The organism is Ruegeria sp. BH8, assembly GCF_056538065.1.
In genome coordinates this window covers 1-52,709 of record NZ_JBQFSP010000011.1, presented here as the reverse complement: position 1 = coordinate 52,709, position 52,709 = coordinate 1, and the positions used below count along the sequence as shown (strand labels likewise).

The following is a 52,709-nucleotide window of genomic DNA, read 5'->3' as shown; positions in this document are numbered from 1 at the left end:
CCCAGCTCGGCCCGCTCGGGCGGCTCGATCCTGGGCGACAAGACCCGGATGGAACGCCTGAGCCGCGAGCAGAACGCCTTCATCCGGCCCTCTCCCAGCCAAAGCCACCTTGGCGGCGTCGCCCGCCGCACCCGCGAGGCTATCGCCCTGTGCGAGGCCGCAGGCTATGACGTAGTGCTGATCGAAACCGTGGGCGTGGGACAGTCGGAAACGGTGGTGTCCGAACTGTCTGACCTGTTTCTGCTGCTGCTGGCCCCGGCGGGCGGGGACGAGTTGCAGGGTGTCAAACGCGGCATCATGGAAATGGCCGACATCATTTTGGTCAACAAGGCCGATGGCGACCTGAAAGCGACCGCCACCCGCACCTGCGCGGATTATGCCGGTGCCCTGCGGCTGTTGCGCAAACGCCCACAGGACCCCGAAGGCTTCCCCAAGGCGATGACCGTATCCGCCGTCGAAGAACACGGGCTGGAACAGGCATGGGACGAAATGCAAACCCTGACCCAATGGCGCCGCGACACCGGTATCTGGGAGGCAAACCGCGCTGCCCAGGCCCGCTACTGGTTCGATCAGGAGGTCCGCCACGCCCTTCTCGCCCGCCTCGACACACCGCAGGCCCGCGCCGAGATGGAGCGCCTGAACGACGAAGTCTCGCAAGGGCGACTCAGCCCGGCGGTCGCTGCCGGTCAGCTTCTGGACACGCTCGGCTAAAGGGCCGTCATAGACGTTTCACCTTTTGCCAAATACTCTTGCCAACGGCATGGCCCGTCCGGGCCATTCCTGCATGGCAGGCAAAATGAAAGATTTCGCGTAGCCCGTCTTGACCCCCCGCGCGATTCCCACTACACGCATCCAACCAGTTTTCGGGCGCGACTTCGGGTTGCGCCCCTTGTGATTTGGCCGCGGGTATCCAGCCCGGCCTCCAGAAACAAAGGAAGAAACCATGTCGCGCCGTTGCGAACTGACCGGAAAAGGCCCGATGACTGGCAACAATGTCAGCCACGCCAAAAACAGAACTCGTCGTCGTTTTCTGCCGAACCTGAATGACGTTACCCTGCAGTCCGAAACTCTGGGCCGTGGCGTCAAGCTGCGCATCTCGGCGGCTGCGCTGCGTTCGGTTGACCACCGCGGTGGTCTGGACGCGTTCCTGGCCAAAGCCAAGGATGATGAGCTGTCGGCAAACGCTCTGAAAGTGAAGAAAGAAATCGCCAAGGCGCAAGCTTCGGCCTAAGGTCTTTCAACCAACAGAATTTCAGGCCCTGCACCCTCTCGGTGCGGGGCCTTTTCTGTTGGGCCAGCCCCTTTCGGCCCCCATTGTTCTCAATCTGGAACTAATTTTTCGCCATTGGTGAACTTCTTCACATACAGGTTTCCGAATCTGACCTAACGTCACTGTCATTCATCAGGCGGGGGCCACATTATGACGTTAAAAAGTTTTTATCTTTTCCTGTTTCTGGCCGCGGTATTCCGCAAGGCGATTGCAACCTGCACGCGGATGCAGCGCTGGGTGAACCGGTCCCATACCAGCTTCACCGCAGACACGGTAAAAAGACCCGGACTGGATTACTGAAAAACAGCTTCAAGCGCGACCCTTTGGCGCTTGAAGCTTTTCCCGCTGCTGACCTATAGCTGGGTCAGAATGAGACCTGCTGTTACCAGATTTCTGCCTTATGCGCTGTCCCTGCTGCTGGTTCTGACCGGGCAGGGGCTGGCCATGTCGCGCGGCATGGACAAGGCCGTGGGCCAGATGGTGCTGTGTACGGGCACCGGCCCGGTCGTCGTCTATATGGACGAAAACGGGCAACCCACTGCACCGCCGCATTTTTGCCCGGACTATGCAATATCCCTGCTGGGGGCCGTGGCTGTCGCGCAACCAGCACTGCCAGCCGCGCCGGAACGGGCGCAGCCAGCTCCGCTGCGGCATCTGGGCAACCAGATCGCCCTGCCGGTTCCCGCAGCCCCGGCCCGCGCGCCTCCTGTCAGCGTTTGAAACCCACCCTTTTCAAACCTTTATACAGGAGAGGCACGATGTCCCTCAAAACCACTCTGCTTGCAACTCTGGCCGCCGTGTCGCTGGCCATCCCCGCCTTTGCCGAAGGCCCCATCAAGGTTGACGACGCCTATGCCCGGTCCTCGGGCAAGACCGCCATCGCCGGTGCCGCGTTCATGATGATCCACAATCAGGGCAACGCCGATGACCGGCTGATCGGTGCAACCTCGGACGCGGCAGCGCGTTTGGAATTGCACACCCACAAGGTCGATGAAAACGGCGTGGCCAAGATGGTGCATGTCGAAGAAGGCTTTGCAATTCCGGCCGGTGAAACCCACATGCTGAAACGCGGCGGCGACCATGTGATGTTCATGGGTCTGACGGCCCCGTTCGAACAGGACGCCATGGTGTCGGTCACGCTGATCTTTGAAAAGGCAGGCGAGGTCGAGATCGAGATCCCCGTCGATCTGGAACGTCAGGACAAAGGCGGCCACGGATCACATTCGAACTAGGGCAACGCCTGTCTTCGGGCCGCGCTGCGGCCCTCATCCATGCGTCAGGTCGGGCTTTGCCCGGCCTGTTTTCCACGCGGCTGCGGATAGTGCTATTTGTTGATGGTCTTCATACCGACGCGGTCGCCCGCCTGCCGGAACCGCGAGGCCAGCCAGAACATCACAGCGGCCATGGCCAGCGCCGAGAAAGCGATACCCCATCCCAGCGCAACCAGCGCCACCGCCGGCCAGATCATCAGGACAAGCCCGACGACAAGCGCGACAAATCCCGAGACGCGCATGGAACCGCGTTGCGGGTCACTTGGATGCATCTGCCCGGCCGCCGCCAGGGATCCGATCCCGATGATCAGCGCCCATGCGCCCAACAGGAAAAACGCCAGTTTCACCGTGCCTTCCGGCCAGATCAGCAAGATAAGCCCGATCAGAAGCGCGCCGATCGCGGCACCACCCAGCACCCCGCGACGGCCAACACCCAAAAGCGTCAGCCCACCGTCGAGGATCAGCAAAACACCGACCAGCCGCAGCAGCAGCGCGATGCTGCCCGATGGCCAGAACAGCGCCGCGATGCCCACAAGCCCGGCCAGCACCCCGCGCAGCAGAAAAGTCCACCACAGGCTGGAAAGCTGTTCCCCCAGCATGTCGCGCCCGGCCATGCTGCCGTCATCCAGGATTTCACCGGTGCGGGGGTCTTGATCAGTCATGGCGCATCCTCCAGTCGCTATCGCAGATAGTGTACACAAATTAAGCCAGCGTTGTCTGTAGCTTAAGAATTTTCCGCAAGAAGCTGACCGACCCATCGCGGAACCGTTTCGGATGCCCTGCCGACAATGCGCTCATCAAAGCCCGAGGGCCCGGTCGTCGGTTCCAGATTGATCTCGACCGTCCGCGCACCCGCCGCCTGCGCCTCGTGGACAAAGGCCGCCGCCGGATAGACCTGACCCGAGGTGCCGATGGCGGCAAAGATCGATGCGCTGGCAAGGTGGTCGTAGATGTCGTCCATGTAATAAGGCATCTCACCGAACCAGACCACATCGGGCCGGGCGGTGGGCTGGCCGCAGGCGGGGCAGGGCTCGGCAACGGCCATCTCGGGCGGTGCCGGCCAGCGATGATCACACCCGGAACACAAGGCACCCGCCAATGTGCCATGCATGTGGATGACACCCGTCGCACCGCCCGCTTCATGCAGGCTGTCGACGTTCTGGGTCACGATCACGACCTCTGCGGGCCAGCCCTGCTGCAATCGGGCCAGCGCCATGTGGGCCGCGTTGGGCTGCACAGCGGCGGCCTGAACGCGGCGCGCATTGTAAAACCCCTGCACCAAGGCGGGATCGCGGGCAAAGCCCTCGGGCGTGGCCACATCCTCGATCCGGTGCTGCGCCCACAGCCCGCCTTCGTCGCGGAAGGTGCTCAGCCCGCTTTCAGCCGAAATCCCGGCCCCGGTCAGAATGACGATCTTTCCCATATCCCCTCCGCGCGTTACACCTTGGCCATGACACACCGTATCCTCTTTGTCTGCCTGGGCAATATCTGCCGCTCTCCCGCGGCCGAAGGCGTCTTTCGCGCCCGCGCGCCGCATCATGCAACCGACAGTGCCGGAACCATGGGCTGGCACGCGGGCAATCCGCCCTATGGCCCGATGCAGAAGGCCGCAAACCGCAGAGGCATCGACCTCGGCGACCTGCGCGCGCGCCAGTTCACCGTCGCGGATTTCGACCGGTTCGACCTGATCATCGGCATGGATGACCAAAACATCGCCGATATCGAAGACCTGCGCCCACCGGGCAACGGCACACCGGTTCGCCTGCTAACGGATTTCGCCCCTCAGACCGGTGCCGATCACGTACCCGATCCGTATTACACGCGGGATTTCGACGGTGCTCTGGACCTGATCGAAGCAGCGGTTGACGGGCTTGCCGCCCATCTGGACACCTAGCCGCCGGTCACCCGCAACTGGCCACTCAGCCAGGGCAGCTTGGCAACCGCCGGGTCCACGATCTGGTTCTGCATCAGACGCCGGGTCATGCCCGCAACCTCCTGCGGGACCTGATCGGACCACTCGGTGCGCGCCAGCAGCGATATGTTGCGCGAGAACTCCCCGAACGGGGCAGGGTGCGCTTCCAGCCCCTCATGGAACCGTGCCGCGCGCATGAAGCCCAGCGGCGTGGTGATCGCCCAGCCCAGACCCCGCGCAACCATGGCCATCAGCGCCATGTGCGAGCCGATCTCGAACCGTTCCTCGAACACCTGCGACCGGCGCGCCAGATGCGCCTCGATCTGGCGGCTGATCAGCTGCTCGCGGGCATAGCGCAGAAACGGCAGCCGCTCCTGCACGGCCTCGACCCCGCCCGATCCCTGCGGCGCCACCAGAATGAACGGATCATGGACCAGCGGGTATTCGACCACCCCCTCCAGCACTTCGCCGCTATGGGCGGTGACCGCCATGTGCAGGCGCTGCTCGGCCAGCGCCTCGAACAGATCAAGGCTCGACAGGGTGATCAGCTTGAATTTCGACCGGGTCAGGCTGTCGGCCAGCAGGGTGGCCAGCCGGGGCGTCAGATCATTGTCGAAATCGTCGATCAGCCCGATCGACAGCGTGGTCAGATGCCCCAGATCCATGACCGACAGCTCGCTCTGGGCCATGTGCAGCTCGGCCAGAACCGCCTCGGCCCGCGCAAGGAAACTGCGCCCCGCCTGCGTCAGCCGCATCGGCCGCCGCCCGTGATCGACCAATTCGGTCCCCAGCGCGTTTTCCAGATTGCGCAATTGCTGCGAAACGGATGGCTGGCTGAGCCCCGTGATCTCGGCAGCCTGCGCCACCGATCCCGTCCGCGCCAATGCCTCGAACACTTCAAGGCCCCGCAGGGTCAGCCCTTTCATTACCATGCAATACACCTTTCGCTGCGCCTTTCTGGGGCGCAGCGTGGATCAGGTCAAGCATTCTGAACGGGTTAGCTGCAGATCGCCTGCGCCATCTGGCCAAAGTTCTGGTACCGATCCCACAGCGCATCATCGCGCGCGGTTTTCGACATCTTCAGCACCTGCGCCTGATGGGGGTCCTTGAACCATTTCGCCACGGTTTTCTGATCACTGCGCGTCAACGCCTGATCCGCCACGCGCTGAATGCAGCTGCACCGGTCCCGCGTCGCGGCCGAGCGGTCCGACGCCATGCACGCCTGCCTGATCTGCGCCGCATCCGCGACCTGAGCCACCGCCGTCAGCGATGCCGCACAAAATGCGATAATGAGGAACTGTTTCATACTCGAGCCTCGTTTTTGCCTGCCCGGACGGGTCTTGCGCCCCTCTCGGTCTGCGGCGGAGTATGAATCAAACGGGCGCGCGGATCAATTCACAAAAAAGAACCAGTTCGTTTCCGGTTAGATAACTCCGAGGAGTTGTAGACCGAGCCGGACGAGGCGATATAGTATGTCGCCTAAATTCAAGCCTGCCAGTCCTACGCGAATTGTCTTCCCTTCTGGACTGTCATGTACTTCCTTTCCACTCTTAACGATCTTGTCCCTAAGTAACGCAATTCTTGACGTTCGACTAAATATGCGCGTGGCAGCGTCCGCTCCGGGTAGTGACGGCGCTCCATTGGGGATCGGCGACAAACTATCGTTGATCAATGATGGAATGTCTTCCGCAAAATCCACGGCCAAGTTACCTTCGCTGATGTCGACTAGAATTGGCTGAGCTTCTTCCAAAATTCTCCTGTCTTCATCCTTCAATTCCTTGAAAGCCTGTCGTGCCAATTGTTCGCGATTAGCTGCAACTTCCGGGTGGCTAGCCCTTATTCCTCTGACACATTCTTCGACTGCTTCAAGTAGTGCTAAATTGTCTTCACTGTCGGGTAAGTCTTTGGTTTCAAATATTTGTCTACGAATTCCATTGGCGACGGTTGTCAAAGTCAACTCGGCTTGTTGCGGGTCGCTACTATAACGGTCGACGGTGCGTGCAATCTTGCGAAATTCGCTGGACCTTTTCGTTAGGCCGTTTGACCCTTGCACCGCGTCTTCCAGGCAATCTTCGACGTTGGTCAATACTGCTGCTAACAGGCGCGGATTGTTGACGCTTACAGGATTTGTAAAGAACTTTCCTGTCTCGGGGTTAATTTGAAGCGATTCAGCCTGCGGCAATCTAACAGAAAGCACTTCAGCTTGGATGCGCGAGATTTCTTCAGCAACTGCTTCCGGGCCTGTGTTCCAAATACTATTGCCAATCAAAGCAACCCGCCGTTGCAACTCCCAGTCCAACGGTTGACCCTTCAGCATTCCCTCGTACCATTTGGCCCAAAACTCCCATGGTGTCCCCGGAGCGCTTTCAATGAACGCCTGCGTCAACGCAGCGTAAGGCTCTGGCACCGGACCATGCCAAAGTTCGGTGGCGAAAAGTTGTGCGGTACTCTCGGGTGCGATGGTGAGTGCTTCAGCATCAACGGTGAGAGCGCGGGCTCTGTCTGTGCCGTAGGTGGGCACGTCAGCCATAAGATCATGGATGATTTGGGCATCGTCTGCGCGGGTAGAATAGAAGGTTGCTGCAACAGCAGTGATAGTGTCGTTGGGGTCGACGAGGGTGGATAGGGCGTCTGTGTTGTTGGCAGTGTTGAGTGTTTCTAGGGCGTCAACGGGAAGAGAACTTGCTTCTTCGCTCAGCCCAACGCCAACAAGGCCGGAAACAACATTGCCCCTGAAGCATGCCAGCAGTAGTTGCCGTTGGTTAAAACTACTATTGGCGCTATCTGATAGACCAAGCGCATAAGGCAGAACCTGCAAAGCCGCACGTGTAGCAAATGCCCTTAAAGCAGTGGTCGGTAGCGATCGCAGCCACTCTTCAAACTCTTCTTGACGGGTTAGATCGATCATACGCACCTCAACCAAACGATCCTTCCACTCTGCCCGCCCGAGGTTTAACGCACAAGGTACCGAAACTCTGTCGCGTTTCTATTGACCAACCCACGATTCCTCTACATATCCCCAACCCATGACAGACCTCGCTCATATCCGCAATTTCTCCATCGTCGCGCATATCGACCATGGCAAATCCACCCTTGCTGACCGGCTCATCCAGGAGACCGGGACAGTGCAGGATCGTGACATGAAGGAACAGCTGCTCGACAGCATGGATATCGAGCGCGAGCGTGGCATTACCATCAAGGCCAACACCGTTCGCATCGACTATACCGCCGAGAATGGCGAGACATATGTGCTGAACCTGATCGACACCCCCGGCCACGTGGATTTCGCCTATGAGGTCAGCCGGTCGATGCGCGCGGTCGAAGGCTCGCTGCTGGTTGTGGACTCGACCCAAGGGGTCGAGGCGCAGACGCTGGCCAACGTCTATCAGGCCATCGACGCCGATCATGAGATCGTGCCGGTCCTGAACAAGATCGACCTGCCCGCGTCCGATTGTGACCGCGTGGCCGAACAGATCGAAGACGTGATCGGCATCGACGCAAGCGACGCCATCCGGGTCAGTGCCAAGACCGGACAGGGCATCCACGAGACGCTGGAAGCGATCGTGCACAAATTGCCCGCGCCGCAGGGCACTCTGGACGCGCCGCTCAAGGCGATGCTGGTGGATTCGTGGTACGACGCCTATCTGGGCGTCATCGTTCTGGTCCGCATCATGGACGGCACGCTGAAAAAGGGGATGCGGGTCAAGTTCATGTCGAACGGCACCCTGCACCATGTCGACCGCGTCGGCGTCTTCCGCCCGCAAATGCAGATGATCGACAGCCTCGGCCCGGGTGAGATCGGGTTTCTCACCGCCTCGATCAAGCAGGTCCGCGACACCCGCGTCGGCGACACCATCACCAATGACCGCAACGGCACCGAAGTCGCACTGCCGGGCTTCAAACCCGCGCAGCCGGTGGTGTTCTGTGGCCTCTTCCCGGTGGATTCCGCCGAATTCGAAGACCTGCGCGACGCGATCGAAAAGCTGGCGCTGAACGACGCCTCATTCTCGTATGAAATGGAAACCTCGGCCGCGCTTGGCTTTGGCTTCCGCTGCGGCTTCCTTGGCCTGCTGCACCTCGAGGTCATCCGCGACCGGATCGAGCGTGAATACGATATCGACCTCATCACCACCGCGCCCAGCGTGATCTATCACGTCTACATGAAAGACGGCGCGATGATCGAGCTGCACAACCCCGCCGACATGCCCGACCTGTCCAAGGTCGACCATCTTGAGGAACCGCGCATCAAGGCGACCATTCTGGTGCCCGACGAATATCTCGGCGACGTGCTGAAACTCTGCCAGGACCGCCGCGGCATCCAGATGGACCTGACCTATGCGGGCCAGCGCGCCATGGTCGTGTATGACCTGCCCCTGAACGAGGTTGTCTTTGACTTCTACGACCGCCTGAAATCGGTGACCAAGGGCTATGCCAGCTTCGACTACCAGATGACCGGCTACCGTCAGGACGCGCTGGTCAAGATGTCGATCCTTGTGAATGACGAACCGGTCGATGCGCTGTCGACCATGGTTCACCGCGACCGGGCCGAGATGCGGGGCCGCGCGATGTGCGAAAAGCTCAAGGACCTGATCCCGCGCCACATGTTCAAAATCCCGATCCAGGCCGCCATCGGAGGCAAGGTCATCGCCCGCGAGACCCTGTCCGCCCTGCGCAAGGACGTGACCGCCAAATGCTACGGCGGCGACGCCACCCGGAAACGCAAACTGCTGGACAAGCAGAAGGCGGGGAAAAAGAAGATGCGCCAGTTCGGGAAAGTCGATATCCCGCAGGAGGCGTTTATTTCAGCACTAAAAATGGACAGCTAAGGCTGTCCATTTTTAGTGACGGTGGGCGAAAGCGGTTGGCGCAGCCAACCGGCGTGCCCACACGGTGGGTTCGGAGAGCGACCGCGTTTCCTAAGTAGGGTGCTCTACTATCGGCACGATCGCTCGATGTACTCTAATTGGCAAATCTTCTTGGATACGGCCAATCATCCCAAGAACGATGAGGTAGATTCGATTTGCGTCTGCTAGTACTTCGTCAATACTATCTTTTGTCACGGCACTTGTTGAACGTTTGAAGATAGGGTCCCTTCTCGAGCCCGTGTTCGTCACATAGTCAACACGAAGGAAACCGTTCAACGATCCGAAAAAAGCGCCATGTGCGGCCATATGTCGGTTACCAACAAACCTTGCTATCCAATCTGATAACGCTGACAAGTCTTCATCGAATCCGAAATTTTTGGCGAGTTCGCTAGACTTTTTCAATTCTCTGATGAGTTCTTTTGTAGGGAGCTTTCGAACTTGGCAGTACCGATCAAACCAGTCTTTGTTTTCTGGCTTCAATCCTTCAAGGCAAACAATCAGCGCACTTACCCAAAGTTCAATGTGAGCGCAGGTTTGTAGATAGAGCCCTAGGCAATAAGCGAACTCTTTTGGAAGCAATCCCTCCATAGCCGTGCCTTTGTCAGGAAATTGTTCACTCATGTATTTGCTCGAACAGGTTCTGTCTCAATCAGCTGATTGAGCGCGAAAAAAATAGCTGCAGCAAGAGCTTATTTCTATTTTTTGCTTTGTGCGGCACCCAATCAACCAACCCGCCCGGCGGCACCGCCGGGCCGCGCCGACCCGCCCCCGTCAAACCAAAGGTTTGCCTCCGGCAAAACGGGCGGCGCGTTGCGCCACCCCTCGGGTCGGTCGCGTCCCTCCGTTCTGCTGATCAACCGTCTGGTCAACACTGTGTTGCCGAGTTAGGTTCTCAAGATGAATTTTTCTTATCGAAATGTGCTGGAACGCAGACCCATCGTAACCATAGCACTGACATTTCTTTCGTTCTTCGTTGTTGGAAGTTTTTTGAACTCATTCCATGTCGCGCGGTCTGATTGGGGTTTTAACCCCGTATGGTTGGCTGAGGCAGGTTTGGGTGTATGGATGATTTACACTGTCTTTCAGATGGGTGCCTATTTGGTCAGGACGTTTCGATAGGGTCGTAGGGCGGGCTTCAGCCCGCCAATCCTCCACTCCCCCATTTCCCCGACCCCATACCAATGCGCATGGATTGGCTGCATCCGGTGGCGGGCTGAAGCCCGCCCTACGGGGTCGGGTTGGTTTGGCGGTTAAATCTGTGCTTGCGCCATTGGGGTTCCGGCCGTTCGCTGCCCTCCGTTCGCTGATCAACCGTCTGACCCACACCTCACCCGCGCGGCACCAAATGCAACCATTGCATCGGAAAACCGCGCCCCTCGGACAGGATCGGCCATTTGAAATCATCCCCCAACCGGATAATCTCATCCATCTCGGTCGTGTCGCGCACGCTTCCGTCCACATAGGCGACATCAAAATACCCGGCGCAGAACGCTTCGATCGCTTTCAGTTTCGCATCGCCATCCTCGACCATCTGGGGGTGCAGTTCGATCAGAAACTCCGATCTGCGGTAATGCGTCAGAAAATCTTCGGTCAACAGACTGAATTCAACGCCCTCGATATCGATCAGAAAGAAGATGTCCGCCGGGTCGGGGGCCACGCTTGCGATGTTTTCAACCGTGTCCGTCAGCGCATCCCCAAACACCGTCACACGGTCGCCCACGCCGTTATGTTCCGCCGTTTCCCGGATGACATCCCGGCCTTTTGCCGAAACCTCAAAGCACACGCTTTTTTCAAACTGCCCGGCGGCCACCAGCCCGACGCCCCAAAAGCCGTCCGCCGCGCCGATATCCACCAGCACCGGCTTGTCCGAGTTGCTCAGCACCTTCAGGTTCTGCTGCTCATACAGGCCAAAGATTTTCGTGGCCGTATCCGAGTGCCCACCCCAGAAAGCGTTTTCGACAAAGCGAAACCCCTTCATCGGCCCGCACAGCACCTGTCCGCGGCTTTGTTCCAGCACGAACAGCGAAAACTCGTTGCGGAACCTGCGCACAATGCTCTTGAACTCTCGATGTTGTCGTTTTGGAAATCGCATGTTCTGTCTGGGGCTTTTCATGTTGGGTAGGACGCCCCCGGATGAGGGCAGTTGCCTGAAATCCCTGTTTAAGTTGAGGCGCGCGGTGTTGGAAGGAAAAACACAGTGCGCAATACCGGGCAGGGTGGGGTTTTCTTCTTGTCCACCTTTCCCGCGCATGAACCCTTGATGAAGTTTCCTTCAGACAGGTTGCAACCGCCGCGCACGTATCCAATCTCAGTCACAGGCCAGCACGGCCCGCATCCCAAAGGAGGGTGCCGATCATCAGATCAGAGATTTCCGTAGCCTGCGCACCGGGACTGTTTTCGACCCCGTTCCGGCCCGTCAGGTGAACCGAAGCGTTTCCGGCCCGGTCGGGTTGTTAAGGGGTATGAGCCGCCATTGCTCACGGATTGCGGCGGAGGGGGTGTTGGTAACACCGCCGGGCCGGAACGCTTCTCAGAAACGGAACCAGCGTCTCCATCGTGCGGAGGCAGGCCGGGCGGCCAGTTCACCGCCTGCGACAGGATCCAGACCGCCCCGCGCCAGAATGCGGCGTTCCTCGGCGCGGGTCATCTGGATCTCGCGGACCTTCAGCGCGGCCTCGCGCGCGGTGACATAGCGGCCGTCCGGTCCCGGTTCCATGCCGGGGATGTTGCGCCCCTTCGACCACATCCCGCGCAGCCCCGACAGCGGGTGCTTCCATCCGATCTCGTCGTCATCCTGCAACTGCCAGATCCGGTTGGCCTCGGTCATCGAGACCAGCGCGGCCAGCGGCTTGCCGTGCCGGGTCAGGATGATCACCTCACGCGGGTCCTGGGCGCGGGTGATCAGCGGCCCCAGATGGGCGCGGGCATAGGAAATGGTGCAGCGCATCGGCGAATCTCCGTCTGTACGATTCGTAAGATTGGGGGTCCGAGCGTTGTACAAATCGCACAATTTTGGCCTAACGGGCCGCGCGGAGCGTTTTGCACCCGCAGCATCGCCCGGATATCGGGGGTCAGGTTTATGTCCGGATTTTTCCGCCCTCAACCCTTCGAGGGATGGGCATTTCTCAGGTTATCCACAAAATTCTCCAGCCGGATATCAACATCTTATCCCCGTCTAATTTTCATGCTGCAGTGCTATTTTCTTGTCGGATGCAGGGCGTGGTGCAACAGTCATCTCACCGCACAGGGTCTTCGGAACCGGGGCGGGACGCAAAGGCCAAGGGGGTCTGGGCAGAGGAAGGTGGATCTTAGGATTTGCGTTTAACTGCAAAGGCTTACCGGTGGGTGATCAGCCAGATATGGGTCTCAGACCCAGGTCGGGTGGCCATCTTCTCAGACGGCCAATGCATGTCGCGATGAACCTTAGGGGACAAAGCGGCGGCTGCAGTCTCTCAGGGGGCTGGGGCGACTGGATCGGAGTGCTCCTCGGGGTACGTCGACCCGGTAAGGCGTCAGGGCGTATCCGTAAGGGTACATGCAAAGACCGCGTCTGCGCACCTGACGCCTTTTCTTATGCCGAAATTCGGTTTCATACAGGCTACCACTCACCCCTGCCGAACGGGAACGGGGCTCTTCTGCGTGCGCGAAAGAGCCCCGATTTAGTGTCAGATATGCAATGCCGCGTCTATGCACCTGTAGGGCTAGACTACTGCGTGTGGGCGCAATCTTCAACCATATATTGCGTTAATGTCTGGCTCGCCCGCAAGATAAGCGCGCTTACAGGCTTTCCTGCACGTCCGAAGCTGCGTTCTGGATTGCATCCCCGGCCTTTTCGATATCTTTGCCCGCGCCTTTGGCGGTTTCGCAGGCGGTCAGTGCAAACAGGCTCAGGCCAATCAGAATTACGCGGATCATGTGTGTCTCCTCAGTGCTCGATACGGATTCGGTAGCACCTTTCTCGACACCAAGCCAGAGCTAGCCTTTGTCCTCACCGCAGAACAGCTCGTACACCACTTCAAGCATCCGGCGCGGGCGGTCATCGGCCAACCGGTAGAAGATGGTTTTGCCCTCTCTGCGCGGTATCACAAGCCCCTCCAGACGCAGGCGGGAAAGCTGTTGCGAAACAGCGGCTTGTCTGGCGGACAACAGCTCTTCCAACTCGGTAACAGATTTCTCACCGGACACCAGGTGACACAGGATCATCAGCCGGCCTTCGTGACTGATTGCCTTGAGGAAGTTGGACGCGCGTGTCGCATTATCGACCATACGATCCAGGTCGTGTTGCGACATGTCCTGAGACAGCTGTGGAAGTGCCATCGAATGTGTTCCTTGTGAACCCGTTGACCGGGCGTAGTTTCCGTAACGTAAAGCTCGTCGCCTGCGAGCCACTTCAGTACATGTTTCGATCAATTATTGCTATATGTATGAATCAAAAAACCGTGATGAAAAAAGGGGAACCCGCAGCCGTTTTCCCCGCAGCCCCTTTAGCGGGGCGCAATCATGGATAGGGTGCTGCTGCGGGACAGCGGCAGGTGTGACAATCTTATTGACGGCGATCCACATTCATTCCGCGTTCTCACCGACACCCCCTTGCAGCCCCCCGGAGCCAACACTAAGACTCAGGTAACACTTGTTGGGATAATGTCCCGATCCACAGCAAAACAGGCAGGTTACGAATGTTCGATCCCGTAGATACCTACATGAATACGCTTGTTCCCATGGTCGTTGAACAGACCAGCCGGGGCGAGCGCGCGTATGATATTTTCTCCCGCCTGCTGAAAGAGCGGATCATCTTCATCAACGGCCCGATTCACGATGGCATGAGCCATCTGATTGTGGCGCAGCTGCTGCACCTTGAGGCGGAAAACCCCAACAAGGAAATCTCGATCTACATCAACTCGCCCGGTGGCGTGGTGACCAGCGGTTTGTCGATTTACGATACAATGCAGTATATCAAGCCGAAATGTTCCACGTTGGTGATCGGTCAGGCGGCCTCGATGGGATCGGTTCTGCTGGCCGGCGGCGAGAAAGGGATGCGCTTTTCGCTGCCCAACAGCCGGATCATGGTGCACCAGCCCAGCGGCGGATATCAGGGTCAGGCCAGCGATATCATGATCCACGCAGCCGAGACGCAAAAGCTCAAGGATCGCCTTTATGATATCTATGTGCGTCATACCGGGCAGACAAAAAAGGCGGTTGAAAAAGCGCTGGACCGTGACAATTTCATGAGCCCGGAAGAGGCCAAGGAATGGGGTCACATCGACGAGATCGTGGAAAACCGCGCAAAAATGGACGCGGATGAGGTCTGAGTTTCGGAGCCTGCACCACCAGTGCAGGAACCATTTTGAGATTGTAGCGGCCAAAGCGCTGGCCTAAGCTGCACGAACAGGCGAAAACGCATTCCCGCCGGGGGTGCTGGGATGAGGCCCGAAAGGTAGATCATGGCGACGAATTCAGGCGGTGACGGGAAAAACACGCTCTACTGCAGCTTCTGCGGCAAAAGCCAGCATGAGGTGCGCAAGCTGATCGCAGGCCCGACCGTTTTCATCTGTGATGAATGTGTCGAACTTTGCATGGACATCATCCGCGAAGAGACAAAGGCCAGCGGGCTGAAATCTTCGGACGGCGTTCCGACGCCCAAGGATATCTGTGAGGTGCTGGACGATTATGTGATCGGTCAAGCCACCGCAAAACGCGTCCTGTCGGTCGCGGTCCACAACCACTACAAACGTCTGAACCACGCCCAGAAAGCGGGCAATGATATAGAACTGGCGAAGTCCAATATCCTGCTGATCGGCCCCACCGGCTGTGGCAAGACGCTGCTTGCGCAGACGCTGGCCCGGATACTGGATGTTCCCTTTACCATGGCCGATGCCACCACGCTGACCGAAGCCGGTTACGTGGGCGAGGATGTGGAAAACATCATTCTCAAGCTGTTGCAGGCCAGCGAATACAATGTCGAACGCGCGCAGCGCGGCATCGTCTATATCGACGAGGTCGACAAGATCACCCGCAAATCCGAGAACCCGTCGATCACGCGCGACGTGTCCGGTGAAGGCGTACAGCAGGCGCTGCTGAAACTGATGGAAGGCACCGTGGCCAGCGTTCCGCCGCAGGGCGGCCGCAAACACCCGCAGCAGGAATTCCTGCAGGTGGACACCACGAACATCCTGTTCATCTGTGGCGGCGCTTTTGCGGGTCTGGACAGGATCATTGCACAACGCGGCAAGGGCTCGGCCATGGGTTTTGGCGCCGATGTGCGTGACAATGACGAGCGCGGCGTGGGCGAGATCTTCAAGGATCTGGAACCTGAAGATCTGCTGAAATTTGGCCTGATCCCCGAATTCGTCGGTCGTCTGCCGGTTCTGGCAACGCTGGAGGATTTGGACGAGGAAGCACTGGTCACCATCCTGACCAAGCCGAAGAACGCCCTGGTCAAGCAATACCAGCGCCTGTTCGAGCTGGAAGATGTTGAGTTGGGCTTTACCGATGACGCGCTGAAGGCGATTGCCAAGAAAGCCATCGAGCGCAAAACCGGTGCGCGCGGCCTGCGGTCAATTCTCGAGGATATCCTGCTGGACACCATGTTCGAACTGCCGGGCATGAAAAATGTCAGCGAAGTTGTGGTGAACGAAGAGGCGGTGATGTCCGACGCGCAGCCGCTGTTCATCTATGCCGATGCGGCCAAGGAATCGGCCTCGGCGGGTTGAGGCCGGTCATTTCGCGGCGGCGGGACTTCAGTTGAACAGGTTCAGGGGGCTCTGCCCCCGCTGCCCTTCGGGCATCTCCCCCGGGATATTTATAGCCAGATGAAGCTGGGGATCCGTCGCTCGTACGCGAAGGCATGCGCAATCAGGCAGCGGGAGCTTAAGCAAGCTTTCGAACAACAAAGGTGACGGGTTATGACAGTGAAGCGCATTTCTTCGGGCGGTGAGTTTGAGGCGAAAGTCGGCTATTGCCGTGCGGTGGTTGCGGGCGGCTGGGTTCATGTCGCCGGGACCGTCGGGCAGGGCGACGACGTGGTGGCGCAATGCCGGTCAGCGCTGGACATCATCGGCAAGGCACTGGCTGAGGCGGGCGCGGGTTTTGAAGATGTGGTTCGGGTCACCTACATGTTGCCGGACCGCAATGAGTTCGCGCAGTGCTGGCCGGTTCTGGCCGAGACGTTTGGCGCCAATCCACCGGCTGCGACGATGATCGAATGCGGTTTGATTGATCCGAAGTACCGGATCGAGATCGAAGTGACCGCCATCCTGCGGCAGTAACACTGGAAGCCCAAGGGGCACTGGACCTTGGCGAGCCTTTGGTCCATACCTTCTCTCGACCGAAATGCCGGAGGCAGCCGATGGGAATCCTGAACAGTCTTTTACGAGCCGTGACCTGGTGGAACGGGTCAACACTGAACACGCAGCTTTATACGGCGCGCAAGGGTGTGAAAGTGGGCGAAGACAATGAAGGCAATGTGTTTTATCGCACCGCCGACGACAGCAGGCGCTGGGTGATTTTCAATGGCGAGGCCGAAGCCAGCCGGGTTGACCCCGAATGGCACGGCTGGTTGCACCGCACCTGGGACGAACCCCCGACCGACAAACCACTGCCGCACAAAGCCTGGGAAAAACCGCATCAGGAGAACCTGACAGGTACGGCGCTGGCCTATGCGCCTGCCGGGTCGCTGCGGCGGGCCAAGCCGGTTGAGCGCAGGGATTACGAGGCCTGGAGCCCGGAATAAACGAGGCGAAGATGTCGACCCATAACTGGACCGAAGTTCTTGTCGGAGGCGTCGTTTTGGCCGGTGCCATTGCGTTTGGCGTCTATGCCAGCCAATCAACCGGCCTGTCGCAAGGTGCTGCGGGCTATGAGTTGGGCGCCTCGTTCCGGTCGCTGGAAGGGGTTGGCGTCGGCACGGATGTCCGTCTTGCCGGTGTGAAAATCGGCACCGTTACCGGGGTCAAGCTGAACCCGGACACCTATCGTGCCGACACGACATTCTCTGTTGCCGAAGGCGTTCTTGTACCCGATGACAGCGCCATCGTGATCTCGTCCGAAGGGCTGTTGGGTGGAAACTTTGTCGAAGTCATGCCTGGCGGTTCGCCCTTCTTTTTTGAACCCGGAGACGAGATTCAGGATACCCAGGGTGCGGTCAGCCTAATCTCGCTGCTGGTCAAGTTCGTAGCCGGAGATGGCGGCGAATGATGCGCGCCGCCCTGATTGCCCTGTTGCTGGCTGGAACCGGCGCCGCCGCGCAGCAGAAAGTCAACTCTGGCCCCGGCGCCATGCTGCGCGGGCTCGACAAAGTCAGTGGCCAGACGGTTGATATCGAATTGCAGACAGGTCAGACCGAAGCTGTTTTCGGGCTGGATGTGGCGCTGGGGGATTGCCGGTATCCGGTGGATAACCCGACAGGCGATGCCTTCGCCTATCTGACCATTTGGGAAACGGGCAAAGCGGATCAGCTGTTTGACGGCTGGATGATTGCGACCTCTCCGGCGCTGAATGCGCTGGATCACGCGCGGTATGACGTTTGGGTCATCCGTTGTATCACGCCTTCTGCGGACTGAGTGATCGGCGCGGCAAAGTCAGCGCTCTGGTTCAGGGCTTCTTCCAGTTCTTGCTTGTAGGCACCACGCGGGATTTCGATCGCCCCAAGGGACGCCAGATGCGCGGTCAGGAACTGCGTGTCAAACAGGTGAAAGCAGGTTTGCCGCAAACGGTCCACAAGATAGGCGAGCGCGATTTTCGAGGCATCCGTGCGGCGCGAAAACATGCTTTCGCCAAAGAACGCGGCCCCCAGCGTCACACCATATACGCCGCCCACCAGCGCCGCTCCGTCCCAGACTTCCAGTGAATGCGCATGACCGGATTGGTGCAACTGGCGATAAAGGGCGTGCAGTTCCGCGTTGATCCAGGTGTCGGACCGGTCAGCGCACCCATCAACAACGCCGGAGAAATCCCGATTGATTGAAATCTCGAACCCGCAGTTCCGGATGCGGCGCGCAAGGCTGCGCGAGATGTGGAACCCGTCCAGCGGAAATATCCCGCGAAACTTGGGATCAACCCAGAACAGTTCAGGATCGTCGCGGTGTTCGGCCATCGGGAAAATACCGATGGAATACCCGTGCAGCAGCAGTTCGGGGGTCAGGCTCATGCCGGTGATAGGGCGACCAGAGGGCGCGGGCCCTCTGGCACTTGGCCCTTATTTTTCCATGTTCTCCGCAAGCCAGCGCTCCAGCCAGTGGATGTTGTACTCGCCGCTGTGCAGATCGGGCTCCTGCAACAGGGCGTGGAACAGGGGCACGGTGGTGTCGATACCGTCGACGATCAACTCTCCCAGCGCGCGTTGCAGACGCGCCAGCGCCTCGGCCCGGTCGCGGCCCTGCACGATCAGCTTGCCAATCAGCGAGTCGTAATAGGGCGGGATCGAATAGCCGTCATAAAGTGCCGAGTCCATCCGCACGCCCAAACCGCCCGGCGCGTGATAGGCCGTGATCTTGCCGGGGCAGGGCGAAAAGTTCGGCAGCTTTTCTGCGTTGATCCGAACCTCGATGGCGTGGCCGTTGATCTTCAGATCGTCCTGACCGAATGACATCGGTTCACCCGCTGCGACAAGGATTTGCTCGCGCACCAGATCGACGCCGAAAATTCCTTCGGTGACAGGGTGTTCCACCTGCAGGCGGGTGTTCATTTCGATGAAATAGAACTCGCCCTTTTCATACAGGAACTCGATGGTGCCAGCGCCGATATAGTTGATCTTGGCCACCGCGTCGGCGCAGATCTTGCCGATCCGGGCGCGCTCTTCGGCGGTAATGCAGGGGCCGGGGGCCTCTTCAAAGACCTTCTGGTGACGGCGCTGCAACGAACAATCGCGCTCGCCCAGATGCACCGCATTGCCCTTGCCGTCGCCAAAGACCTGAATCTCGATATGGCGCGGCGTGGTCAGATATTTCTCGATATAGACCTCGTCATTGCCAAAGGCGGCCTTGCCTTCGGCGCGTGCGGTCATGAAGGCGCTTTCCATCTCGTTCGCGTTCATCGCGACTTTCATGCCGCGCCCACCGCCGCCAGCCGTGGCCTTGATGATGACGGGATAGCCGAATTCCTCACCGATGCGCTTGGCGTCGGCCAGCGTGGGAACGCCACCGTCCGAACCGGGAACGCAAGGCACACCCAGCGCCTTCATCGTGTCCTTGGCGGTGATCTTGTCGCCCATGACGCGGATATGTTCCGCGGTGGGGCCGATGAACGTGATGCCATGATCTTCGACGATCTGCACGAACTCGGCGTTTTCGGACAAAAAGCCATAGCCGGGATGGATCGCCTGCGCGCCGGTGATCTCACAGGCCGAAATGATCGCGGGCACCGACAGATAGCTTTGCGGGCTGGGCGGGGGGCCGATGCAGACCGATTCGTCCGCCATGCGCACATGCATCGCGTCGCTGTCGGCGGTGGAATGGACGGCAACCGTTTTTATCCCCATCTCGCGCGCGGCGCGGATGACGCGCAGGGCGATCTCGCCTCGGTTGGCAATCAGGATCTTGTCGAACATGGGCCCGCCTTACTCGATGATGACCAGAGGGGTGCCGAACTCAACAGCGTCGCCATCGCCCACCAGCACGCGCTTGACGGTGCCCGATTTGGGGGCGTGGATGTGGTTCATGGTCTTCATCGCTTCGACGATCAGCAGCGTGTCGCCTTCAGACACTGTCGCGCCGACGGAAATGAACGCGGGCGCGCCGGGTTCCGGCTGCATATAGACCGTGCCCACCATGGGCGAGGTGACAGCGCCCGGATGGCTGGCCGGATCTTCGGCGGCAGCAGGGGCCGCCGCGGGGGCCGCAGCCGGTGCCGCAGCAGGGGCGGGCGCTGCCGCAGGAACAGCCATCTGAACCGGAGCGGCCACGGTCTGTGTCATACGGCTGACGCGCACGTTCAGGCTGTCTTCTTCGCCATATTCGCGTTTGACCTGCAACTCGGTCAGATCGTTTTCGCGCAGCAACTCGGCCAGAGCCTTGATGAATGCCACATCCGCTTCGTGTTTGGTGTCTGTCATGAGTATCCTCGACGGTTCCCCTTTGGCCCGTCTGTTTCTTGCGGGCTCTGATCAAATTACGCAGGGTTATAGGCTAAGCGGCGGTGCATGAAAAGCGCCGACTCGCACCATCTGGCATGCGTTTCACGCGTAATTTAAAGGGTCGGACGGGTCACAGGGGCATCCCCGATAATTTGGCGACCAGTTCAGACAGCTTTCGTGCGCCGAATTTTTCAAGCAAACGGGCGCGGTAAGCCTCGATTGTGCGGTAACTCAGGCCCAGCTCTGCTCCGATTTCCTTGGCCGACAGGCCGCGGCAGGACAGGATGGCCACTTCGCGTTCACGGATGGTCAGCTCAACCAGCGGTCGTTCCTCGGATATGTCGGAAAAGCTCCAGATACCGTGGCGGAACGGGTCGTCGGGCGTCAGCGACCGGCCCCGGGCGCGGCACCAGAACAGGTCGCCGCTGCGGCGGCGCATGACGCGTTCATCCGTGTAATATCCGGTGCCGCGCATCACCTGCAGGCTGCGTTCGCCAATCCTCTCCCAATCCGCGACCGAAGGGTAAAGGTGCAACAGCGGCATGTTGCGATAGTCGTTCTCTTCTCCGCCAAAGGTGCGGGCAAATTGCAGGTTGCAGCGCCGGATGATCCGGTTTTCCAGCTCAACAAGCCCGATCGGCGCATATTCAAAGGCGGGGTCGCTCATGCGTGTATGGTGCCGGGAAAGCGCGCGAAAATGAAGGGGGGATGCGATGTCTTGCGCCAGATTGAAGCCCGAAACCGATGCTGTGGTCAGCGCCAAGTTGTTAAAGTTGTAAATGTCATCTGAAAAGAAATGATTAACCTGCGGAAACAGATGCTATAATCTGAAAACGAGCGTGAAATTCGACGGGTCTGAATTCAGGGAAAGTAAGCATGCGCGACACGTTGACAGGCAGTCGCATTCGCGAAAGACGGCAGATTGCCGGGCTGCGGCAGGCGGAACTGGCGCGGCAGGCCGGAGTATCGGCGTCTTATCTGAACCTGATCGAACACAATCGCCGCAGGATCGGGGGCAAGTTGCTGGTCGATATCGCGGCGGCGCTGGGCATTGAACCTTCGGTCCTGACACAGGGGATCGAGGCAACTCTGGTTTCCGCCCTGCGCGAGGCGGCCGAGGATGCGGTCGGGCAGAAGGCCGAGATTGACGGGCTCGAGGAGTTCGCCGGGCGCTTTCCCGGCTGGGCCGGTGTTCTGGCGCAAATGCATCGCCGTGTCGTGTCTTTGGAGCGGAACGTCGAAACCCTGTCCGACCGCCTTACGCACGACCCGCAATTGGCCGCGTCGATGCACGAGGTTCTGTCAACCGCCGCCGCCATACGCTCGACCGCCGCGATCCTAGCGGATACCCAAGATATCGAGGCCGAATGGCGCGAGCGTTTCCACAAGAACCTGCATCAGGATGCCGAACGGCTGGCAGGCAGTTCCAAGGCGCTGGTGACCTTCCTCGACGAAAGCGACTCGGCGGTTGATCCGCGTGCCGTTCCCCTGGAAGAGGTCGAAGCCTTCTTTGAAGCCCGCGCCTACACGATTTCCGAACTGGAAGACGGGGGTGATGTGGACGCGGTTGACCTGAGCGGGCTCAATACCTCGGCGGCGCGCACCGTCGCGCGCGAAGTTCTCAGGATCTATCGCGCAGACGCGCAGGCGCTGCCGCTGGAGGCCGTCAAAGCGGTTGTTCAGCAGGGTGATCCGAACCCCATCGAACTGGCGCAGCGGTTCTCGGTTGATTTTGCCACCGTCCTCAGGCGCCTGGCCTTTCTGCCAGATGGCATCCTGTCACAACCGGTCGGCATGGTACTGTGCGACGCGTCCGGAAGTATCCTGTTTCTCAAGCCGATTCAGGGGTTTACCTTGCCCCGACACGGCGATGTCTGCCCGCTCTGGCCGCTGTTCACGGCCCTCAGCCGTCCGCTGGTGCCGGTGCGCAAGCAGGTCGTCCTGACCGGAAGGTCCTCGGCCGTGTTCGACTGCGTCGCTTATGCCTGGCCGCATGCGGTGTCGGGATACGATCAGGACCCGGCTTATCGCTCGGTCATGGTGGTGCGCCCGGTCAGGGACCCGTCAGACGGGGTGCCGGTCACTCAGGTCGGGCCAAATTGCCGTGTCTGCCCAAACCGCGATTGCAAAGCCCGGCGCGAGCCGTCGATTTTGAGCGAAGGTTTTTGACACGTTCATGACAGACCGCTTAATCTGGCGGGAACCGGTCTCGGGATGGAAGACCGGTTATGGGAGGAACTGAACATATGAGCCGAAAGGTTCTGCTGATTGAGGACGAACCGAACATCGCCGAGGCTATCCGGTTCCTGCTGTCGCGCGAGGGATGGCAGGTCGAAACGCATGGCGACGGAACGGATGCGGTTCAGGTGATCCAGGGGGCGCAGCCCGATCTGGTCATTCTGGATGTCATGCTGCCGGGCAAGAACGGCATGGATATCCTGCGGGAACTCAGAAAAATGGAGGAACTGGCAGGCTTGCCGGTTCTGATGCTGACCGCACGGGGTCAGTCGCGCGACCGGGAAATGGCCGAAAACGCAGGCGTCAGCCGCTTCATGACCAAACCGTTTTCCAATGCCGAAGTTCTGACAGCGGTGCGTGATCTTCACGCGCAGGCGACGCGCTTATGATGTCCGGCGAGGGCAACAAGACCAAACCACCGGGCACACGCCCCTCGCTTTTTCTGGAACGACAAAGCTATCGTCGTCACAGGTTGACGGATGCCGCCCGGATTTTGCCCTTTCTGGGTGCGGCGCTGCTGGCGCTTCCGTTGCTGTGGCCGGACCCGTCCGGCGGGGATGCGGCTGTGCCCTTGTCTTCGGCGATGTATTACATATTCCTCTGCTGGGGCGCGCTGATCCTGGCCGGGTTTGTCTTTGGGCTGGCCGCCCGCCGCATGGCCGCGCGCGAAGGATCGGACACGGGCGCTGAGTGATGGCCACCATAAATATTCTGATTCTGGTTTGCCTTGGCTATGTCGTGTTCCTGTTCGCGGTGGCCTTCGCCGCGGATCGCATGGCTGCGGCCGGGCGTGGCAAATGGTTGCGTTCGCCCGTGATCTACACTTTGTCCCTGTCGATCTATTGCACCGCCTGGACATTTTATGGCGCGGTGGGCAACGCAGCGCGGTCGGGGCTGGAATTTGTCACCATCTACCTCGGTCCGACGCTGGTGATGGTCGGCTGGTGGTGGGGGCTGCGCAAGCTGGTGCGCGTCGGGCGCAGCCAGCGGGTCACCTCGATCGCCGACCTGCTGTCGTCCCGGTATGGCAAGTCGAACACGCTGGCGGTCTGCGTGACCATTCTGGCGGTGCTCGGCGGCACGCCCTATATCGCGCTGCAACTGCAGTCGATTACCCTGTCCTTCTCGATCTTTGCCGAGGCTGACCCATCAGGCCTCTACCGCGAAGGGTCCAGCGTGTTTTGGGTCGCGGCTGGTCTGGCCGTGTTTGCCATCCTGTTCGGCACCCGCAATCTGGACGTGAACGAACGTCATCATGGCGTGGTCACGGCCATCGCGGTCGAGGCCGTTGTCAAACTGTTTGCGCTGATCGCCGTGGGCGTTTTCGTGGTGTGGGGGATCGCGGGCGGCATTGGCCCGATGATGGACCGGATCGACGCCTCGGAAATCGGCCAGTGGAATGTCGATGCCGGGCGTTGGACGACGTTCATCTTTCTGTCCGCCGCCGCCTTTATCTGCCTGCCCCGGATGTTTCAGGTGATGGTGGTGGAAAACGATGACGAAGGCCATCTCAGAACCGCTGCCTGGGCTTTCCCGCTCTACCTGCTGTTCATGAGCCTGTTTGTCGTGCCCATCGCCGTAGTCGGTCTCGACCTGCTGCCCCAGGGCGCCAACCCCGACCTGTTCGTGCTGACCGTGCCGCTGTCCCAAGGCAATGACTGGCTGGCAATGCTGTCCTTCATCGGCGGGTTTTCCTCGGCAACCTCGATGGTCATCGTCAGTGCGATGGCCCTGTCGACAATGGTGTCGAACCATGTGGTCATGCCCATCTGGCTGAACACGCAGGAAGGCACCGGCTCGGTATCGGGCGATGTGCGCAACATTGTTCTTATGGCACGCCGAGTTTCCATTGCCGCCATCATTGCGCTGGGCTTTTTCTACTACCGGCTGTCCGGTGGCGGTGCGGCGCTGGCCTCGATCGGGTTGATCGCCTTTGCCGGTATCTCGCAGATTCTGCCAGCGTTGGTCGGGGGGCTGTTCTGGCGCAGGGCGACCCGGACCGGGGCGCTGATCGGGCTGACCGTCGGCTTTGTGCTGTGGATTTACACCCTGCTGCTGCCGGGAATGGGCGGGGCGTGGATGCCCGAAACCGTGCTGCAAAACGGCTTGTTCGGTCTCGGCTGGCTGCGCCCTCATGCCCTGTTCGGGATCGAGGGGATCGATCCGATGGTGCATACGGTGATGTGGTCCTTGTCCCTGAACACGCTTGCCTTCTGCGTCGCGTCCCTGCTCAGCTTTCCCAGCCCATTGGAACGGTTGCAAGGGGCGCAGTTCGTCAACGTCTTCGATCACTCGGTCGCGCCGCGCGGTTGGTCCGGGTCAGTGGCGCAAAGCGAAGACCTGATGATCATGACGCAGCGCATTCTGGGCACCGGCCCCACACAGGAATTCTTTCAGGCCGAGGCGCAAAAACAGGGTGGCCGTTCGCACCTGCCGGAACCGACGCCGGGCTTTCTCAACCGTCTGGAACGCGAGCTCAGCGGCTCGGTCGGCGCGGCCATGGCCCATGCGATGATCGGCCAGATCGTGGGCGGATCGTCGGTCTCGGTCGAGGATCTGCTGGCCGTGGCCGACGAATCCGCGCAGTTGCTGGAATATTCCGGCCAGCTCGAGGAAAAGTCCTCCGAACTCAGCCGAACCGCACGCCAGCTGCGCGAGGCTAACGCCAAGCTCACCCAGATTTCCGAACAGAAGGACAGCTTTCTGACTCAGGTCAGTCATGAATTGCGCACGCCGATGACCTCGATCCGGGCGTTTTCGGAAATCATGCGCGACACCGATGGCCTCAGCCGCCAGGAGCAGACCCGCTATGCCGCGATCATTCATGACGAAGCCCTGCGCCTGACCCGGCTGCTCGATGATCTGCTGGATCTGAGCGTGCTTGAAAACGGGCAGGTCAGCCTCAATCTCAGCGATGACAGCCTGCGCTCGGTCCTGGACCGCGCCGTGCCCAGCGCTCTGGCCGGGGCGGACCGAAAGATCACTGTCCGCCGGACCCGCGCGGCCGAGCGCATCTTTCTGCATACGGATCTGGATCGGTTGGGACAGGTGTTCATCAACCTGATCTCGAATGCGCAGAAATACTGCGACGCGGACGATCCGGTGCTGGTCATTTCTGCCCATGATGTTGGCGGGCGGGTCATCGTCGACTTCATCGACAATGGCAGCGGCATCCCACCGGGCGCGCGTTCGATGGTGTTTGAGAAATTTGCCCGCGTGGGCGGCGACAAGGCTGGCGGAGCGGGGCTTGGTCTGGCCATCTGCCGCGAAATCATGCAGCGGCTGGGGGGTGAGATCACCTATCTGCCGGGGCAGGGCGGCGCGGCCTTCCGGATCAGCCTGCCGCAGGCCTACCAGCAGGCGGCGCAGTGACGCGGCCATAAAGAACTTGGTAACGCCCGAGGGTGTAAACCGGTTGCCAGGTTCTGGAACAATTGGTGATCGGGCGTCATGTCACAAGATGTCAATGCCGCGTTGGCGCGCAAACTGTCCGTCGGGCAAAAGGATCTGGGGGATCGCCCGCGCTCGGTTCTGCGGGCGCTGCGCCTTGGGTTCGCAAGGGCGGCGGGCGACCGGCTGAACCTACCTCTGGCAATTATCGGGGCAAAGCAATCCAACCAGTCGCAGGAGGTGCCGGGGGACGCCGCGGGGCAGGATTGGCTGCTGCTGGTGTTTGACGGCCCCGAAGGCCGCGCCGCGACCTGTCTCAACCCGAATGCGGTCTCGGCCATTGTTCAGGCCCAGACCATTGGTCAGGTCCTGTCCGGTGATCCCGGCGCACGCACGTTTACTGATACCGACGCCGCCATCGTGGCCCCCTTGATCGAAGCCGCGTTGACCGGTTCCGCCGCTTTGTTCGACGCCTCAAGCGATCAGATTTGCCTTGCAGGGCTGGAATTTACCTCGCGCGCCAAGGATTTGCGCACCCTGTCGCTGGCGATGACGGAAGAGGTGTATCGCATTTTCGAACTGACCGTCGATCTCGCAAACGGAGAGCAGCAGGGCCGCATATCTGTGTTTCTGCCTGAACATCCCGCCGCCTCGGATGAAGCAGAAGATAACGGGGACAAGGCTGATCTGCGCATGGATCAGTGTTCGGGCGTAATGCGGGCGGAACTGACCGCCGCGCTGTGCCGCATGTCGTTGCCGCTGTCCGACCTCTCGGGACTGCGGATCGGGGACATTCTGCCGTTGCGCGGGGCCCGTCTGGACCGGACCGAGGTTCTGTCGATTGACCGGACACGCGCGGGTATCGGTCGCCTAGGGCAATGCGGTGGTCTCCGCGCCGTGCGGCTGAATGAAACCGCTGCATTGCCAGCCCTGACCGGCGCTGACGCGCAGGACTTCATCGCCAGCAAAAGTGGAACACCACCGCAGGATCATCCGGTCGAACCAACTGTGCATGATGCGCACGCCCAGACCGTCCCGACCGGGGTGTCAGATCTGACAGACAGCGATCTGATCGTGAACGATTCCGAACGGATGGTCGCGGAAATCACGCAGCTTGCGGGGCTGGGGCCGACGGACCTTGGCAGCAATACTGAGTGACGCTCAGCCGCTAGTGCCGCGGATCTGGTCCAGCATGGGGCGCAGATTGTCCAGCTGATACCCGGCTTTGCCGGTCGCACTCAGGATGTCGTCCGTGCTCATGTGGTCGCACTGGCCCAACGCCCAAACCACCGAACACCGCGTGCCCGAGGCGCAATAGGCCAGAACAGGACCACTGCCGTTTTCCGCCATGTCGCGCTGCCGCTTCACGTTCTCAGGCGTCATCGTCTGGTGGGTCAGCTCCAGCACCTCATATTCCATACCGGCGGCCCGCACCGCTTCGCCGATCGCGTCGGATTGCATGGCCGGGGGAACTTCGGCATTGGGCCGGTTGCAGATCACCTTGGCAAAGCCAGCCTCGGCGATGGCCGGAACATCCTCGACCGTGATCTGCGGCGAGACAGCATAGCGGGGGGTAATCTGACGAATCTCCATGCCAATTCCTTAGGCCGCGTTTGCCGCCCTGTCCAGTTGCGCGCCCAGCGGTGGTGCCACGAACATCCCGGCCGCCATTGCAACCAGAAAGACCAGCCCGCCCAGCCCGCCATAGCTCAGCGAGGCCATTGCCGGTCCGGGGCACAGCCCGGCCAGTCCCCAGCCCATCCCGAACAGAACCGAACCCACGATCAGCCTGCGATCAACCTCGGGCTTTGCAGGGGGTGGAAAGGCTCCGCCGGTCAGGGCGTTTTGCCGTCCGGTTGTCATCCGCCACGCCACAAGCATCGGCAGGATGGCACCGGCCATCACAAAGGCCAGCGTCGGATCCCAGTTGCCAAACACATCCAGCCAGCCCTGAACTTTTGTGGTGTCTGTCATGCCTGAAATCAGCAACCCGGCGCCGAACAGCGATCCGGCGATCAATGAAATGAAAAGGCGCATCAGATCACTCCCAACACATGACGCAGCAGCACAAGGGTGACGCCCCCGGCAAGGATATAGAAAACGGTGGCCACGATGCCGCGCAGCGAGAACCGAGAGATCCCGCACACCCCGTGCCCCGAGGTACAGCCATTGGCGATCCGTGTACCGATACCGACCAGCAGCCCGGCCAGAATGACAACACCCAGATTGCTGGTAAGATGCGTCTGGGCCTCGGGCAGGATCAACGGGCGCAGAAGAAGGGGCATTCCGACAAGCCCCGCAATAAAGGCCAGCTTTTCGGCCATGCTCCCCTTGGCGCTGCCATCGACAAGGCCGCCCAGAATGCCGCTTGCGCCCATGATCCGGCCATTGCCCAGCAGGTAAACCGCCCCGGCCAGACCGATCACCAGACCGCCGCACAGCCCCCAGATCCACTCTATAATCATGTGGGATTTCCCTTTGTGATTTGTTGTGCCCGCGTCACAGCTTGTTGACCGGCAGTTTCAGGAAAACATCGCCCTGTTCATCCGCCGGGGGCATCTGACCGGCCCGCATGTTGACCTGCAAAGACGGCAGGATCAGGCGCGGCATGGCCAGCGTGGCGTCCCGCGCGTCGCGCATTTCCACGAAGTCTTCGATGCTGCGCCCCTGTCCGATATGGACGTTCAGCGCCTTCTGCTCACCCACCGTCGTCTCCCACGCGTATTCGTCGCGGCCCGGGGCCTTGTAATCATGCCCGACATAGATGCGAGTGTTGTCCGGCAGCGACAGTATCTTCTGGATCGACTGGAACAGCGTGGCCGACGATCCTCCGGGAAAATCGCAGCGCGCTGTGCCGAAATCGGGCATGAACAGCGTGTCACCAACAAATGCCGCATCGCCAATCACATAGGTCATGCAGGCCGGTGTATGGCCGGGGGTGTGCAGCACGTCGCCCCGCATCTGGCCGATGTGAAAACTGTCGCCTTCCTTGAACAGCGCGTCAAACTGGCTGCCATCGCGCTGAAATTCGGTTCCTTCGTTGAAAACCTTGCCAAACGTGTCCTGCACGGTGACGATCTGATCGCCAATCCCGATCTTGCCGCCCAGCTCCTGTTGCAGGTAGGGGGCCGCCGACAGGTGGTCGGCATGGACATGGCTTTCCAAAATCCACTCGACCTTAAGGTCCTGCGCGCGCACAAAATCGATGATCTTGTCCGCCGAGGTTGTCGACGTCCGCCCCGAGGCATGGTCGAAATCCAGTACGCTGTCGATGATGGCACAGGCCCGTCCCTGAGGTTCATGAACCACGTAGGAAACCGTAAAGGTCTGCTCGTCAAAAAACGCTTTCACTTTCGGTGTCATGATCTTCTCCGTTTCGGTCACGCATATCATATATGTGAATTGGAATGTGATGCAATATCGAACCTGAATTTGATGCCGGTCAAAGCAACCGCTGAAATCCTGGCTTAATCTTTAACCTATCCGCGTCAGATTGCCGAAACTTCGACCATGGCAGGCAATTTCCCGCACAAGGCTACGATATTATCTGCGGGTCGTAATCCCGTTACGTATATTGGGGATACTGGCGCCACTTGGGAGGATAGTTATGACACCGACTGGTCTTTATTCCGAAGCCGAGCAGCTTGAACGTAAGCTTGTGAACGCGGGTCTGGAAACGCGTTTGGCGCTTCAGCCGAGTGTGAGTAAGATTGTTGACCGGATGCGGCAGCAGGGGATGGAGGTGCCTTCGCGCCTGCGTCGTCTGGATGCGGCCTTGTGCGAAGATGCGATTGAAGCGCAGTTTGATAACTTGCCGGTGTGAACCGGATGGTCATCCAAGGGAAATCCCGAGGATGACCAGCATCAATCCAAGCACCGACAGAAACAGCGAGGCCAGGTTCCAGGGCAAGACCCCCTGAACCACCGCGCGCAGCTCGTCATCCGACAGACCGGCCTTGCGCGCCCGCATCACGCGAAGAATGCACCAGACCAGACCGGCAAGCCCGGCCACAGACAGGGCTGCACCGCCCCAGGTGATGAATTCAAACATGGTTCCCCGCATATCCTCGTGACCTGATCACGCGCTTAACGGATCGGTTGGGGTCATACAAGTGCGCCAGCCCATTGGGTGCTTGCGACCCGGGCGGCAGCACTGTATCCGGCATTCCACACCAGGGTTTCAGCCTCTGGGGCAGGCGCGTATCGAAGGTGCTCCCGTTGATCGGGCTACCGCCGTTCACCGCTGGCCGCAGGCTGTCCTCTTCTGGTTGCAGGTCCATAACCGGGAACAAAAAAGATGAGCATGTCTGAAGAAGCAGAAGCAAATTACAAGGTCACCGCGGGCGAGCTGCGCCAGTTTGTGGAACGTATCGAGCGCCTTGAGATGGAAAAGAAAGACATCGCCGACCAGATCAAAGAGGTCTACGCCGAAAGCAAGTCGCGTGGTTATGACGTAAAGGCCCTGCGCAGCATCATCTCGCTCAGAAAAAGGGACAAGGATGACATCGCCGAGCAAGAGGCCGTCATCGAAATGTACAAAGAAGCGCTGGGTATGACCTAAGCCCGACCGCCATGAAACGATCTATGGCTCTGGAATGGGTTCAATGCCCTGAAAGAGCCACTGGCCCAAGGGATGCAACGGGGGCGCGCAGCGGGTCCCCTTTGCCAAGCGCGTGGTACGACCACGCACAGCGCTTGACGCTTCCGGGCTGTATCGAACCTCCCATTAACCAAACGCGCACCACTAAAGTCTCAGACACACCAATGGCCAAAGACGCCGGAACGCCCAAACCCTTCCGGATAAAAGCGCGCTTTTTCGCAGGAATATGAAGGATGGTGCTGCTGGAGAGAATTGAACTCTCGACCTCTCCCTTACCAAGGGAGTGCTCTACCTCTGAGCTACAGCAGCGCTGTGGGCGGGTGATTAGACTCAAACGAAACGCGGCGCAAGGGTGTCTGGACGGTTTTTTTCGCCTCCTGTAGAGAAAGATCATGACGGATAAAAATTCACCCAAAAAACAAGGTAAACCCGGCGATGCGCGCGAGGCGCGGCTGAAGGCGGCGCTCAAGGCCAACATGACGCGTCGCAAGGCGCAGGCCAAGGCGCGCGCGGCCGCGGGGGACAAGCCTGACAAGGACGAGGGATAAGAGCAGATGGATTCGATTCTGGTAACGGGCAACGGCCCGCTGAACGGTCAGATACCGATTGCGGGGGCCAAGAATGCGTGCCTGACGCTGATGCCCGCAACATTGTTAAGCGAAGAACCGCTGACGCTGACCAATGCGCCGCGGCTGAGCGATATCAAGACCATGACTGCGCTGCTGCAATCGCTGGGGGCCGAGGTGTCGTCGCTGCAAGACGGTCAGGTGATTGCAATGTCCAGCCACAGCCTGACCAGCCAGACCGCCGATTATGACATCGTGCGCAAGATGCGTGCGTCTAATCTTGTGCTGGGCCCCTTGCTGGCGCGGTTCGGGCAGGCGGTCGTGTCACTGCCGGGCGGTTGTGCGATCGGCGCCCGTCCGATGGACCTGCATGTCGAAGGGCTCGAGGCGCTGGGCGCCGAGATTGAGCTGAAGGACGGCTATCTGCACGCCAAGGCTCCGGGTGGTCTGAAAGGGGCCGTGCATCAGATGCGCTTTGCCTCGGTCGGGGCCACCGAAAACATCGTCATGGCCGCCACGCTGGCCAAGGGCACCACGGTGCTCAAGAACGCCGCGCGCGAGCCCGAGATCGTCGATCTGGTTGAATGCCTGCGCAAGATGGGTGCCCAGATTTTCGGCGAAGGTACCCCGACCATCGAAATTCAGGGCGTCGACCGGCTGCACGGGGCCACACATCAGGTTGTCACCGACCGGATCGAGCTGGGCACCTATATGCTGGCCCCGGCGATTTGCGGTGGCGAGGTCGAACTGCTGGGCGGTCGCATGTCACTGGTCGAATCCTTTGCGGCCAAACTGGATGCGGCAGGTGTCAGCGTTTCGGAAACCGCAGGCGGCCTGAAAGTGGCCCGCAAAAACGGGCGCGTGCGCGCGGTGGATGTGGTGACTGAACCTTTCCCCGGCTTCCCGACCGACCTGCAGGCGCAGATGATGGCCCTGATGTGCACGGCTGAGGGCACCTCGGTTCTCGAAGAACGCATTTTCGAAAACCGTTTCATGCACGCCCCCGAACTGGTGCGCATGGGCGCGCATATCGAGGTGCATGGTGGCACCGCCACGGTGACCGGCGTCGAGCGACTGAAAGGCGCACCGGTGATGGCGACTGACCTGCGGGCTTCGGTCTCGCTGATTCTGGCAGGGCTTGCGGCAGAAGGGGAAACAACGGTCAGCCGGGTCTATCATCTGGACCGCGGATATGAACATGTGGTGCGCAAGCTGGAAGGCGTGGGTGCAAAGATTGAACGGATCAAGGGCCAATGACAGACGCAAGTTTTGAAGACGGGCGCGAGGCGCCGCTAAATCTGGGGGCCGAGGATGCAGATGACCTTCAGGTGATCTCGACCCTCGCGCAGGATGCCGTGTTTCCGGTGACCGAGATGAGGTGGCAACCGGCGCAGCGCCGCTTTGGCCTGCTGCTGAACCGCTTTCGCTGGGAAGACAAGGATGCCGCCGCCCGCCGCGACCGCCCGTTTGAACGGGTGCAGTCGGTGCTGGTCTTCGGTTCGGTTCTCTCGGTGTCCAGTCAGGGCATTGATCGCGGTGACACCGACATGATCATGTCGCTGATGTCGGTCGTTTTCGAACCCGGCGAGGATGGCGCGGGCCATGTCCTGCTGACGCTGGCCGGTGATGGCGCGATCCGCCTGACGGTCGAGGCGCTGGATGCCACCCTCAAGGACGTCACGCGCCCTTATCAGGCCCCCTCCGGTCAGGCCCCGTATCATCCCGAATAGATGCAGAACAAGCGCGGCATATCTCAGGCGTTTTCGAAGGTGCCCGAAGGTGTCACTCTGCGTCGCGCCACCGTTTTCGACGTTTTCGACATCAGTCGGGTTCTGATCCGTTCGATCACGCAGCTCTGCGGGGCCGATCATCAGGGTGACCCGCAGGCCATCGCGCAATGGACCGATAACAAGGACCCGGCCTCGATCCGGGGCTGGATCAAAACTGGATCGCAGATCTGGCTGGCTGAACGGGCCGGGCAGGTGGCCGCCGTAGGCGGTTTGTTGGAAACCGGAGAGATCACTCTGCTTTACATCGACCCGGATCATAAGGGCTGTGGTCTGGGGGCGGCGGTTTTGAATCGGCTGGAACGGGAACTGGTCGCGGCGGGATGTTCCTCAGCCTCGCTTGAGGCAACAAAAACCGCGCAGGATTTCTATCTGCGCCACGGCTGGCAGGCTACCGGCCGGTGCTGCGGCCACGGGGATCTGTCCTGCTTTGCCATGCACAAATCGCTGCACCCCGTGGGCTGAGGGTTGAGGCCGCGCGCTCCGGGCGATATGTCCCAATGCGCAACGCCCGGAGTGCCAGATCATGCCCGTTTTCCTTGATACCAAATCGCCCGACTTCGAACCCGCCTTCCGGACCCTGCTCTCGGCCAAGCGCGAGGACAGCCCGGATGTGGATGCGGTTGTGGCGCAGATCATCGACGACGTGCGTAACCGGGGCGATGCGGCGGTTATCGAACTGACGGCCAAATTCGACCGGCTGACGCTGACGCCCGAAACGCTGGCCTTCAGCGCGCAGGAGATCGCAGAAGCGGTGGCGCTGGTCGGGGCCGAAGATCGCACGGCGCTGGAACTGGCTGCTTCCCGTATCCGGGCCTATCACGAAAGGCAATTGCCCGAGGATCAGGAATGGACGGATGCGACGGGCGCAACACTCGGCTGGCGCTGGTCTGCCGTCTCGGCCGCGGGGCTTTACGTGCCGGGTGGGCTGGCATCGTACCCGTCATCGGTGCTGATGAACGCCATCCCGGCCAAAGTGGCCGGTGTGGAACGGCTGGCAATCGTGGTGCCCACGCCCGACGGGCAGGTGAACCCGCTGGTGCTGCTGGCGGCACAGCTGTCGGGTGTGGACGAGGTCTATCGCATCGGTGGCGCGCAGGCCGTGGCGGCGCTGGCCTATGGCACCGACACCATCGCGCCGGTCGACAAGATCACCGGACCGGGCAACGCCTTTGTCGCCGCCGCCAAGCGGCGCGTCTTTGGCAAGGTCGGCATCGACATGATTGCCGGCCCCTCGGAAATTCTGGTCATCGCCGACAAGGACAATGAGCCTGACTGGATTGCGCTGGACCTGCTCAGCCAGGCCGAACATGACGAAAGCGCGCAGTCGATCCTGATCACTGACGACGCGGCATTCGGCCAGTCCGTCGCGCAGGCGGTCGAAAAACGGCTGGAAACCCTGCAACGCCGTGCCATCGCCGGGGCCAGCTGGCGCGACTACGGCGCGGTGATCACTGTGCGCAACCTAGACGAGGCCGCAGCCCTGTCCAACCGCATTGCCCCGGAACATCTGGAACTATGCGTGGCCGACCCGCGCGCGTTGAGCAAAAAAACCATCCACGCCGGAGCCATCTTTCTGGGTCAGTACACACCCGAAGCCATCGGCGACTACGTCGGTGGACCCAACCACGTGTTGCCCACCGCCCGCTCGGCACGGTTTTCGTCGGGCCTCAGCGTGATGGACTTCCTCAAGCGCACCACGCTCAGCCAGATGACCCCCGAAGCCCTGCGTGCCATCGGCCCTGCCGCCGAACAGCTGGCGCGCTCGGAAAGCCTCGAGGCGCATGGCCTCTCGGTCACCGCGCGCCTGAACCGCCTGAATGGCTGAAATGACGCAAAGACCGGGCGCATATGGCGTTTCTGTGCGTTGCCCGTTGAATATCATTGTTATAGGTCTGTGCTGACGCAAGGAATGTGACTGTAAAGATGACCCGCATCTCGCATATCGAACTGGATGATAGAAATCTGCCGCCGCCAACGCCCGAGATCGAGCAGGAGCGCAAGGTCGCCATCTATGATCTGCTGGAAGAAAACAGCTTCTCGCTGCCCAAACGCGACGACCGCGTTGTGCCCGAGGGCCCCTATCGCCTCCAGCTTTCGATCCGCGACAAACGGCTTGTCTTCGACATTGAAACCGAGGCCAACGAAAAAGCGGCCGAGTTTCATCTGTCGCTCGGTCCCTTCCGGCAGGTGGTCAAGGATTACTTCCAGATCTGCGAAAGCTATTTTGACGCGGTGAAATCGCTGCCGCCCAGCCAGATCGAAACCATCGACATGGCCCGCCGGGGTATCCACAACGAAGGCAGCCGCGTGTTGCAGGAACGGCTGGAAGGCAAGGCAGATGTCGACACCGACACCGCCCGCCGCCTGTTCACGCTGATCTGCGTTCTGCATTTTGGGGGCTGACGCGTGAAGCCTCTGCCGCAGTCGGTCTTGTTCTGTTGCGACCACAACGCGGTTCGGTCCCCAATGGCCGAGGGGCTGATGAAGAAATTCTATGGCACCGGCACCTATGTCCAGTCCGCCGGTGTGCATAACGATCTGGAAATCGACGGCTTCAGCATCGCTGTCTGCCACGAGGTCGGCGTGGAACTGTCCCGCCACCGCTCGCGCTCCTTCGACGAGATGCAGGAATGGGGCGACGACCTCAGCTCGTTCGATCTGGTCGTGGCGCTTTCACCCGCCAGCCAGCGGCAGGCGCTGGAACTGACCCGTGTTTTTCACCTCGATGTCGATTATTGGCCAATAATGGACCCTACCGGGATGGGCGAGACCCGCGAACAAAAGCTACATCACTACCGACAGACCCGCGACCAGATCATTCAGCATCTGAAAGACCGCTGGGGCGAACCAACGGAGGGGACATGAACCAGACCGTCAAAACCTATTTCGATGCCTTCAACGCCGGTGACGTCGATGGCATGCTGGCCTGCCTGTCCGATGACGTGGCCCATCACGTGAACGAAGGCCAGATTCGCGTCGGCAAGGACAAGTTCGCCGCCTTTTGCGCCCATATGAACCGCTGCTACCGCGAAAACCTGACCGACATCGTTGTGTTCGAGGCTCAGGGCGGCACCCGCGCTGCGGCCGAGTTCATCGTCAACGGCACCTATCTGGAAACCGACGAGGGCCTGCCCGACGCGCACGGCCAGACCTACCGCCTGCCTGCCGGGTCGTTCTTTGACCTCAGGGACGGCAAGATCACCCGCGTCACCACTTTCTATAACCTTGCAGACTGGACCAAACAGGTCTCGAATGGCTGACGTCAGTGACGTCCGCCCCCTGACCGGAGCGGCACTCGGGGCCGCTCTGGATGATGTCGCCCGCCTGCGGATCAGGGTATTTCACGCCTGGCCCTATCTCTATGACGGCGATCTGGAATACGAACGCAAATACCTGCAATCCTACCGCGACAGCGACCAGGCCATCGTGGTCGGCGCCTTCGATGGCGACCGCCTGATCGGCGCCTCGACCGGTGCGCCGCTGACCGACCACGCCGACGATTTCGCCGCGGCCTTCGCAGACACCGGGCTGGACCTGTCGCAGATCTTCTATTGCGCTGAATCCGTCCTGCTGCCGGACTATCGCGGGCAGGGCGTCGGCCACAAATTCTTCGACACGCGCGAGGGGCACGCCCGCGATCTGGGCTTTGCCAAATGCGCCTTTTGCAGCGTGCAACGCCCCACCGACCACCCCCTGCGCCCCGACCACTACCGCCCGCTGGACACCTTCTGGCGCGCCCGCGGATACAAGCCCTTACCCGGCGCAATCGCCCAATTCTCGTGGAAGGATATCGGGGAGGAGGGAGAAACGCCGAAGCCGTTGCAGTTCTGGATCAGGGAGCTGTGACCAAAATTTTGTCGTTATTAGTTGGCAGCGAATGAAGACGATATTGGTGAGTGTGCCCAAAAACCAACAGCCATAGAATGCGGAATCCGGTTGTTGATTTGGCGTTTAAGTGCATTGAAGAACGTGAAACAAATTGAAGGACCAGAATTGCTGGGGCATGAAGAAAATAGGAGTCAACGATTTGATTTATCGCGCAACATCCGCACTGTTTGTTTTATTAACGTTTGCAGCATGCACCCCTCAGGGGCCAAGTCGAGATGAGGTTTGGGAAACCATAGAAGGCTGTGATGGTAATGAGCGGTGTGCATTCGCAACATTGGTGACCAACGAATACAACAAAATTGCGGGTAAGCCTCTGGGGCAAGGAGTTTCTGTGAGAGGAGCGAAAACGGACGGTAAAGTCGTATCACTTGCAGTCAATGTTCCTGAACGCATCAAAACTGAACCGACAAGGGATGGCAGAACAGCGGAACAACAGTTGGCTTACTCTGTCAAAAAGGATCTTTGTGGTAAGAAAGATACTCGGCGGTTTTTCGAAATAGGCGGTGAGCTTGAATTTTCAACTTACCTTCCGACAGGAGAGCGTTTTTCAAAAAGCACTGTGGATTCCTGCTAAATTAACACAGGCTAGTTGCTCAGTGAGACCAGGGAGAAAACTCGGTTCAGTTGCCGCGCTGTGCCTCGTTGGAAAAAGGACGCATTAGCGCATCTGGTGGTGCGACCAAACTATACAGCCCGGGGCGGTATCAACCAGTGTCTAGCGAAAATGTTACTCAAGGGGACCCCATCAATGAAAGTCGCAACCGCCGCATATGATCTCGACTGGCTCGACAGCTGGGCGCAGTACGAGGACAAGCTGGACCGATGGGTTGCCGAAGCTGCCGGGCAGGGGGCCGGGCTGCTGGTGTTCCCCGAATACGGCGCGATGGAGGTGTCGACGCTCGATGGTGCCGAGGTGGCGGGTGATCTCGAACGCTCGATCCGCGCGGTTTCGGACCGGTTCGAGGATGTACAAAATTTGCACTCGCGCCTCGCAAGTGCGTACAAAACGTACATTCTGGGCGCATCGGCCCCGGTTGTGGATGGGTCCGGCCGCCCGGTGAACCGCGCCGCGTTCTACGCACCGGACGGTGGCCGCGACCATCAGGACAAGCAGATCATGACCCGCTTTGAACGCGAGGACTGGGACATCGCGCCGGGTGGTCCGCTCAAGCTGTTCGACACCGCGCTGGGCAAAATCGGTGTTCTGATCTGTTATGACAGCGAGTTTCCCCTGCTGGGCCGCGCACTCAGCGATGCGGATATGATCCTTGTACCGTCCTGCACCGAAGCGCTGTCAGGGTATTGGCGTGTTCGCATCGGGGCAATGTCAAGAGCATTGGAAAATCAATGCGTTACGGTTATGTCGTCACTGGTCGGAGCCAACGACTGGTCCGAGGCAGTGGACATGAACACCGGCATGGGCGGCGTTTTCGGCCCGCCGGACAAGGGGTTTCCGGCCACCGGAGTGCTGGCCGAGGGCGCTCTGAACCAGCCCGGCTGGACCTATGCGGATGTCGACCTGTCCGCCATCGCCGAGGTCCGCGCCGATGGCCATGTGCTGAACCGGACCCATTGGCCAGAGCAGGACGCCCGAGTCGAAACGGTCACATTATCCACCCTTTAGATGAATCCGCCCTTGAAATAAGGGAAAAATAGGCTCATTTAAGCGCACATCCCCGCAGATTCTGCGGGCGCAACCTAATGATGGAGACAACATGGCCAAGGAAGATACGCTCGAATTTCCCGGTGTCGTGAAGGAACTCCTGCCTAATGCGACGTTTCGGGTCGAGCTGGAAAACGGCCATGAAATCATCGCACATACGGCAGGAAAGATGCGCAAGAACCGCATCCGTGTTCTGGCCGGCGACAAGGTTCAGGTCGAGATGACCCCCTATGATCTGACCAAGGGTCGGATCAACTACCGCTTCAAATAACGCCTGCCGAGATGGCGTTTATCCTTGGATCGGGCAGCCCAAGGCGGCTGGACCTGCTGGCGCAGCTTGGCGTGCAGCCCGACGCCATCCGCCCCCCTGACATAGACGAAACACCGCTGAAGGGTGAGCTTCCTGTTCCGTATTGCAGCCGCATTACGCGTGAAAAAGTAAAGGCAGTTCAATCGGATAGCGACGACATCACGCTTTGCGCGGACACGACTGTTGCACTGGGGCGGCGTATTCTGGGCAAGCCCGAGGACGAAGGTCAGGCCGCAGGGTTCCTGTACGCTTTGTCCGGTCGCCGCCACCGGGTGATCACTTCGGTCGCCGTTCGGCGCGGGGATCGCATCCTGCAACGCGATGTCGTCTCGCAGGTCAAGGTCAAACGCCTGTCTGACGTTGAAATCAACGCTTATCTGGCGACCGGTGATTGGCAGGGCAAAGCCGGGGCCTACGCGATCCAGGGCCCTGCTGGCGCATTCATCCCATGGATTTCGGGCTCGTTCACTGGCATCGTGGGGCTGCCCCTGTCCGAGACCGCCGCCTTGCTGCAAGGGATCGGCTACCCACTATATCGCGAGGCATCATGAAAGGTCGCACCATCGTTCTGGACCATATCCAAGGCCGCGAGGCCGCGGCATTGATGGTCGACGGAAAGCTTGATGATCTCCTGATTGCCGCCGACGCGCCGGCACCCGGCACCATCTATCGTGCCCGCGCCGATCGACCGGTCAAGGGGCAGGGCGGCATGTTCCTGACGACACCCGACGGCCCGGCTTTTCTTCGACAGGTCAAAGGGTTAGCGCCGGGTGCCACGCTTCTGGTGCAGGTGGGCGGATATGCCGAGCCCGGCAAGGCCATCCCTGTAACCAACCGCATCCTGTTTAAAAGCCGCTTTGCCATTGTCACACCCGACGCGCCGGGCCTGAACATCTCGCGCAGCATCAAGGATGAAGACAAGCGCGATCAACTGCTTGAAATCGCGCATGAACAAATGGGCGACAGCCCCTACGGGTTGATCCTCCGCTCCTGCTGCATGGATGCGGATGCCGGTGACATTGCCGACGACATTTCGGCCATGCTTGCGCAAGCTGAACAAGTGATGACGGACGAGGGCTCCGACGTCGAATTGCTGAGCGAAGGTGACAGCCCGCATATCCTCGCATGGCGCGACTGGACCGATCCTGCCGAGGTTGTGACGAAAACCGGCAGTTTTGGAACTCATGGTGTGCTGGATGCGCTGGATGTCGCCCGTGGCATTTCCGAACCTCTCCCCGGAGGCGGATATCTATTTATCGAACCGACCCGCGCATTGGTGGCCGTTGACGTGAACACAGGCGCGGATACGTCGCTGGCGGCCGGAACAAAAGCCAACTTCGCTTGTGCCAAAGCTTTGCCACGTGCATTGCGTGTGCGCGGGCTGGCAGGGCAGATCACACTGGATCTGGCTCCGATGCCCAAGAAAGACCGCCGAGGGTTCGAATCCGCCCTGCGTGCGGCCTTCAAGTCGGACCCGGACGAGACGATACTGGCGGGATGGACACCTCTGGGGCATTTCGAGTTGCAGCGCAAACGCAGCCGGTTACCTGTCGCAGAGATCCTGAAATGAGCTGTCCGATCTGCGGAGAAGAAACGCAAAAGAAGTTCCGCCCGTTCTGTTCGAAACGCTGCGCAGACATTGATCTGGCCAAGTGGCTGAACGGCTCTTACGCGGTCCCGTCTCAGCGCGAAGACGACCCTGAGTCCGAGGCCGAGGCGGACGAACACAATACAATGCGACCGCACTGAAAAAATGTAAAAAAGCCTCTGGACACTGCCGGTAGCAAGTCATAGAACGCCTCCACCCAACGACAAATGTCGTTCCCGTGCCCGGGTAGCTCAGGGGTAGAGCAGTGGATTGAAAATCCTCGTGTCGGTGGTTCGATTCCGCCCCCGGGCACCATTTAAGCCAAAGAAATGAGCGATGGGTATCAAACGCTTCGCGTTCGATGTTTGGGCCTTTGGCTCGTCTGCAAGATGCCTGACCGAAAGAGTCCAGATTTGCGTGAAGGTGCCAAATGACCCATAGCATTGGACAACAGGTTGCCGTCTAAAGCCTAGCACTCTGTCATCTTTTTCCGTTCCGGAATTGTGGAATTGAAAAGCAAGGCGCTTGCTCGGGTGGGCTCTGAACAGACGGCTCGGTGCACCGAGTGGAGCGGAATATCCGCGATCGATCGGTTTGCGCCCGGCGAACCGCCAGGGAGTGCAAGATCAGGTCACACGTGTGCGTTGATCCTCGATCCCCATCGAGATTAACGAAGGTTCTTCGCGTTGGATGGTCTGAAAGCTTGCTTTGTCCTGCATCTTATCCCAATTGCTCAGGATCAGGCACTGCGCGACGGCTCCGCCCAGTGTGGTTCCCGGTCCAGTGACGATGAACATATCGGGTGCAAACTCTTTCGCGGCTTGTGATACGGCCTTTGTGAAATCATAGGTTTCGGTCACCTGATGACCCAAGGTGTAGTCCCAAAGCGCGTCCAGATCACAGGCGCCGGGCCACCAGATCTGACCGCGGCCATCTATCATGGGCAGATTGGGTTGTCGGAACAGATCTGCGGCAAGGCGGGTGCGACCGACTTCGGCAACTGGGCGTTGCAGGTGTGAATGAAACCCTGCGTGATTGGCCAGCCGCATCGGAAAGCGTTCCTGCACCACAGGCACCTTGTTTTCAAAGGCAGATAACCCAGCTTCATCCCCGGCCAGAACCAACATCCCGCCCAGATCAATTGACAGGGTGAGGGTCGCGCCAGTGCCGTCAATCTCAGCGACCAGAGCCAGCAGTTCGGCCTTGCGTGCCGGGTTCGGCTGCCAGTCGGCATCCATGAAAGGATAGATCAACTGGCCGCCTATCAGGCTCTGCTGCATGAGTGTTCCCATGGTGTTGACCACCTCGAACCCAGCCTCGGCGGTCAAGGCACCCCCGCAGGCCAGGGCCGAATACCAACCCATCGAGTTTCCGGTCACAGCCACCACGTCGACCTTTTCCGGATCAATGGCACGAAAATCGCCCAGCGTCGCGGAATAGATCAGGGCCGAGGCATTGTCTCCGCGCGTGTGCTTTGCCACGGAATACCGGGGCGCGCCGTCCAGTTCGCTTAGGGTTTCCTGACCCTGCGCGCGGCGCATGTCGTCGAAATGTGCCAGCAGGGCCTTGTCGGTAAAATGCCGGCCGAGAACCCCCAATTCGGGTTTGTTATAGGTGCCGCGTCCCGGACAGATGACAACAGCGGTTTGTTTCACAGACCTCATTTGCCCGTCTCCATCAGGGATCTTGCTGCGGCCTCGATGCTGTCTTTCGATGGCATGGTCGCGGCATAGGCCGGGCCGGTGGCGATAAAGCTGTCTTCGGCGGTAATACGGGCCATCGGCACATCAGTGGTTTCGTGGAAATGGGCCATCAGGGCCTCGGCCACGCCGCCGTGATGCCGGGTTTCATCGACGATCAATATCCGCTTGGCACCGCTTACGGCCCGGGTCAGCGCGTCTTTGGGCAGCGGCGACAACCAGCGCGTATCAATGATCCGGGTTTTTATCCCGTCGGCCTCCAGCGGTTTGCGCGCCTGATGGCTGAGGTAGACGCCATTGCCAAAGGTTACGATCGCCAGATCGTCGCCGTCGCCATCCACGCCAACCTCGCCGAAACCGATCCTTTCAGATGGGTCGGGGTAGGTGTGCATCCAGCCGGAGTCTCCGGCTTCGTGCAAGTCCCGCATCGGGTAGAGCGCGATGGGTTCCAGAAACACGACCAGCCGCTGTTCTTCACGCGCAAGGCGAACGCATTCACGCAGCATCCGCGCGGCGTCGGCACCGTTCGATGGGCAGGCCAGGATCAGCCCCGGAATGTCGCGCAATACAGCGACCGAGTTGTCATTGTGGAAATGTCCTCCAAAACCCTTTTGATACCCCAACCCGGCGATGCGCACGACCATCGGGTTGGTGTACTGACCGTTCGAGAAGAAGGGCAGGGTGGCCGCTTCTCCGCGCAACTGGTCTTCGGCGTTGTGAAGATAGGCCAGGAACTGGATTTCCGGCATGGGTGTAAACCCGTTTTGGGCCATCCCGATCGCAAGGCCCAGAATCGACTGTTCGTCCAGCAGCGTGTCGATCATCCGGTCGGGTCCGAAACGGGCCTGAAGCTTTTGCGTCACGCCATAGACACCGCCTTTGCGCCCGACATCTTCGCCCATCATCACGATCTCACCGTGTTCAAGCATCAGGTCGCTCAGGGCCCAGTTGATCAGGCGCGACATGATCTGGGGTTCAGCATGTGCTTTGAGGTCGCCGCCGAATACTTCAGCCCGATGTTCGGGTGTCGGGCCATTGGTCGGGGCGCAGGGGCGTGCGGGCGGGATCAGGCTGGCCATCACGTCACCCGCGGTTTTCAGGCGAGGGCGGGTAATCGCCTTGTCGGCGACGCGGGCGACGCGGTCGCAGGTGTCGGTGTATACCTTCAGGCCGTCATCCGGTTGCATCGCACCCGATTGTTCCAGCAGGCGGACGGAGTGCAGCAGGGGGTCGTTCGCCTCTTCGGCTTCGACCTCGGATTTTGGCATGTAGGTGGTGGGCATGTCCGCCCCGGCGTGGCCATACAGGCGCACCGTGCGGATGTGCAGAAATGCGGGTTTCTTACGGCTGCGGACATAGGCGGCGGCTTCTTGTGCGACACGGTAGGTTTCGAAAATATCGAGCCCGTCACACGTGAAGTACTTCAGTCCCGGTCGATGAGAGAATGTTGCGGCAATCCAGCCTTGTGGTGTCTTGGTCGAAATTCCGATCCCGTTGTCCTCACAGCAGAACAGCAGTGGCAGGGGAACCGACTGGTAAGACGTCCACTGCGCGGTGTTGAATGCGCCTTGCGCGGTGGAATGGTTGGCCGAGGCATCACCAAAGGAACAGTAGACGATGGCGTCGTCCGGCATTTCTGCATGTTCGGGTTTGTGACGGCGGGCTGCCCCGATTGCATAAGCCGCGCCGACAGCTTTGGGCAGGTGGCTGGCAATGGTCGAGGTCTGCGGCGGGATGCAAAGCGCCTTTGACCCCAACACCTTGTGCCGCCCACCGCTGATCGGATCATCAGAGGATGAAGCGAAGGACAACAGAATATCCCATGTCGGGCTCTGCCCCGGCACCTGATCGGACCGGGCGATCTGAAAAGCGGCGTCGCGGTAATGTAGAAAAGCAGGGTCCGTCGGGCGCAAGGCTGCCGCCACGGCGGCCATCCCTTCGTGACCAGAGGAGCCGATGGTATAGAATCCCTGGCCCGCTTTCTGCATTGCCCGGCTTTGGCGGTCCAATGCACGGCTGAGACATTGCGCGCGATATAGCCCGACTGCTTCGGACGCTGTCAGTGGGCCAGACGGCGTCGCGCCAGCGGGGAAATCCCGTGCCGCAACCCGGCGCAGGAAGTTGTCATGCACAATGGTTGCGCGATCCATTTTTGTCGTCCTCAGGCGAAGGCTTGCAGGCCCGTTTGTGCGCGACCCAAGATCAAGGCATGAACATCATGCGTGCCTTCATAGGTGTTCACGGTTTCCAGATTCACCATGTGGCGGATCACGTGGAAATCCTGGCTGATGCCATTACCGCCGTGCATGTCACGTGCGTGGCGGGCGACCTCAAGTGCCTTGCCGCAATTGTTGCGCTTGATCAGACTGATCATCTCGGGTGCTGCGCGGGCTTCGTCCATCAGACGACCCACGCGCAGAGCGGCCTGAAGGCCCAAGGCGATTTCGGTCTGCATGTTCGCAAGCTTCAGCTGGAACAGCTGCGTTTGCGCCAAAGGGCGACCGAACTGTTTTCGGTCCAGACCGTATTGCCGCGCGGCGTGCCAGCAGGCCTCGGCTGCACCCATCGATCCCCAGGCGATACCGTATCGTGCGCGGTTCAGGCAGCCAAACGGCCCTTTCAGACCTTCGACACCCGGCAACAGAGCATCTTCCCCGACCTCGACATTGTTCATCACGATCTCACCCGTGATCGAGGCGCGCAGCGACAGTTTGCCTTCGATCTTCGGAGCTGAAAGACCGGGTGTACCTTTTTCAAGAACGAAACCCTTGATCTTGCCGTCATGCGCGTCTGATTTGGCCCAGACAACAAACACGTCAGCAATGGGCGCGTTCGAAATCCACATCTTTGACCCGTTGAGGACATAGCCCCCATCAGTCTTTTTCGCGACGGTTTTCATGCCGCCGGGGTCCGAACCTGCATCGGGCTCGGTCAGGCCAAAGCAGCCAATAGACTCCCCGCTGGCCAGTTTCGGAAGGTATTTCCGGCGCTGTTCATCCGTTCCGTAGGCATAGATCGGATACATGACGAGGCTGGACTGCACCGACATCATCGAGCGGTAACCGCTGTCGACCCGTTCCACTTCGCGTGCGACCAGACCGTAAGTGACATAGCTGGCACCGATGCCGCCGAATTCTTCGGGGATAGTCGTGCCCAGAAGGCCCATTTGACCCATCTCGCGAAAGATTTCGGGGTCTGTTTCTTCATTGGCGAAAGCCTGAGTTACACGGGGCAGCAGTTTGTCCTGCGCGTAGGCGTTGGCCGCATCGCGCACCATGCGTTCGTCTTCGGCCAACTGGTCTTCCAGCAGAAAAGGGTCATCCCAAGTGAAAGGGCCAAGCTGGGGGCGGGATTGTGGTTTCATGAGAGTTTCCTTTCTACAGCGGCTTTGAGACGTGCAAGCCCCGCTGCAATTGTATCTTGGGCATAAGCAAAGCTCAGGCGAAAATGTCCGGGCAACCCGAAGGCGCGACCGGGAACCAGAGCGACACCGGCATCTTCCAACAACCAGGTGCAGAAGTCAGCGTCATTTTTGAACGGTCCTCCCTGATCCTCAAGCAGTCCGGCGCAGGAAGGAAAGGCGTAAAACGCCCCGTCGGGAGCCGCGCAGCGCAACCCCGGAACCGTGTTCAACCCTGCAACCACCAGATCACGGCGTTCGGAAAAAATGACCCGGCGTTCTTCCAACAGGTCCGGGCTGCCGGTCAGCGCCGCAAGCGAGGCCCATTGTGCAATCGAACAGGCGCCCGATGTAACCTGCCCCTGAACGGCCACCATCGCCTTGATCAACTCGACCGGCCCGATCCCCCAGCCGATGCGCCAACCGGTCATGGACCATGCTTTGGCGACACCGTCGACGATCAGCAGACGGTCGGCAAGGTCAGGGGCCGCCTCGGCCACTGAAACAAACGGAGTGAAGCTGAGATGGCGATAAATCTCATCCGCAAGAACCCAGACCTGTGGATGCCGAGACAGAACAGATGCGAGGGCGGCAATTTCATTCTGCGTATAGATTGCCCCCGACGGGTTCGACGGCGTGTTGAGCATCAGCCAGCGCGTGCGCGGTGTGATTGCGGCCTCTAACTGTTCCGGCAGAAGCTTGAATCCCTGATCCATCGGGCATGGCAGAATGACGGGCGTCCCACCCGCCATCCGCACAATGTCAGAATAGCTGGTCCAGTAGGGCGCGGGCATGATGACCTCGTCGCCGGGGTTCAGGCTGGCCAGCATCGCATTGGCAATCACCTGCTTGGCACCGGTGGACACAATGACCTGAGCCACTTCGGCTTTGGCCTGCCGGGCAGCTTCGGCGCGCAGGTCGGGCACCCCGGCCGTCGGCGGGTATTTCGTCTTGCCGTCCAGCGCTGCCGCGTGGGCAGCTTCGACCACATGGGGCGGGGTCGGCAGGTCAGGTTCACCGGTCGACAGCGCCAGAACATCGCGCCCTTCCGAACGCAAGCGTGCGGCGGCCTCGGATATCTGCACGATTTCGGACAATTCGATACCGTTTAGTCGGTTTGCGCGGTGAAACACTGTCAATCTTCCTCTGGAGGTGACTGAGGTTCTATCTGCAAAGTAACTTGATAAAAATACGCTGTTTTGTATCGTTTCTGTGACTAAAACTCATAAGTGATATGCCCAGAATCAGCTCCCTCCCGTCTTTTGCCCTCATGCGCAGCTTCGAGGCTGCCGCGCGCCACGAAAGCTATACCATGGCAGCAGAGGAGCTTGGTGTGACGCAGGGCGCGGTTAGCCGCCAGGTGCGTGAACTTGAGGCTGCGCTGGGGGTGACGCTGTTTCGCCGGGTCGGGCGTGCCGTTCGCTTGTCGAAAGCGGGTCGCGCTTTGTTTGAAGAACTTGCAGGCGACCTAGAGCGGCTGAACGGTACGATCAATCGTGCGATCGCGGCCGGTGACGGTGCGTCGTTGCTGACCTTGGCGGTCCTGCCCACCTTTGCTACACGGTGGCTGGTTCCAAGACTGCCGGATTTCAAGCACCTGCATCCGGGGATCGAACTGGATTTGCATTCCTACACAACACCGTTCAGCCTGGAAGAGCGGCGCGTGGACCTTGCCATTCACTTTGGCCACGAAGACTGGCCCGGTGCGCGGCTACGCAAGCTGTTCCCGGAAAAACTTGTCGTGGCAGCCGCGCCCGTGTTGTTGGGCGACCAACGGCCTTTCGAGGAACAGCATGTGTTCGATCTGCCGCTGTTGCATCTGACCTCACGGCCCGGGCTATGGTCCGAGTATCATGCCAGCCTTGGGCTTGACGCCAGAGCGGTTTTTCCAGGGATGCGCTTTGATCAGTTCTCGATGCTGATCGAAGGCGCAGTTGCAGGGCTTGGGGCTGCGATTTTGCCGTCCTACCTGATCGAGGCCGAGTTGGCGTCGGGCGCGCTGGTCCAGACCGGGCAATTGGTGAATGCCTCGGGCAGCGCATATTTCATTGCAACGCCGACCGGGCAGAGGAACGAAGCCGTACAAGCATTTGCGGACTGGATCATCCGGCAAACGAAAAGGCATTTGTAAGGGTGCGGGCGCGACAGAAGGGTTACAGCATCCGGATGCCCTGCATGGTCTGGATGATTGCCAGATCCTGCTCGTAAAGCTCTGTAAATGCGTCAACGATGTCTGCGTTCCAGCCGGGCAGATCAAGTTCTTCTTCGACCTCATCGGGCCGGGCATAGTCTTCCAAAACCAGCGCAAGGTCTTCGCGTTGAGCGTCCTTGTCGAGGCCGACGCCGCCCCGCACGATGTCCAGAACATGCTGTTGACCGGTTTCAGTCAGAAGCGACGACAGCAACGCATATTCATCCACTAGAGGAGCGTCACCGGGCAGGCCCGCCATTGCGCGCGTGATATCCCCCAGAATCAGTGGCAAATGTTCGTTCTTCCACAAAGTGAGCTGCACCTGAGGTGCAAGATCGCGCAGATCTTCGATCATACTCAACCAGCTCAGGCAACTCAGATCGGTGCTGGTCAGAATCTCCTGCCGGTGATCTTCATGGATCGACATAAGGACCTTGGGTATGAAAAAACCGGGGTTCACCAGACCGACAAATATTTCGACCTGAGCATCGTCCAGCAAGGTCTGCACATAGGCTGTCCGCTGCCCGGCAAAAGGGTAAATCTGTCCATGTTGCAGGGCAGAGCGTGTTGGGCCAAAGAACTTGTCGTTCGAGAGGATGACACGATCAACATTTGGATCATCCGGAAGAAGGGCGTGTAGCCCGTCCTGTGTTTCTGCATCAGACAAATCCTGAGCAAGGGCATCAGACAGAACCTTGACAAACTGACGTCCGCCGCGCGGTCCCAAGACCGCAGCACGGCAATCCGCTAAGGCCTGCTTGTTTGCCGAAAGCGAGGACAGCACTTGCCCTTCATCGGCGAAAACGACCCCGGCATGGATTACTACCTGCATCTTTTGTCCTTTTACCCTCAGGGGCTGTGTCCATCCCATTCTATGTCTTTGCGTCGCGTGAAAATCTGCAACGAACCAACCGTGCGGTTTCTGCACTTTCTCAGGAAATCGGGCAATCCCCAAGTTTGAGTTAAAAATGAGGGTTGCAGTCCTCTGTCGGACGAAGTAATCGACTGCCAGTGCCCCTATAGCTCAGCTGGTAGAGCAACTGATTTGTAATCAGTAGGTCCGCGGTTCGAGTCCGTGTGGGGGCACCACTATTTCACATAAAATCATTAAAATACAGCAGCTTAATTGAATTATCGATATCTTAGACCACCCTACGGTCCACCCAATATCCCTCCTTTACGCTGCTTTTTGCTTGGGCCAAAACGACACGCAGATTATTTCAGTCAGAAGTCGGAAGTTTACTGATGTCAGATTTTGGTCCGGGAGATATAGGTTCCGTTCTACAAGGGATTGGAGCGTTGGCGGGGACCTTTACGGTAGGATTTGCTGCTTGGCTAGCCTCCAATTCATTCGAGAATTGGCGAAAACAGAAACTCTCAGAAAGGCGGATGGATCAGGCGGAGCGTGTTCTGACGGCGACGTACAAGGCGCGGCGTGCTCTGGGTTTGGTCAGAAACCCAATGATTTGGGCGCATGAGTTGAACGCAGCGCAGGAATACTTGGAGAAACAGGATTATTGGGGGACAGTCGAAAGTGGAAGAAAGGACCGCCTGATTTCAGCGCAAGCCCGATACGACAGGTTGAACAGTGTTTCAAACGAGAGAAAGGCGATTGACGAGTGCCTTCCAATGGCACGTGCCTTGTTCGGGGAAAAAGTTGAAATGGCTTTAGAAACGCTCAACCGCCAATTCCATCTTATCAATGTCGCCATTGACGCAAATACTTGGGAGGGAAACGATCCGGAGTTTCAGCGTTCGTTGCGAGAGGACCTTTCTAGCAGCAGCGGTTCCGACAGACCGAACAAGATGAACACCTGTATTGAAGAGCAAGTGAATGCCATCGAAGAAATATGTCTGCCGGTCCTCCGCCTACAGGGTAAAGGATGACCGCTTTTTGGTGCAAGGAACGGGAATAGAATGAGCCACCGACTTTCGACTGCAATAAAGATTGGCGACTATGCCCATTCTATTCTTCGACAGGTGGAGGGTTTCCAGAAGGATGAATTGCTCTCACGTAACGATGAAGAAACACGAGTGCATATCGGGATTGAGCCAATGCTTTTGGCTCTTTCAATGGAGTTTGCCCTGAAGGCTTGGTACGTCTTCGATTATGACGATCCGAACGCAAAACGAGAACACAACCTTCTAAACCTCTTTGAGGCCTTGAAAGAAGAGAGCAAAGACAGGCTTGACGCGGAATTCAGAAGATCAGTAGCACCGTTTCATCCTGATGTTCACGATATGGAATATGGCATTCGAGATGTGTTGGATCATCATGCCGATGCCTTTGTTGAATGGCGCTATCTGCATGAACGAAAAAGATCGCTAAGTTTCGACATAAGCACCTTTACTGCAACTCTTAATATGGTCCTAACAGAATTCAGGAAGCGTTACCGCACGGAGAGAGTGGAGCCGATCTGGCATTCCTCTTGGCCGGGCTAGATAACGGAGTCCAGTCCAGTGATCACCGGGCGCAAATTTTCCGAGATAACGTTCAGGATTTCCCTTTCCCAAACCGCCGATGGAACGAGGCCAAACGGTCTAGGTCGCGGGTGTTCTTCGTTAGTCCGTGCAAGGTATTGTAAACGACGTTGATTTGGTTGTCCGCCAATCTTGGCGAAATCTCGAATGCTAGTTTTGCGGCCAGATCAAAGTCCTTTAGCTGCCCGAAGGTGTTTTCAAGAGTGAGGGCTCCTGCTGCGCCCCGGTTGTTTTCCAACCATTTGACTACTTCAACAACCCGCTCTTCTCGCCCCTGCGCAAGCAACTGGCGAAAGATGGCAGTTTTCATTTTTGGAGGGACCTCCCTACCTAGTATCTCCGCTGTGTGTCCCGGATGCCAATCCATTCGTGTGATAAAAATCGCCAACCTCTCAGATTGGTCGGCATCACAGCTAAATGGTACGTTCTTGAAAAAGACTAACGCCTCGCCAACAGAAACGCTGTTTGAAGCAACCAATCTCGCAAACACTGCTTCTATCGCAGCGACATCCACATCACGATATTGTCCTAACTGCATTGCAGCCGCGTATGTTTTCTCAAAGTTGACTTTGTTGAGCCAGTAGTTGTCTAAGGCGAAAGAGGTGCCGAATTTAGCTATCAGGTTCCCTAAATCATCCTTCAATTTTGGTTCCCAATCTAACTCCAGCCGCTCCACGCAGGCTTCATCTATCGGACAATCCAAGGCTCCCAGTAAACCAAAAAATTCTTCGAAAAATCGATATGTAAGATCATCTTGCCATACCGAGAATTCTGTCAACAGGCGGGATGTAAACGCAGCAGGGATAGGTTGTTTAAGACGATTGAACTCCAGCACCGGCTCCAAGAGGGCCTTGAACAAATACTCCTGGGTCAGTTTGGCAGGTTCGTCATATCGACGCGCATAGTACGGGCCATTTGACGTAACCTCATCAATGAAATCGGTGATCAAAGCAACGCGATGATCTACCACTTCAGGGCTAACAAGCATGGATTTTGCTCGACGTTCAGCGTTCCTGAAAGTCCGCATTTGCTCGTCAGTCATTATGGCTCCGAGATAGTCGACCTCCAACGGGAGCAGAAATTCAATGTCTTGTCCTCTAAGGTCCACGCCAGTCAAATCTGCTCGCCGATACAAAATCTCGGGTTCAATACCTGCAATTTTCGCAAGTTCTTTTAGGTTACCGGTATTCGCGTCTAAAACGCGCTCCACGGCTTCAAGTGCGATTGTCAGTGATAGAGATTGCGACGTCACAGATAGTCATCTCCGCATATGGGTCACTTGCGATATTGCCGACCACTAAACCTTCTTTCAAAATCGCTTCCTTTAGAACTTCAACGGCTGTGGTTAGTTTGGCTTGTTTGTGGGAACTAAACTCAAATCGCTTTTGTCTCTCGTTGTCTTTGTATTCGATGTCATAGATATCGATGTCTTCGCGCAAACAGCGAACTTGCACTCCCGCAACAGGATTTAGGTTGTTTGCATTGTCCTTTTCTCTCGCTTCTTGCGTTCTGCCGTCAACGATAGTGAGGCGAGGATCATTGTGGGCATCGAAGACCGGACCGGCCAGCCGCTTGTTGTCAAGTTCGCGCCCATCTACAGACCAAGCATGGTTGCCCCTAATCATTTTCCAAAGTTCGTTATAGTGGCTGATAGACTGCTCAGAACTCGTGACTTGCTCATTCTGAATTTCGTGCGAACCATCAATTTCGGTGCTGGCCTTGGGTCCCAAAAGGCTAAGGCCAAGTTTGCCTCGGGCAGACGCGCCAGTCTTGGAACTGCCTTTGTAAATGACTGACTTTGGATTGAGCGGTTTTGGTGTGCGGACTGTGGAAGGATCAACCCGGAACGGTGCAGACTTTGGCAACACGAAAATAATGTCGCAACGCTTCACGGCGAGTTTAAATACGACCTTAGTGGACGCATCACCCCCAAGCCGCTCTTCATTGAATGTGACATTTGCATGTAGCGTAAATCGAGTAGGATCGTCTTCGTCTTGCGCAAACCAAGCGTTGACGCTCACCAACTGTTGCAAGCTGCGATGCGTGTTGTCTGTGTTTTCGCCCAATCGGTCGTCGTTGTCGGTCACTCAATCTACCTCGAAATCTAATTTGTGGCGTACCACGCTACCCAGCGCAGAACATCCGTTTAACGGGGCGGTCTAAGCCAAAGAAAAACAGAGATATTTGACAAGAAAAAAGTCGAAGTGTCATCAATTTCTTATTTACCAATTCTTCGTCATCACCGGGACGGAAATGTTGCAACAGTTGCAACTCACTCCTGCAGTTTCGCTGCCAAGAACCCAAACAACATGAAGGCTGGCCACAACAGAACAACGGTCGCCTTAGCGAGGATCAGAGCCGGGTCACCGGAGCGTTCTTGCTCCGATGCCTCAATATGCCATTCCAGTGCTATTTGATCTTCCGGAATGCGGATGGTTGGGCGCTCCCCGAACATGATCCATACCCTGCTCATCCAGCCATTTCGCCAACTCGCCAGAGATGTAACTGCTGCCGTTGT

65 protein-coding genes and 3 tRNA genes (1 of these 68 running past the window's edge) are annotated in these 52,709 nt (G+C 59.1%); 40 read left to right on the top strand and 28 right to left on the bottom strand.

Annotated elements, in window-relative coordinates; all coding sequences use genetic code 11:
- The 5 genes from meaB to ACR0AD_RS16320 form a co-directional block, all read left to right on the top strand.
- A protein-coding gene (gene meaB, locus ACR0AD_RS16340; RefSeq protein ID WP_209598140.1) for a methylmalonyl Co-A mutase-associated GTPase MeaB crosses the window boundary here: on the top strand, positions 1 to 711 show its 3' portion. Its footprint begins 261 nt before the window's first position; 711 of the gene's 972 nt are visible here — the last part of the coding sequence; the start codon falls outside the window, past its left edge; the stop codon is at positions 709 to 711.
- 232 nt (positions 712 to 943) lie between these two features.
- Entirely contained in the window at positions 944 to 1,231 is a 288-nt protein-coding gene (rpmB, locus tag ACR0AD_RS16335) for a 50S ribosomal protein L28 (protein ID WP_008756960.1), read from the top strand.
- Between the two features lie 189 nt (positions 1,232 to 1,420).
- On the top strand, positions 1,421 to 1,570 hold the full coding sequence (locus ACR0AD_RS16330; RefSeq protein ID WP_209505706.1) for a hypothetical protein: 150 nt from the start codon (positions 1,421 to 1,423) through the stop codon (positions 1,568 to 1,570).
- A gap of 69 nt (positions 1,571 to 1,639) precedes the next feature.
- The gene (locus ACR0AD_RS16325) at positions 1,640 to 1,990 is read left to right on the top strand and encodes a hypothetical protein (protein WP_480488427.1); all 351 of its coding nucleotides are present in this window, start codon (positions 1,640 to 1,642) and stop codon (positions 1,988 to 1,990) included.
- Positions 1,991 to 2,028: 38 nt separating this feature from the next.
- Positions 2,029 to 2,502 (top strand): copper chaperone PCu(A)C, encoded by a 474-nt coding sequence (locus ACR0AD_RS16320; protein WP_480488425.1) that lies wholly within the window; start codon positions 2,029 to 2,031, stop codon positions 2,500 to 2,502.
- 92 nt (positions 2,503 to 2,594) lie between these two features.
- Here the strand turns inward: ACR0AD_RS16320 and ACR0AD_RS16315 are convergent, their stop codons facing one another.
- Both ACR0AD_RS16315 and ACR0AD_RS16310 read right to left on the bottom strand, forming a co-directional pair.
- A complete protein-coding gene (locus ACR0AD_RS16315) occupies positions 2,595 to 3,203 on the bottom strand; it encodes an HdeD family acid-resistance protein (RefSeq protein ID WP_209505712.1) in 609 nt (202 codons plus the stop codon).
- Between the two features lie 62 nt (positions 3,204 to 3,265).
- Entirely contained in the window at positions 3,266 to 3,964 is a 699-nt protein-coding gene (locus tag ACR0AD_RS16310) for an NAD-dependent deacylase (protein WP_209505714.1), read from the bottom strand.
- A 27-nt stretch (positions 3,965 to 3,991) separates the two neighbouring features.
- Here ACR0AD_RS16310 and ACR0AD_RS16305 point away from each other — a divergent pair, with 27 nt between their 5' ends.
- A complete protein-coding gene (locus ACR0AD_RS16305) occupies positions 3,992 to 4,435 on the top strand; it encodes a low molecular weight protein-tyrosine-phosphatase (RefSeq protein WP_480488423.1) in 444 nt (147 codons plus the stop codon).
- Here ACR0AD_RS16305 and ACR0AD_RS16300 read toward each other — a convergent pair.
- From ACR0AD_RS16300 to ACR0AD_RS16290, 3 genes are all read right to left on the bottom strand, one after another.
- Positions 4,432 to 5,385, bottom strand: a complete 954-nt coding sequence (locus ACR0AD_RS16300) for a LysR family transcriptional regulator (RefSeq protein ID WP_480473633.1) — start codon at positions 5,383 to 5,385, stop codon at positions 4,432 to 4,434. The two genes, ACR0AD_RS16305 and ACR0AD_RS16300, sit on opposite strands and share 4 nt — an antisense overlap.
- Positions 5,386 to 5,450: 65 nt before the next feature.
- On the bottom strand, positions 5,451 to 5,759 hold the full coding sequence (locus ACR0AD_RS16295) for a hypothetical protein (RefSeq protein ID WP_209598134.1): 309 nt from the start codon (positions 5,757 to 5,759) through the stop codon (positions 5,451 to 5,453).
- A 117-nt stretch (positions 5,760 to 5,876) separates the two neighbouring features.
- Positions 5,877 to 7,361, bottom strand: coding sequence for a hypothetical protein (locus ACR0AD_RS16290; RefSeq protein ID WP_480488421.1), 1,485 nt, complete (start codon positions 7,359 to 7,361; stop codon positions 5,877 to 5,879).
- Positions 7,362 to 7,479: 118 nt separating this feature from the next.
- Between ACR0AD_RS16290 and lepA the strand changes: the two genes are divergently transcribed.
- Positions 7,480 to 9,279: a translation elongation factor 4 gene (gene lepA, locus ACR0AD_RS16285; RefSeq protein ID WP_480488419.1), complete on the top strand. Its 1,800-nt coding sequence runs from the start codon at positions 7,480 to 7,482 to the stop codon at positions 9,277 to 9,279.
- 90 nt (positions 9,280 to 9,369) lie between these two features.
- Here the strand turns inward: lepA and ACR0AD_RS16280 are convergent, their stop codons facing one another.
- The 5 genes from ACR0AD_RS16280 to ACR0AD_RS16260 all read right to left on the bottom strand — a co-directional run bounded on the left by ACR0AD_RS16280 (position 9,370) and on the right by ACR0AD_RS16260 (position 13,635).
- Positions 9,370 to 9,939, bottom strand: a complete 570-nt coding sequence (locus tag ACR0AD_RS16280; RefSeq protein ID WP_480488417.1) for a hypothetical protein — start codon at positions 9,937 to 9,939, stop codon at positions 9,370 to 9,372.
- Between the two features lie 706 nt (positions 9,940 to 10,645).
- Positions 10,646 to 11,410, bottom strand: a complete 765-nt coding sequence (locus ACR0AD_RS16275; RefSeq protein WP_480488415.1) for a hypothetical protein — start codon at positions 11,408 to 11,410, stop codon at positions 10,646 to 10,648.
- A gap of 438 nt (positions 11,411 to 11,848) precedes the next feature.
- On the bottom strand, positions 11,849 to 12,265 hold the full coding sequence (locus tag ACR0AD_RS16270) for a type II toxin-antitoxin system Phd/YefM family antitoxin (protein ID WP_480488413.1): 417 nt from the start codon (positions 12,263 to 12,265) through the stop codon (positions 11,849 to 11,851).
- A gap of 830 nt (positions 12,266 to 13,095) precedes the next feature.
- The gene (locus ACR0AD_RS16265; RefSeq protein WP_209505735.1) at positions 13,096 to 13,233 is read right to left on the bottom strand and encodes an entericidin A/B family lipoprotein; all 138 of its coding nucleotides are present in this window, start codon (positions 13,231 to 13,233) and stop codon (positions 13,096 to 13,098) included.
- Positions 13,234 to 13,293: 60 nt separating this feature from the next.
- Positions 13,294 to 13,635, bottom strand: a complete 342-nt coding sequence (locus tag ACR0AD_RS16260; protein ID WP_480473625.1) for an ArsR/SmtB family transcription factor — start codon at positions 13,633 to 13,635, stop codon at positions 13,294 to 13,296.
- Between the two features lie 359 nt (positions 13,636 to 13,994).
- Between ACR0AD_RS16260 and ACR0AD_RS16255 the strand changes: the two genes are divergently transcribed.
- From ACR0AD_RS16255 to ACR0AD_RS16230, 6 genes are all read left to right on the top strand, one after another.
- The gene (locus tag ACR0AD_RS16255) at positions 13,995 to 14,627 is read left to right on the top strand and encodes an ATP-dependent Clp protease proteolytic subunit (protein ID WP_480484514.1); all 633 of its coding nucleotides are present in this window, start codon (positions 13,995 to 13,997) and stop codon (positions 14,625 to 14,627) included.
- 132 nt (positions 14,628 to 14,759) lie between these two features.
- Positions 14,760 to 16,028, top strand: a complete 1,269-nt coding sequence (gene clpX, locus ACR0AD_RS16250; protein WP_209505741.1) for an ATP-dependent Clp protease ATP-binding subunit ClpX — start codon at positions 14,760 to 14,762, stop codon at positions 16,026 to 16,028.
- A 192-nt stretch (positions 16,029 to 16,220) separates the two neighbouring features.
- Complete coding sequence (locus ACR0AD_RS16245) at positions 16,221 to 16,583, top strand: RidA family protein (RefSeq protein ID WP_480488411.1); 363 nt, start codon at positions 16,221 to 16,223, stop codon at positions 16,581 to 16,583.
- Between the two features lie 80 nt (positions 16,584 to 16,663).
- Positions 16,664 to 17,047: an NADH:ubiquinone oxidoreductase subunit NDUFA12 gene (locus tag ACR0AD_RS16240; protein WP_267364687.1), complete on the top strand. Its 384-nt coding sequence runs from the start codon at positions 16,664 to 16,666 to the stop codon at positions 17,045 to 17,047.
- An 11-nt stretch (positions 17,048 to 17,058) separates the two neighbouring features.
- Positions 17,059 to 17,511: an outer membrane lipid asymmetry maintenance protein MlaD gene (mlaD, locus tag ACR0AD_RS16235; RefSeq protein WP_480488409.1), complete on the top strand. Its 453-nt coding sequence runs from the start codon at positions 17,059 to 17,061 to the stop codon at positions 17,509 to 17,511.
- A complete protein-coding gene (locus ACR0AD_RS16230; protein ID WP_480488407.1) occupies positions 17,508 to 17,876 on the top strand; it encodes a DUF2155 domain-containing protein in 369 nt (122 codons plus the stop codon). The genes mlaD and ACR0AD_RS16230 overlap by 4 nt, the downstream gene beginning before the upstream one ends.
- Here ACR0AD_RS16230 and aat read toward each other — a convergent pair.
- The 4 genes from aat to ACR0AD_RS16210 all read right to left on the bottom strand — a co-directional run bounded on the left by aat (position 17,822) and on the right by ACR0AD_RS16210 (position 21,053).
- Positions 17,822 to 18,463, bottom strand: a complete 642-nt coding sequence (gene aat / locus ACR0AD_RS16225; protein WP_480488405.1) for a leucyl/phenylalanyl-tRNA--protein transferase — start codon at positions 18,461 to 18,463, stop codon at positions 17,822 to 17,824. The two genes, ACR0AD_RS16230 and aat, sit on opposite strands and share 55 nt — an antisense overlap.
- 48 nt (positions 18,464 to 18,511) lie before the next feature.
- Entirely contained in the window at positions 18,512 to 19,861 is a 1,350-nt protein-coding gene (gene accC, locus ACR0AD_RS16220) for an acetyl-CoA carboxylase biotin carboxylase subunit (protein WP_480488403.1), read from the bottom strand.
- 9 nt (positions 19,862 to 19,870) lie between these two features.
- Entirely contained in the window at positions 19,871 to 20,365 is a 495-nt protein-coding gene (gene accB, locus ACR0AD_RS16215) for an acetyl-CoA carboxylase biotin carboxyl carrier protein (RefSeq protein ID WP_267364694.1), read from the bottom strand.
- Positions 20,366 to 20,516: 151 nt separating this feature from the next.
- Positions 20,517 to 21,053: a LuxR C-terminal-related transcriptional regulator gene (locus tag ACR0AD_RS16210; RefSeq protein WP_209505755.1), complete on the bottom strand. Its 537-nt coding sequence runs from the start codon at positions 21,051 to 21,053 to the stop codon at positions 20,517 to 20,519.
- A gap of 209 nt (positions 21,054 to 21,262) precedes the next feature.
- Here ACR0AD_RS16210 and ACR0AD_RS16205 point away from each other — a divergent pair, with 209 nt between their 5' ends.
- The 5 genes from ACR0AD_RS16205 (at position 21,263) to ACR0AD_RS16185 (ending at position 27,172) form a co-directional block, all read left to right on the top strand.
- Positions 21,263 to 22,555 (top strand): helix-turn-helix domain-containing protein, encoded by a 1,293-nt coding sequence (locus tag ACR0AD_RS16205; RefSeq protein WP_480488401.1) that lies wholly within the window; start codon positions 21,263 to 21,265, stop codon positions 22,553 to 22,555.
- Positions 22,556 to 22,632: 77 nt separating this feature from the next.
- Positions 22,633 to 23,013 carry a response regulator transcription factor gene (locus ACR0AD_RS16200; RefSeq protein ID WP_480484506.1) on the top strand — a complete coding sequence of 127 codons (381 nt, stop codon included), beginning with the start codon at positions 22,633 to 22,635 and terminating at the stop codon, positions 23,011 to 23,013.
- Positions 23,010 to 23,318 carry a hypothetical protein gene (locus ACR0AD_RS16195; protein WP_209505761.1) on the top strand — a complete coding sequence of 103 codons (309 nt, stop codon included), beginning with the start codon at positions 23,010 to 23,012 and terminating at the stop codon, positions 23,316 to 23,318. The genes ACR0AD_RS16200 and ACR0AD_RS16195 overlap by 4 nt, the downstream gene beginning before the upstream one ends.
- A complete protein-coding gene (locus ACR0AD_RS16190) occupies positions 23,318 to 25,996 on the top strand; it encodes an ATP-binding protein (protein ID WP_480488399.1) in 2,679 nt (892 codons plus the stop codon). Before ACR0AD_RS16195 ends, ACR0AD_RS16190 begins: the two co-directional genes overlap by 1 nt.
- A gap of 78 nt (positions 25,997 to 26,074) precedes the next feature.
- Positions 26,075 to 27,172, top strand: a complete 1,098-nt coding sequence (locus ACR0AD_RS16185; RefSeq protein WP_480488397.1) for a FliM/FliN family flagellar motor C-terminal domain-containing protein — start codon at positions 26,075 to 26,077, stop codon at positions 27,170 to 27,172.
- Positions 27,173 to 27,175: 3 nt separating this feature from the next.
- Here the strand turns inward: ACR0AD_RS16185 and ACR0AD_RS16180 are convergent, their stop codons facing one another.
- From ACR0AD_RS16180 to ACR0AD_RS16165, 4 genes are read right to left on the bottom strand one after another with little or no spacing between them, the layout of a single operon-like run.
- Positions 27,176 to 27,607 (bottom strand): protein tyrosine phosphatase family protein, encoded by a 432-nt coding sequence (locus ACR0AD_RS16180; protein ID WP_209598123.1) that lies wholly within the window; start codon positions 27,605 to 27,607, stop codon positions 27,176 to 27,178.
- Positions 27,608 to 27,616: 9 nt separating this feature from the next.
- Entirely contained in the window at positions 27,617 to 28,051 is a 435-nt protein-coding gene (locus tag ACR0AD_RS16175) for a DUF6691 family protein (RefSeq protein WP_267366618.1), read from the bottom strand.
- Entirely contained in the window at positions 28,051 to 28,479 is a 429-nt protein-coding gene (locus ACR0AD_RS16170; RefSeq protein ID WP_480488395.1) for a YeeE/YedE family protein, read from the bottom strand. The genes ACR0AD_RS16175 and ACR0AD_RS16170 overlap by 1 nt, the downstream gene beginning before the upstream one ends.
- Before the next feature lie 34 nt (positions 28,480 to 28,513).
- On the bottom strand, positions 28,514 to 29,377 hold the full coding sequence (locus ACR0AD_RS16165; RefSeq protein ID WP_209505774.1) for an MBL fold metallo-hydrolase: 864 nt from the start codon (positions 29,375 to 29,377) through the stop codon (positions 28,514 to 28,516).
- A 244-nt stretch (positions 29,378 to 29,621) separates the two neighbouring features.
- On the opposite strand from ACR0AD_RS16165, the gene ACR0AD_RS16160 reads away from it, so the two are divergent.
- Positions 29,622 to 29,837: a hypothetical protein gene (locus ACR0AD_RS16160; RefSeq protein WP_209505776.1), complete on the top strand. Its 216-nt coding sequence runs from the start codon at positions 29,622 to 29,624 to the stop codon at positions 29,835 to 29,837.
- A 9-nt stretch (positions 29,838 to 29,846) separates the two neighbouring features.
- On the opposite strand, the gene ACR0AD_RS16155 is transcribed toward ACR0AD_RS16160, so the two are convergent.
- A complete protein-coding gene (locus ACR0AD_RS16155; RefSeq protein ID WP_209505778.1) occupies positions 29,847 to 30,065 on the bottom strand; it encodes a hypothetical protein in 219 nt (72 codons plus the stop codon).
- 246 nt (positions 30,066 to 30,311) lie between these two features.
- Between ACR0AD_RS16155 and ACR0AD_RS16150 the strand changes: the two genes are divergently transcribed.
- Positions 30,312 to 30,575 carry a DUF2312 domain-containing protein gene (locus ACR0AD_RS16150; protein ID WP_209505782.1) on the top strand — a complete coding sequence of 88 codons (264 nt, stop codon included), beginning with the start codon at positions 30,312 to 30,314 and terminating at the stop codon, positions 30,573 to 30,575.
- 273 nt (positions 30,576 to 30,848) lie between these two features.
- Here ACR0AD_RS16150 and ACR0AD_RS16145 read toward each other — a convergent pair.
- A tRNA-Thr gene (locus tag ACR0AD_RS16145) sits at positions 30,849 to 30,923 on the bottom strand.
- An 83-nt stretch (positions 30,924 to 31,006) separates the two neighbouring features.
- Here ACR0AD_RS16145 and ACR0AD_RS16140 point away from each other — a divergent pair.
- The 16 genes from ACR0AD_RS16140 (at position 31,007) to ACR0AD_RS16065 (ending at position 40,734) form a co-directional block, all read left to right on the top strand.
- On the top strand, positions 31,007 to 31,162 hold the full coding sequence (locus ACR0AD_RS16140; protein ID WP_480488392.1) for a hypothetical protein: 156 nt from the start codon (positions 31,007 to 31,009) through the stop codon (positions 31,160 to 31,162).
- A gap of 6 nt (positions 31,163 to 31,168) precedes the next feature.
- The gene (gene murA, locus ACR0AD_RS16135) at positions 31,169 to 32,437 is read left to right on the top strand and encodes a UDP-N-acetylglucosamine 1-carboxyvinyltransferase (RefSeq protein ID WP_480488390.1); all 1,269 of its coding nucleotides are present in this window, start codon (positions 31,169 to 31,171) and stop codon (positions 32,435 to 32,437) included.
- Complete coding sequence (locus ACR0AD_RS16130) at positions 32,434 to 32,910, top strand: DUF2948 family protein (protein ID WP_480488389.1); 477 nt, start codon at positions 32,434 to 32,436, stop codon at positions 32,908 to 32,910. Before murA ends, ACR0AD_RS16130 begins: the two co-directional genes overlap by 4 nt.
- Complete coding sequence (locus ACR0AD_RS16125) at positions 32,911 to 33,432, top strand: GNAT family N-acetyltransferase (RefSeq protein ID WP_480488386.1); 522 nt, start codon at positions 32,911 to 32,913, stop codon at positions 33,430 to 33,432.
- Positions 33,433 to 33,493: 61 nt separating this feature from the next.
- Complete coding sequence (hisD, locus tag ACR0AD_RS16120; protein ID WP_480488384.1) at positions 33,494 to 34,795, top strand: histidinol dehydrogenase; 1,302 nt, start codon at positions 33,494 to 33,496, stop codon at positions 34,793 to 34,795.
- A 98-nt stretch (positions 34,796 to 34,893) separates the two neighbouring features.
- Positions 34,894 to 35,373, top strand: coding sequence for a UPF0262 family protein (locus ACR0AD_RS16115; RefSeq protein WP_171722821.1), 480 nt, complete (start codon positions 34,894 to 34,896; stop codon positions 35,371 to 35,373).
- Positions 35,374 to 35,376: 3 nt separating this feature from the next.
- Complete coding sequence (locus ACR0AD_RS16110; protein WP_209505795.1) at positions 35,377 to 35,835, top strand: arsenate-mycothiol transferase ArsC; 459 nt, start codon at positions 35,377 to 35,379, stop codon at positions 35,833 to 35,835.
- Positions 35,832 to 36,230, top strand: a complete 399-nt coding sequence (locus ACR0AD_RS16105) for a ketosteroid isomerase-related protein (RefSeq protein ID WP_480488382.1) — start codon at positions 35,832 to 35,834, stop codon at positions 36,228 to 36,230. The genes ACR0AD_RS16110 and ACR0AD_RS16105 overlap by 4 nt, the downstream gene beginning before the upstream one ends.
- Positions 36,223 to 36,816, top strand: coding sequence for a GNAT family N-acetyltransferase (locus ACR0AD_RS16100; RefSeq protein ID WP_480488379.1), 594 nt, complete (start codon positions 36,223 to 36,225; stop codon positions 36,814 to 36,816). Before ACR0AD_RS16105 ends, ACR0AD_RS16100 begins: the two co-directional genes overlap by 8 nt.
- A 157-nt stretch (positions 36,817 to 36,973) precedes the next feature.
- Positions 36,974 to 37,432: a hypothetical protein gene (locus tag ACR0AD_RS16095; RefSeq protein ID WP_480488378.1), complete on the top strand. Its 459-nt coding sequence runs from the start codon at positions 36,974 to 36,976 to the stop codon at positions 37,430 to 37,432.
- Between the two features lie 174 nt (positions 37,433 to 37,606).
- Positions 37,607 to 38,482 (top strand): carbon-nitrogen hydrolase family protein, encoded by an 876-nt coding sequence (locus ACR0AD_RS16090; RefSeq protein WP_480488376.1) that lies wholly within the window; start codon positions 37,607 to 37,609, stop codon positions 38,480 to 38,482.
- Positions 38,483 to 38,573: 91 nt separating this feature from the next.
- Complete coding sequence (infA, locus tag ACR0AD_RS16085; RefSeq protein WP_005978431.1) at positions 38,574 to 38,792, top strand: translation initiation factor IF-1; 219 nt, start codon at positions 38,574 to 38,576, stop codon at positions 38,790 to 38,792.
- 11 nt (positions 38,793 to 38,803) lie between these two features.
- A complete protein-coding gene (locus ACR0AD_RS16080; RefSeq protein ID WP_480488374.1) occupies positions 38,804 to 39,382 on the top strand; it encodes a Maf family protein in 579 nt (192 codons plus the stop codon).
- Positions 39,379 to 40,401 carry a ribonuclease E/G gene (locus tag ACR0AD_RS16075; RefSeq protein ID WP_480488372.1) on the top strand — a complete coding sequence of 341 codons (1,023 nt, stop codon included), beginning with the start codon at positions 39,379 to 39,381 and terminating at the stop codon, positions 40,399 to 40,401. Before ACR0AD_RS16080 ends, ACR0AD_RS16075 begins: the two co-directional genes overlap by 4 nt.
- A complete protein-coding gene (locus ACR0AD_RS16070) occupies positions 40,398 to 40,580 on the top strand; it encodes a DNA gyrase inhibitor YacG (RefSeq protein WP_480488370.1) in 183 nt (60 codons plus the stop codon). The genes ACR0AD_RS16075 and ACR0AD_RS16070 overlap by 4 nt, the downstream gene beginning before the upstream one ends.
- Positions 40,581 to 40,659: 79 nt before the next feature.
- A tRNA-Phe gene (locus ACR0AD_RS16065) sits at positions 40,660 to 40,734 on the top strand.
- Positions 40,735 to 41,045: 311 nt separating this feature from the next.
- On the opposite strand, the gene ACR0AD_RS16060 is transcribed toward ACR0AD_RS16065, so the two are convergent.
- The 4 genes from ACR0AD_RS16060 to ACR0AD_RS16045 are packed head-to-tail and all read right to left on the bottom strand — an operon-like array spanning position 41,046 to position 46,652.
- Positions 41,046 to 42,074 (bottom strand): ACP S-malonyltransferase, encoded by a 1,029-nt coding sequence (locus tag ACR0AD_RS16060; RefSeq protein ID WP_480488519.1) that lies wholly within the window; start codon positions 42,072 to 42,074, stop codon positions 41,046 to 41,048.
- Positions 42,075 to 42,079: 5 nt separating this feature from the next.
- Positions 42,080 to 44,269, bottom strand: a complete 2,190-nt coding sequence (locus ACR0AD_RS16055; protein ID WP_480488368.1) for a dehydrogenase E1 component subunit alpha/beta — start codon at positions 44,267 to 44,269, stop codon at positions 42,080 to 42,082.
- Between the two features lie 11 nt (positions 44,270 to 44,280).
- Positions 44,281 to 45,483 carry an acyl-CoA dehydrogenase gene (locus ACR0AD_RS16050; RefSeq protein ID WP_209508024.1) on the bottom strand — a complete coding sequence of 401 codons (1,203 nt, stop codon included), beginning with the start codon at positions 45,481 to 45,483 and terminating at the stop codon, positions 44,281 to 44,283.
- On the bottom strand, positions 45,480 to 46,652 hold the full coding sequence (locus ACR0AD_RS16045) for a pyridoxal phosphate-dependent aminotransferase (protein WP_480488365.1): 1,173 nt from the start codon (positions 46,650 to 46,652) through the stop codon (positions 45,480 to 45,482). Before ACR0AD_RS16045 ends, ACR0AD_RS16050 begins: the two co-directional genes overlap by 4 nt.
- Positions 46,653 to 46,753: 101 nt before the next feature.
- Here ACR0AD_RS16045 and ACR0AD_RS16040 point away from each other — a divergent pair, with 101 nt between their 5' ends.
- Complete coding sequence (locus ACR0AD_RS16040) at positions 46,754 to 47,650, top strand: LysR substrate-binding domain-containing protein (protein ID WP_480488363.1); 897 nt, start codon at positions 46,754 to 46,756, stop codon at positions 47,648 to 47,650.
- Between the two features lie 22 nt (positions 47,651 to 47,672).
- On the opposite strand, the gene ACR0AD_RS16035 is transcribed toward ACR0AD_RS16040, so the two are convergent.
- Complete coding sequence (locus ACR0AD_RS16035; protein WP_480488361.1) at positions 47,673 to 48,542, bottom strand: hypothetical protein; 870 nt, start codon at positions 48,540 to 48,542, stop codon at positions 47,673 to 47,675.
- Positions 48,543 to 48,723: 181 nt separating this feature from the next.
- Between ACR0AD_RS16035 and ACR0AD_RS16030 the strand changes: the two genes are divergently transcribed.
- From ACR0AD_RS16030 to ACR0AD_RS16020, 3 genes are all read left to right on the top strand, one after another.
- Positions 48,724 to 48,799 (top strand) — tRNA-Thr (locus ACR0AD_RS16030).
- Positions 48,800 to 48,955: 156 nt separating this feature from the next.
- On the top strand, positions 48,956 to 49,597 hold the full coding sequence (locus ACR0AD_RS16025) for a hypothetical protein (protein ID WP_480488359.1): 642 nt from the start codon (positions 48,956 to 48,958) through the stop codon (positions 49,595 to 49,597).
- Between the two features lie 30 nt (positions 49,598 to 49,627).
- Positions 49,628 to 50,152, top strand: coding sequence for a hypothetical protein (locus tag ACR0AD_RS16020; RefSeq protein ID WP_480488357.1), 525 nt, complete (start codon positions 49,628 to 49,630; stop codon positions 50,150 to 50,152).
- A gap of 52 nt (positions 50,153 to 50,204) precedes the next feature.
- On the opposite strand, the gene ACR0AD_RS16015 is transcribed toward ACR0AD_RS16020, so the two are convergent.
- From ACR0AD_RS16015 to ACR0AD_RS16005, 3 genes are all read right to left on the bottom strand, one after another.
- Complete coding sequence (locus ACR0AD_RS16015; RefSeq protein ID WP_480488355.1) at positions 50,205 to 51,443, bottom strand: hypothetical protein; 1,239 nt, start codon at positions 51,441 to 51,443, stop codon at positions 50,205 to 50,207.
- Positions 51,406 to 52,278, bottom strand: a complete 873-nt coding sequence (locus tag ACR0AD_RS16010; protein ID WP_480488353.1) for a hypothetical protein — start codon at positions 52,276 to 52,278, stop codon at positions 51,406 to 51,408. Before ACR0AD_RS16010 ends, ACR0AD_RS16015 begins: the two co-directional genes overlap by 38 nt.
- Before the next feature lie 185 nt (positions 52,279 to 52,463).
- On the bottom strand, positions 52,464 to 52,709 hold a 246-nt coding region (locus ACR0AD_RS16005), incomplete at its 5' end, for a hypothetical protein (protein ID WP_480488523.1).

Excerpts from the sequence above, each read along its gene's own strand:
- rpmB (WP_008756960.1), top strand. The coding sequence starts at position 944 with ATGTCGCGCCGTTGCGAACTGACCGGAAAAGGCCCGATGACTGGCAAC.
- ACR0AD_RS16330 (WP_209505706.1), top strand. The coding sequence starts at position 1,421 with ATGACGTTAAAAAGTTTTTATCTTTTCCTGTTTCTGGCCGCGGTATTC.
- ACR0AD_RS16325 (WP_480488427.1), top strand. The coding sequence starts at position 1,640 with ATGAGACCTGCTGTTACCAGATTTCTGCCTTATGCGCTGTCCCTGCTG.
- ACR0AD_RS16320 (WP_480488425.1), top strand. The coding sequence starts at position 2,029 with ATGTCCCTCAAAACCACTCTGCTTGCAACTCTGGCCGCCGTGTCGCTG.
- ACR0AD_RS16315 (WP_209505712.1), bottom strand. The coding sequence starts at position 3,203 with ATGACTGATCAAGACCCCCGCACCGGTGAAATCCTGGATGACGGCAGC.
- ACR0AD_RS16310 (WP_209505714.1), bottom strand. The coding sequence starts at position 3,964 with ATGGGAAAGATCGTCATTCTGACCGGGGCCGGGATTTCGGCTGAAAGC.
- ACR0AD_RS16305 (WP_480488423.1), top strand. The coding sequence starts at position 3,992 with ATGACACACCGTATCCTCTTTGTCTGCCTGGGCAATATCTGCCGCTCT.
- ACR0AD_RS16300 (WP_480473633.1), bottom strand. The coding sequence starts at position 5,385 with ATGGTAATGAAAGGGCTGACCCTGCGGGGCCTTGAAGTGTTCGAGGCA.
- ACR0AD_RS16295 (WP_209598134.1), bottom strand. The coding sequence starts at position 5,759 with ATGAAACAGTTCCTCATTATCGCATTTTGTGCGGCATCGCTGACGGCG.
- ACR0AD_RS16290 (WP_480488421.1), bottom strand. The coding sequence starts at position 7,361 with ATGATCGATCTAACCCGTCAAGAAGAGTTTGAAGAGTGGCTGCGATCG.
- lepA (WP_480488419.1), top strand. The coding sequence starts at position 7,480 with ATGACAGACCTCGCTCATATCCGCAATTTCTCCATCGTCGCGCATATC.
- ACR0AD_RS16280 (WP_480488417.1), bottom strand. The coding sequence starts at position 9,939 with ATGAGTGAACAATTTCCTGACAAAGGCACGGCTATGGAGGGATTGCTT.
- ACR0AD_RS16275 (WP_480488415.1), bottom strand. The coding sequence starts at position 11,410 with ATGCGATTTCCAAAACGACAACATCGAGAGTTCAAGAGCATTGTGCGC.
- ACR0AD_RS16270 (WP_480488413.1), bottom strand. The coding sequence starts at position 12,265 with ATGCGCTGCACCATTTCCTATGCCCGCGCCCATCTGGGGCCGCTGATC.
- ACR0AD_RS16265 (WP_209505735.1), bottom strand. The coding sequence starts at position 13,233 with ATGATCCGCGTAATTCTGATTGGCCTGAGCCTGTTTGCACTGACCGCC.
- ACR0AD_RS16260 (WP_480473625.1), bottom strand. The coding sequence starts at position 13,635 with ATGGCACTTCCACAGCTGTCTCAGGACATGTCGCAACACGACCTGGAT.
- ACR0AD_RS16255 (WP_480484514.1), top strand. The coding sequence starts at position 13,995 with ATGTTCGATCCCGTAGATACCTACATGAATACGCTTGTTCCCATGGTC.
- clpX (WP_209505741.1), top strand. The coding sequence starts at position 14,760 with ATGGCGACGAATTCAGGCGGTGACGGGAAAAACACGCTCTACTGCAGC.
- ACR0AD_RS16245 (WP_480488411.1), top strand. The coding sequence starts at position 16,221 with ATGACAGTGAAGCGCATTTCTTCGGGCGGTGAGTTTGAGGCGAAAGTC.
- ACR0AD_RS16240 (WP_267364687.1), top strand. The coding sequence starts at position 16,664 with ATGGGAATCCTGAACAGTCTTTTACGAGCCGTGACCTGGTGGAACGGG.
- mlaD (WP_480488409.1), top strand. The coding sequence starts at position 17,059 with ATGTCGACCCATAACTGGACCGAAGTTCTTGTCGGAGGCGTCGTTTTG.
- ACR0AD_RS16230 (WP_480488407.1), top strand. The coding sequence starts at position 17,508 with ATGATGCGCGCCGCCCTGATTGCCCTGTTGCTGGCTGGAACCGGCGCC.
- aat (WP_480488405.1), bottom strand. The coding sequence starts at position 18,463 with ATGAGCCTGACCCCCGAACTGCTGCTGCACGGGTATTCCATCGGTATT.
- accC (WP_480488403.1), bottom strand. The coding sequence starts at position 19,861 with ATGTTCGACAAGATCCTGATTGCCAACCGAGGCGAGATCGCCCTGCGC.
- accB (WP_267364694.1), bottom strand. The coding sequence starts at position 20,365 with ATGACAGACACCAAACACGAAGCGGATGTGGCATTCATCAAGGCTCTG.
- ACR0AD_RS16210 (WP_209505755.1), bottom strand. The coding sequence starts at position 21,053 with ATGAGCGACCCCGCCTTTGAATATGCGCCGATCGGGCTTGTTGAGCTG.
- ACR0AD_RS16205 (WP_480488401.1), top strand. The coding sequence starts at position 21,263 with ATGCGCGACACGTTGACAGGCAGTCGCATTCGCGAAAGACGGCAGATT.
- ACR0AD_RS16200 (WP_480484506.1), top strand. The coding sequence starts at position 22,633 with ATGAGCCGAAAGGTTCTGCTGATTGAGGACGAACCGAACATCGCCGAG.
- ACR0AD_RS16195 (WP_209505761.1), top strand. The coding sequence starts at position 23,010 with ATGATGTCCGGCGAGGGCAACAAGACCAAACCACCGGGCACACGCCCC.
- ACR0AD_RS16190 (WP_480488399.1), top strand. The coding sequence starts at position 23,318 with ATGGCCACCATAAATATTCTGATTCTGGTTTGCCTTGGCTATGTCGTG.
- ACR0AD_RS16185 (WP_480488397.1), top strand. The coding sequence starts at position 26,075 with ATGTCACAAGATGTCAATGCCGCGTTGGCGCGCAAACTGTCCGTCGGG.
- ACR0AD_RS16180 (WP_209598123.1), bottom strand. The coding sequence starts at position 27,607 with ATGGAGATTCGTCAGATTACCCCCCGCTATGCTGTCTCGCCGCAGATC.
- ACR0AD_RS16175 (WP_267366618.1), bottom strand. The coding sequence starts at position 28,051 with ATGCGCCTTTTCATTTCATTGATCGCCGGATCGCTGTTCGGCGCCGGG.
- ACR0AD_RS16170 (WP_480488395.1), bottom strand. The coding sequence starts at position 28,479 with ATGATTATAGAGTGGATCTGGGGGCTGTGCGGCGGTCTGGTGATCGGT.
- ACR0AD_RS16165 (WP_209505774.1), bottom strand. The coding sequence starts at position 29,377 with ATGACACCGAAAGTGAAAGCGTTTTTTGACGAGCAGACCTTTACGGTT.
- ACR0AD_RS16160 (WP_209505776.1), top strand. The coding sequence starts at position 29,622 with ATGACACCGACTGGTCTTTATTCCGAAGCCGAGCAGCTTGAACGTAAG.
- ACR0AD_RS16155 (WP_209505778.1), bottom strand. The coding sequence starts at position 30,065 with ATGTTTGAATTCATCACCTGGGGCGGTGCAGCCCTGTCTGTGGCCGGG.
- ACR0AD_RS16150 (WP_209505782.1), top strand. The coding sequence starts at position 30,312 with ATGAGCATGTCTGAAGAAGCAGAAGCAAATTACAAGGTCACCGCGGGC.
- ACR0AD_RS16140 (WP_480488392.1), top strand. The coding sequence starts at position 31,007 with ATGACGGATAAAAATTCACCCAAAAAACAAGGTAAACCCGGCGATGCG.
- murA (WP_480488390.1), top strand. The coding sequence starts at position 31,169 with ATGGATTCGATTCTGGTAACGGGCAACGGCCCGCTGAACGGTCAGATA.
- ACR0AD_RS16130 (WP_480488389.1), top strand. The coding sequence starts at position 32,434 with ATGACAGACGCAAGTTTTGAAGACGGGCGCGAGGCGCCGCTAAATCTG.
- ACR0AD_RS16125 (WP_480488386.1), top strand. The coding sequence starts at position 32,911 with ATGCAGAACAAGCGCGGCATATCTCAGGCGTTTTCGAAGGTGCCCGAA.
- hisD (WP_480488384.1), top strand. The coding sequence starts at position 33,494 with ATGCCCGTTTTCCTTGATACCAAATCGCCCGACTTCGAACCCGCCTTC.
- ACR0AD_RS16115 (WP_171722821.1), top strand. The coding sequence starts at position 34,894 with ATGACCCGCATCTCGCATATCGAACTGGATGATAGAAATCTGCCGCCG.
- ACR0AD_RS16105 (WP_480488382.1), top strand. The coding sequence starts at position 35,832 with ATGAACCAGACCGTCAAAACCTATTTCGATGCCTTCAACGCCGGTGAC.
- ACR0AD_RS16100 (WP_480488379.1), top strand. The coding sequence starts at position 36,223 with ATGGCTGACGTCAGTGACGTCCGCCCCCTGACCGGAGCGGCACTCGGG.
- ACR0AD_RS16095 (WP_480488378.1), top strand. The coding sequence starts at position 36,974 with ATGAAGAAAATAGGAGTCAACGATTTGATTTATCGCGCAACATCCGCA.
- ACR0AD_RS16090 (WP_480488376.1), top strand. The coding sequence starts at position 37,607 with ATGAAAGTCGCAACCGCCGCATATGATCTCGACTGGCTCGACAGCTGG.
- infA (WP_005978431.1), top strand. The coding sequence starts at position 38,574 with ATGGCCAAGGAAGATACGCTCGAATTTCCCGGTGTCGTGAAGGAACTC.
- ACR0AD_RS16080 (WP_480488374.1), top strand. The coding sequence starts at position 38,804 with ATGGCGTTTATCCTTGGATCGGGCAGCCCAAGGCGGCTGGACCTGCTG.
- ACR0AD_RS16075 (WP_480488372.1), top strand. The coding sequence starts at position 39,379 with ATGAAAGGTCGCACCATCGTTCTGGACCATATCCAAGGCCGCGAGGCC.
- ACR0AD_RS16070 (WP_480488370.1), top strand. The coding sequence starts at position 40,398 with ATGAGCTGTCCGATCTGCGGAGAAGAAACGCAAAAGAAGTTCCGCCCG.
- ACR0AD_RS16055 (WP_480488368.1), bottom strand. The coding sequence starts at position 44,269 with ATGGATCGCGCAACCATTGTGCATGACAACTTCCTGCGCCGGGTTGCG.
- ACR0AD_RS16050 (WP_209508024.1), bottom strand. The coding sequence starts at position 45,483 with ATGAAACCACAATCCCGCCCCCAGCTTGGCCCTTTCACTTGGGATGAC.
- ACR0AD_RS16040 (WP_480488363.1), top strand. The coding sequence starts at position 46,754 with ATGCCCAGAATCAGCTCCCTCCCGTCTTTTGCCCTCATGCGCAGCTTC.
- ACR0AD_RS16035 (WP_480488361.1), bottom strand. The coding sequence starts at position 48,542 with ATGCAGGTAGTAATCCATGCCGGGGTCGTTTTCGCCGATGAAGGGCAA.
- ACR0AD_RS16025 (WP_480488359.1), top strand. The coding sequence starts at position 48,956 with ATGTCAGATTTTGGTCCGGGAGATATAGGTTCCGTTCTACAAGGGATT.
- ACR0AD_RS16020 (WP_480488357.1), top strand. The coding sequence starts at position 49,628 with ATGAGCCACCGACTTTCGACTGCAATAAAGATTGGCGACTATGCCCAT.